Annotated in this window: 48 protein-coding genes and 1 tRNA gene (1 of these 49 only partly in view); 32 read left to right on the forward strand and 17 right to left on the reverse strand. The window is 59.2% G+C overall.

The annotated features are described in order from the left end of the window. From Q1A20_RS09685 to Q1A20_RS09705, 5 genes are all read left to right on the forward strand, one after another. Nucleotides 1-508 carry the end of a linear amide C-N hydrolase gene (locus Q1A20_RS09685; protein ID WP_299916838.1) on the forward strand. 587 nt of this gene lie to the left of the window's left edge, so only the last 508 of its 1,095 coding nucleotides appear in the window; the start codon falls outside the window, past its left edge; its stop codon occupies nucleotides 506-508. 196 nt (nucleotides 509-704) lie between these two features. Continuing rightward, complete coding sequence (locus tag Q1A20_RS09690) at nucleotides 705-995, forward strand: ribbon-helix-helix domain-containing protein (protein ID WP_299407701.1); 291 nt, start codon at nucleotides 705-707, stop codon at nucleotides 993-995. Between the two features lie 92 nt (nucleotides 996-1,087). Continuing rightward, entirely contained in the window at nucleotides 1,088-1,483 is a 396-nt protein-coding gene (locus tag Q1A20_RS09695) for a VOC family protein (RefSeq protein WP_299406953.1), read from the forward strand. Nucleotides 1,484-1,514: 31 nt separating this feature from the next. Next, nucleotides 1,515-2,033, forward strand: coding sequence for a twin-arginine translocation signal domain-containing protein (locus Q1A20_RS09700; protein ID WP_299406956.1), 519 nt, complete (start codon nucleotides 1,515-1,517; stop codon nucleotides 2,031-2,033). A gap of 15 nt (nucleotides 2,034-2,048) precedes the next feature. Beyond that, complete coding sequence (locus Q1A20_RS09705) at nucleotides 2,049-3,620, forward strand: GMC family oxidoreductase (RefSeq protein WP_299916839.1); 1,572 nt, start codon at nucleotides 2,049-2,051, stop codon at nucleotides 3,618-3,620. Between the two features lie 366 nt (nucleotides 3,621-3,986). Here the strand turns inward: Q1A20_RS09705 and Q1A20_RS09710 are convergent, their stop codons facing one another. The 4 genes from Q1A20_RS09710 to Q1A20_RS09725 all read right to left on the reverse strand — a co-directional run bounded on the left by Q1A20_RS09710 (nucleotide 3,987) and on the right by Q1A20_RS09725 (nucleotide 9,863). Beyond that, complete coding sequence (locus tag Q1A20_RS09710; RefSeq protein WP_299916840.1) at nucleotides 3,987-5,312, reverse strand: HlyD family type I secretion periplasmic adaptor subunit; 1,326 nt, start codon at nucleotides 5,310-5,312, stop codon at nucleotides 3,987-3,989. Between the two features lies 1 nt (nucleotide 5,313). After that, a complete protein-coding gene (locus Q1A20_RS09715; protein ID WP_299406963.1) occupies nucleotides 5,314-7,404 on the reverse strand; it encodes a peptidase domain-containing ABC transporter in 2,091 nt (696 codons plus the stop codon). After that, complete coding sequence (locus tag Q1A20_RS09720) at nucleotides 7,404-9,053, reverse strand: ABC transporter transmembrane domain-containing protein (RefSeq protein WP_299916841.1); 1,650 nt, start codon at nucleotides 9,051-9,053, stop codon at nucleotides 7,404-7,406. Before Q1A20_RS09720 ends, Q1A20_RS09715 begins: the two co-directional genes overlap by 1 nt. A 348-nt stretch (nucleotides 9,054-9,401) precedes the next feature. Further along, complete coding sequence (locus tag Q1A20_RS09725) at nucleotides 9,402-9,863, reverse strand: hypothetical protein (protein ID WP_299406968.1); 462 nt, start codon at nucleotides 9,861-9,863, stop codon at nucleotides 9,402-9,404. 23 nt (nucleotides 9,864-9,886) lie between these two features. On the opposite strand from Q1A20_RS09725, the gene Q1A20_RS09730 reads away from it, so the two are divergent. After that, nucleotides 9,887-12,187 carry a PA14 domain-containing protein gene (locus tag Q1A20_RS09730; protein ID WP_299916842.1) on the forward strand — a complete coding sequence of 767 codons (2,301 nt, stop codon included), beginning with the start codon at nucleotides 9,887-9,889 and terminating at the stop codon, nucleotides 12,185-12,187. A gap of 109 nt (nucleotides 12,188-12,296) precedes the next feature. On the opposite strand, the gene Q1A20_RS09735 is transcribed toward Q1A20_RS09730, so the two are convergent. Beyond that, the gene (locus Q1A20_RS09735) at nucleotides 12,297-14,714 is read right to left on the reverse strand and encodes a YbcC family protein (protein WP_299916843.1); all 2,418 of its coding nucleotides are present in this window, start codon (nucleotides 14,712-14,714) and stop codon (nucleotides 12,297-12,299) included. After that, nucleotides 14,711-16,300 carry a proton-conducting transporter membrane subunit gene (locus Q1A20_RS09740; protein WP_299406975.1) on the reverse strand — a complete coding sequence of 530 codons (1,590 nt, stop codon included), beginning with the start codon at nucleotides 16,298-16,300 and terminating at the stop codon, nucleotides 14,711-14,713. Before Q1A20_RS09740 ends, Q1A20_RS09735 begins: the two co-directional genes overlap by 4 nt. Nucleotides 16,301-16,398: 98 nt before the next feature. On the opposite strand from Q1A20_RS09740, the gene Q1A20_RS09745 reads away from it, so the two are divergent. The 4 genes from Q1A20_RS09745 (at nucleotide 16,399) to Q1A20_RS09760 (ending at nucleotide 23,325) form a co-directional block, all read left to right on the forward strand. Then, nucleotides 16,399-17,289 carry a LysR family transcriptional regulator gene (locus Q1A20_RS09745; RefSeq protein WP_299406978.1) on the forward strand — a complete coding sequence of 297 codons (891 nt, stop codon included), beginning with the start codon at nucleotides 16,399-16,401 and terminating at the stop codon, nucleotides 17,287-17,289. Between the two features lie 141 nt (nucleotides 17,290-17,430). After that, a complete protein-coding gene (locus tag Q1A20_RS09750; protein ID WP_298972873.1) occupies nucleotides 17,431-18,228 on the forward strand; it encodes a phytanoyl-CoA dioxygenase family protein in 798 nt (265 codons plus the stop codon). Nucleotides 18,229-18,716: 488 nt separating this feature from the next. Beyond that, nucleotides 18,717-19,916 carry a hypothetical protein gene (locus Q1A20_RS09755; protein WP_299406981.1) on the forward strand — a complete coding sequence of 400 codons (1,200 nt, stop codon included), beginning with the start codon at nucleotides 18,717-18,719 and terminating at the stop codon, nucleotides 19,914-19,916. A 187-nt stretch (nucleotides 19,917-20,103) separates the two neighbouring features. Then, nucleotides 20,104-23,325: a reductive dehalogenase gene (locus tag Q1A20_RS09760; RefSeq protein ID WP_299406984.1), complete on the forward strand. Its 3,222-nt coding sequence runs from the start codon at nucleotides 20,104-20,106 to the stop codon at nucleotides 23,323-23,325. A gap of 62 nt (nucleotides 23,326-23,387) precedes the next feature. Here Q1A20_RS09760 and Q1A20_RS09765 read toward each other — a convergent pair whose 3' ends face one another. Together Q1A20_RS09765 and Q1A20_RS09770 are read right to left on the reverse strand one after the other, a co-directional pair. Next, complete coding sequence (locus tag Q1A20_RS09765) at nucleotides 23,388-23,873, reverse strand: copper chaperone PCu(A)C (RefSeq protein WP_299406986.1); 486 nt, start codon at nucleotides 23,871-23,873, stop codon at nucleotides 23,388-23,390. A gap of 55 nt (nucleotides 23,874-23,928) precedes the next feature. Beyond that, nucleotides 23,929-24,300: a hypothetical protein gene (locus Q1A20_RS09770; protein WP_299916844.1), complete on the reverse strand. Its 372-nt coding sequence runs from the start codon at nucleotides 24,298-24,300 to the stop codon at nucleotides 23,929-23,931. A 153-nt stretch (nucleotides 24,301-24,453) separates the two neighbouring features. On the opposite strand from Q1A20_RS09770, the gene Q1A20_RS09775 reads away from it, so the two are divergent. Further along, nucleotides 24,454-25,908 (forward strand): aldehyde dehydrogenase family protein, encoded by a 1,455-nt coding sequence (locus tag Q1A20_RS09775; RefSeq protein ID WP_299406991.1) that lies wholly within the window; start codon nucleotides 24,454-24,456, stop codon nucleotides 25,906-25,908. On the opposite strand, the gene Q1A20_RS09780 is transcribed toward Q1A20_RS09775, so the two are convergent. The 7 genes from Q1A20_RS09780 to Q1A20_RS09810 all read right to left on the reverse strand — a co-directional run bounded on the left by Q1A20_RS09780 (nucleotide 25,909) and on the right by Q1A20_RS09810 (nucleotide 32,376). Further along, nucleotides 25,909-26,844 carry an AEC family transporter gene (locus tag Q1A20_RS09780; RefSeq protein ID WP_298972887.1) on the reverse strand — a complete coding sequence of 312 codons (936 nt, stop codon included), beginning with the start codon at nucleotides 26,842-26,844 and terminating at the stop codon, nucleotides 25,909-25,911. Between the two features lie 66 nt (nucleotides 26,845-26,910). Then, entirely contained in the window at nucleotides 26,911-27,711 is an 801-nt protein-coding gene (locus Q1A20_RS09785) for an MBL fold metallo-hydrolase (RefSeq protein ID WP_299916845.1), read from the reverse strand. Further along, a complete protein-coding gene (locus Q1A20_RS09790; protein WP_299916968.1) occupies nucleotides 27,711-28,517 on the reverse strand; it encodes a TatD family hydrolase in 807 nt (268 codons plus the stop codon). The genes Q1A20_RS09785 and Q1A20_RS09790 overlap by 1 nt, the downstream gene beginning before the upstream one ends. Before the next feature lie 33 nt (nucleotides 28,518-28,550). Then, nucleotides 28,551-29,657: a DNA polymerase III subunit delta' gene (locus Q1A20_RS09795; protein ID WP_299916846.1), complete on the reverse strand. Its 1,107-nt coding sequence runs from the start codon at nucleotides 29,655-29,657 to the stop codon at nucleotides 28,551-28,553. Then, nucleotides 29,654-30,292 carry a dTMP kinase gene (gene tmk / locus Q1A20_RS09800; RefSeq protein WP_299916847.1) on the reverse strand — a complete coding sequence of 213 codons (639 nt, stop codon included), beginning with the start codon at nucleotides 30,290-30,292 and terminating at the stop codon, nucleotides 29,654-29,656. The genes Q1A20_RS09795 and tmk overlap by 4 nt, the downstream gene beginning before the upstream one ends. Further along, nucleotides 30,289-31,458: a D-alanyl-D-alanine carboxypeptidase family protein gene (locus tag Q1A20_RS09805; RefSeq protein ID WP_299916848.1), complete on the reverse strand. Its 1,170-nt coding sequence runs from the start codon at nucleotides 31,456-31,458 to the stop codon at nucleotides 30,289-30,291. Before Q1A20_RS09805 ends, tmk begins: the two co-directional genes overlap by 4 nt. Nucleotides 31,459-31,479: 21 nt before the next feature. Continuing rightward, on the reverse strand, nucleotides 31,480-32,376 hold the full coding sequence (locus Q1A20_RS09810; protein ID WP_299407008.1) for an SPOR domain-containing protein: 897 nt from the start codon (nucleotides 32,374-32,376) through the stop codon (nucleotides 31,480-31,482). A 193-nt stretch (nucleotides 32,377-32,569) separates the two neighbouring features. On the opposite strand from Q1A20_RS09810, the gene Q1A20_RS09815 reads away from it, so the two are divergent. The 17 genes from Q1A20_RS09815 to Q1A20_RS09895 all read left to right on the forward strand — a co-directional run bounded on the left by Q1A20_RS09815 (nucleotide 32,570) and on the right by Q1A20_RS09895 (nucleotide 49,681). After that, nucleotides 32,570-32,659 (forward strand) — tRNA-Ser (locus tag Q1A20_RS09815). A 1,400-nt stretch (nucleotides 32,660-34,059) separates the two neighbouring features. Beyond that, entirely contained in the window at nucleotides 34,060-35,004 is a 945-nt protein-coding gene (locus Q1A20_RS09820) for a tripartite tricarboxylate transporter substrate binding protein (protein ID WP_299407013.1), read from the forward strand. A 78-nt stretch (nucleotides 35,005-35,082) separates the two neighbouring features. Continuing rightward, nucleotides 35,083-35,523: a tripartite tricarboxylate transporter TctB family protein gene (locus tag Q1A20_RS09825; RefSeq protein WP_299407016.1), complete on the forward strand. Its 441-nt coding sequence runs from the start codon at nucleotides 35,083-35,085 to the stop codon at nucleotides 35,521-35,523. 5 nt (nucleotides 35,524-35,528) lie between these two features. Then, the gene (locus Q1A20_RS09830; RefSeq protein ID WP_299407018.1) at nucleotides 35,529-37,028 is read left to right on the forward strand and encodes a tripartite tricarboxylate transporter permease; all 1,500 of its coding nucleotides are present in this window, start codon (nucleotides 35,529-35,531) and stop codon (nucleotides 37,026-37,028) included. 3 nt (nucleotides 37,029-37,031) lie between these two features. Continuing rightward, a complete protein-coding gene (locus tag Q1A20_RS09835) occupies nucleotides 37,032-38,207 on the forward strand; it encodes an L-rhamnonate dehydratase (protein ID WP_299407021.1) in 1,176 nt (391 codons plus the stop codon). Beyond that, nucleotides 38,204-39,115 carry a dihydrodipicolinate synthase family protein gene (locus tag Q1A20_RS09840; RefSeq protein WP_299916849.1) on the forward strand — a complete coding sequence of 304 codons (912 nt, stop codon included), beginning with the start codon at nucleotides 38,204-38,206 and terminating at the stop codon, nucleotides 39,113-39,115. Before Q1A20_RS09835 ends, Q1A20_RS09840 begins: the two co-directional genes overlap by 4 nt. A 1-nt stretch (nucleotide 39,116) precedes the next feature. After that, nucleotides 39,117-39,830: a GntR family transcriptional regulator gene (locus tag Q1A20_RS09845; RefSeq protein WP_299500384.1), complete on the forward strand. Its 714-nt coding sequence runs from the start codon at nucleotides 39,117-39,119 to the stop codon at nucleotides 39,828-39,830. Beyond that, nucleotides 39,830-40,831, forward strand: a complete 1,002-nt coding sequence (locus Q1A20_RS09850) for a 4-hydroxythreonine-4-phosphate dehydrogenase PdxA (RefSeq protein WP_299916850.1) — start codon at nucleotides 39,830-39,832, stop codon at nucleotides 40,829-40,831. The genes Q1A20_RS09845 and Q1A20_RS09850 overlap by 1 nt, the downstream gene beginning before the upstream one ends. Nucleotides 40,832-40,871: 40 nt before the next feature. Next, nucleotides 40,872-42,371, forward strand: coding sequence for an aldehyde dehydrogenase (NADP(+)) (locus Q1A20_RS09855; RefSeq protein ID WP_299916851.1), 1,500 nt, complete (start codon nucleotides 40,872-40,874; stop codon nucleotides 42,369-42,371). A gap of 68 nt (nucleotides 42,372-42,439) precedes the next feature. Further along, nucleotides 42,440-43,402 (forward strand): tripartite tricarboxylate transporter substrate binding protein, encoded by a 963-nt coding sequence (locus tag Q1A20_RS09860; RefSeq protein WP_299916852.1) that lies wholly within the window; start codon nucleotides 42,440-42,442, stop codon nucleotides 43,400-43,402. 49 nt (nucleotides 43,403-43,451) lie between these two features. Beyond that, nucleotides 43,452-43,910, forward strand: a complete 459-nt coding sequence (locus tag Q1A20_RS09865) for a tripartite tricarboxylate transporter TctB family protein (RefSeq protein ID WP_299407037.1) — start codon at nucleotides 43,452-43,454, stop codon at nucleotides 43,908-43,910. Next, a complete protein-coding gene (locus Q1A20_RS09870; protein WP_299407039.1) occupies nucleotides 43,907-45,382 on the forward strand; it encodes a tripartite tricarboxylate transporter permease in 1,476 nt (491 codons plus the stop codon). Before Q1A20_RS09865 ends, Q1A20_RS09870 begins: the two co-directional genes overlap by 4 nt. Next, a complete protein-coding gene (locus Q1A20_RS09875; RefSeq protein ID WP_299916853.1) occupies nucleotides 45,379-46,272 on the forward strand; it encodes an amidohydrolase in 894 nt (297 codons plus the stop codon). Before Q1A20_RS09870 ends, Q1A20_RS09875 begins: the two co-directional genes overlap by 4 nt. 18 nt (nucleotides 46,273-46,290) lie before the next feature. Next, nucleotides 46,291-47,280, forward strand: coding sequence for a DctP family TRAP transporter solute-binding subunit (locus Q1A20_RS09880; RefSeq protein WP_299407044.1), 990 nt, complete (start codon nucleotides 46,291-46,293; stop codon nucleotides 47,278-47,280). Continuing rightward, entirely contained in the window at nucleotides 47,281-47,733 is a 453-nt protein-coding gene (locus Q1A20_RS09885) for a TRAP transporter small permease (RefSeq protein ID WP_299407047.1), read from the forward strand. Next, a complete protein-coding gene (locus Q1A20_RS09890) occupies nucleotides 47,730-49,016 on the forward strand; it encodes a TRAP transporter large permease (protein WP_299407050.1) in 1,287 nt (428 codons plus the stop codon). The genes Q1A20_RS09885 and Q1A20_RS09890 overlap by 4 nt, the downstream gene beginning before the upstream one ends. 2 nt (nucleotides 49,017-49,018) lie before the next feature. Next, nucleotides 49,019-49,681, forward strand: coding sequence for a cyclase family protein (locus Q1A20_RS09895; protein ID WP_299739923.1), 663 nt, complete (start codon nucleotides 49,019-49,021; stop codon nucleotides 49,679-49,681). Nucleotides 49,682-49,804: 123 nt separating this feature from the next. On the opposite strand, the gene Q1A20_RS09900 is transcribed toward Q1A20_RS09895, so the two are convergent. Next, nucleotides 49,805-50,827 carry a LacI family DNA-binding transcriptional regulator gene (locus Q1A20_RS09900; RefSeq protein ID WP_299407055.1) on the reverse strand — a complete coding sequence of 341 codons (1,023 nt, stop codon included), beginning with the start codon at nucleotides 50,825-50,827 and terminating at the stop codon, nucleotides 49,805-49,807. Nucleotides 50,828-51,155: 328 nt separating this feature from the next. Here Q1A20_RS09900 and Q1A20_RS09905 point away from each other — a divergent pair, with 328 nt between their 5' ends. The 3 genes from Q1A20_RS09905 to Q1A20_RS09915 all read left to right on the forward strand — a co-directional run bounded on the left by Q1A20_RS09905 (nucleotide 51,156) and on the right by Q1A20_RS09915 (nucleotide 54,848). After that, nucleotides 51,156-52,760, forward strand: coding sequence for an ABC transporter substrate-binding protein (locus tag Q1A20_RS09905; protein ID WP_299407058.1), 1,605 nt, complete (start codon nucleotides 51,156-51,158; stop codon nucleotides 52,758-52,760). Nucleotides 52,761-52,900: 140 nt separating this feature from the next. Further along, complete coding sequence (locus tag Q1A20_RS09910; RefSeq protein WP_299407059.1) at nucleotides 52,901-53,953, forward strand: beta-propeller fold lactonase family protein; 1,053 nt, start codon at nucleotides 52,901-52,903, stop codon at nucleotides 53,951-53,953. A gap of 55 nt (nucleotides 53,954-54,008) precedes the next feature. Next, the gene (locus Q1A20_RS09915) at nucleotides 54,009-54,848 is read left to right on the forward strand and encodes an alpha/beta fold hydrolase (RefSeq protein WP_299407062.1); all 840 of its coding nucleotides are present in this window, start codon (nucleotides 54,009-54,011) and stop codon (nucleotides 54,846-54,848) included. Here Q1A20_RS09915 and Q1A20_RS09920 read toward each other — a convergent pair. After that, complete coding sequence (locus Q1A20_RS09920; protein WP_299407064.1) at nucleotides 54,845-55,840, reverse strand: ketopantoate reductase family protein; 996 nt, start codon at nucleotides 55,838-55,840, stop codon at nucleotides 54,845-54,847. The genes Q1A20_RS09915 and Q1A20_RS09920 overlap by 4 nt on opposite strands. Nucleotides 55,841-56,041: 201 nt before the next feature. Here Q1A20_RS09920 and Q1A20_RS09925 point away from each other — a divergent pair, with 201 nt between their 5' ends. After that, complete coding sequence (locus tag Q1A20_RS09925) at nucleotides 56,042-57,637, forward strand: ABC transporter substrate-binding protein (protein WP_299407067.1); 1,596 nt, start codon at nucleotides 56,042-56,044, stop codon at nucleotides 57,635-57,637. Nucleotides 57,638-57,671: the final 34 nt, after the last annotated feature.

The following is a 57,671-nucleotide window of genomic DNA, read 5'->3' on the forward strand; positions in this document are numbered from 1 at the left end:
TTCGAGCTATGACCACCTAGTTGAAGGTTTGGCGGGGTTCACGGGCTTTGGCGGACACACCCCGATACCCCCGGCCAGCAAAGCCGTCGATCCGGGTAGTCTGGCGCGCTTTGCGATCACGGCGGATGCAGCGCAATCCCGGGAGATGGTTTCAGTAGGGGAGGCCTTCGACGTTTTGACGTCTGTCGAAAACCCGCAGACACGTTGGCAGATCGTCTTTGCGCCAGGCGATCAGATGGTGCATTTCAGGTTGGCGGATCAGACGGCGCACCACGAGATTGACATGAGTGCAGTTGATTTTGCCTGCCATTCTGCGCCTTTGGCCGCGAACCTTACGGAGCTATCAGGGGATCGGGTGAACCTCACTTTCCAACCGATTGAGATCGGTCCGCTGACGGATGTGTTGGGTCAGGTGCTTGAGGGGTTTGTTGACGCCACCGGCCTCTCTCCGGAAATCGCCGTGCCGCTCGCAAGCGCGCAACTTGGTGCTGTTTCTTGTCGATTTTAAGCTCTCCGCGGGCTGCAGGCCGCGGTCGTATCGAAGCAACTTCACATATGAATTTGGTCCGCTTTGCACTCAAATCGACGAATGTTGGGCGGGCGAGACTCACCGGGTCAACTCCGTCGCATTCAGGCCGAACTTGCCAAAAATTCATTTGAGTTCAAGAATGGTAGCAAGCGACGCTGAGCGGGAGGTGCCAGATATGTGTCAGATTTTTGCGGGCCAGGACCCAGAAGACTATAGGCCGATCACCCGTCGATTGCGCTTGAACGGCCAAAGCACGAGCATCCGTCTTGAACGCAATTTCTGGACGATTGTGGACGGGATTGCGCAGCGCGAGGGCATGACAACGCCAGCATTCATATCGAAGCTCCACTCTGAAGTTCTTGAACTTAGAGGAGAAGCTGCCAACTTCACATCGCTGTTGCGGTGCGCCTGCCTGATCCGGCAGGAGCAGTTCAATGCGGCAGGTGATGGCATCGCCGCTGAATAATACGCCGATGTAGTAGCGCGCTACTACCAACGGCCTGAATTGGTTCGATATCCTGCTCAAACAAGCTGACTTCAGCGGTTTGGGAGGACCCGATGGCCAAGGCAATTCACACCATGATTCGCGTTCTGGAAGAGGAGCGCTCCGTCAAATTCTACGAGGATGCCTTTGGCCTGTCGTCGGCTGAACGGCTGGATTTCGAGAGTTTTACGCTGGTCTATCTCAGCAATGCCGAGAACAGCTTCGAGTTGGAGCTGACCATCAACAAGGGTCGAACAGAGGCCTACGATCTAGGCGATGGCTACGGCCATCTTGCCTTCTGCGTCGATGATCTGGCTGCCGAACACAAGCGATTTGAAGACGCCGGTTATGCGCCCCGCAAGATTGTCGATTTTGCACCGGGGGGGGAAACACTTGCGCGGTTCTTTTTCGTGCAAGACCCGGATGGCTACGAGATCGAGGTCATGCAGAAGGCGGGGCGCTACCACTGAATTTGTTAGATCACGGGAGGAGATCACACAGATGACCCATCAACATTCAAATTTGACAAGACGGCAATTGCTGTCGCGCAGTGCCGCGGCGGGCGCGGCCTTTGTCGTGGGCACGGGCTATGTTGCTTCGAGTTCGGCCGCATGGGCCATGGAAGTCGAGCATTTGCAGCCGACGACGATGGCCACTCTGATCCAAATGGCACGCGACATTTATCCGCACGACCACGTGGCCGACGCGTATTACGCCGCTGCAGTTAAGGGGTATGACAGCGCGGAGAATGCCGAGACGGTGGAGGCTGGTATCGCAGCTCTGGATGCGGCGGCCGCTGGCAAGGGCCACACCAGCTATATCGATATGGGGTGGGAACGCGATCGCGTCGATATCCTGCGCGGTATGGAAAGCAGCAGTTTCTTTCAGATGGTGCGCGGCGGTCTGGTGACCGGGCTCTATAACCAGAAAGCGGTCTGGCCGCTCTTTGGCTATGAGGGCGAGAGCTACTCCAAAGGTGGCTACATCGACCGCGGCTTTGACGACATTTCTTGGATTTAAGGGGAGGATGGCACCATGACGGCACCTTTTGACCTCACCGACGACAACGTGGTCGTCATCATCGGAACCGGCGCTGGCGGCGGGGTTCTGGCAAACGAATTGGCGCAAAAGGGCGTGAGCGTCGTCGCGCTGGAGGCGGGTGGGCGGTATCTGCCCGACGATTACATCAACGACGAATGGGAAAGTTTTGGCCAGTTGGCCTGGCTGGATGCGCGCAGCACTTCGGGGGATTGGCGCGTCGCCAATGACTTTTCCGGGTTGCCCGCCTGGATCGTGAAGGCCGTGGGCGGCACCACCACCCACTGGGCGGGCGCGTCCCTGCGGTTTCAGGATCACGAGTGGAAAGCCAAATCCACCTATGGCGATGTGCAGGGGGCGAACCTGCTCGACTGGCCCATCGATCCGCGCGAAATGGATGACTATTACACCAAGGCAGAAGACAAGCTGGGCGTGACCCGCACGGGTGATCGGGCAGGGCTGCCGGGGTGCAATAACTACAAGGTCTTTGAGGCTGGCGCGAAGAAGCTGGGCTACAAAGAGGTTCACACCGGGCGCATGGCGATCAATTCCGCCGAGAGCGACGACAGACCTGCCTGCCAGCAGACCGGTTTTTGTTTTCAGGGCTGCAAATGGGGCGCGAAATGGTCGGCGGCCTATACCGACATTCCGCGTGGCGAGGCCACGGGCAACCTGGAAGTGCGTGACCGAGCCCATGTGCTGAAGATTGAGCATGACGACGACGGCAAGGTCACCGGCGTGCTTTATGCAGATGCCGAGGGCAGCCAACATCTGCAAAAGGCGCGGATTGTCTGTGTGGCGGGCAATTCCATCGAAAGCCCGCGGTTGCTACTCAATTCCGCGTCACCAATGTTCCCCGATGGGCTGGCCAATAGCTCCGGTCAGGTTGGGCGCAATTATATGCGGCACATGACCGGATCGGTCTATGCAGTGTTCGACAAGCCGGTGAAGATGTGGCGCGGCACCACTATGGCGGGCATCATTCAAGACGAAGCGCGGCACGATCCGTCGCGCGGATTTGTCGGTGGATATGAGCTGGAGACGCTGGCCCTGGGCTTGCCGTTCATGGCGGCCTTCCTGGATCCCGGCGGCTGGGGGCGTGAGTTCACCACGGCGCTGGACAGCTATGAAAACATGGCCGGCATGTGGATTGTGGGCGAGGACATGCCGCAGGAGACCAACCGCATCACGCTGAACCATGATTTGAAGGATCAGTATGGGCTGCCCGCGCCGAACGTGCATTTTGATGATCATCCCAACGATATCGCGATGCGCAACCACGCGTACCAGCAGGGGATGGCGGTCTATGACGCGGTGGGGGCCACGCGGGTGTTCCCGACGCCGCCGTATCCCTCGACGCATAATCTCGGCACCAACCGGATGTCAGAAAATGCGCGGGACGGGGTGGTCAACAAGCATGGGCAGACCCATGACATAGCCAATCTGTTTATCTCGGACGGGTCGCAGTTCACGACGGGGGCCGCTGAGAACCCGACGCTGACCATCGTGGCGCTGGCCATCCGGCAAGCCGATCACATAGCAGTGGAGATCGGCAAAGGCGATTTGTGAACGCTCACTGATCAAGGCAACAGAAATCCGCTGGGGGAATGCCCTTCCTCCAGCGGAAATTCTGCTGAAAATCTGGCGGTTACCAATCGTCCTGGCTCGGGGGGGGCACTCCAAGTTTGTCTGGTCGATGGTGACGCCTGGGTTGTGAAGTTCATCGTGAATTGGGGGGCTTTCGCGAAGCCCTTTCATGGCGTTTTTTATGCCGCGACTTGGCGGCTTGGCACCGGTCGGGGGCTGCCGACAATGCGTCGCCAAATGCACAGATGCCAGTCGCCGGAACATGAGAGGCGCCAAGAATGCGCCATAAGAGGCTTCCAAATGCCATTCTTGTTGATTTGCGTCGTGCCGTTTGGAAGGTAAGCTCGTTTATCGTTCGCCAAATGCGCGCTCAAGGGAGCGATGAATTGGCTTGCCCAGATACGCCAGCATGCTGCGTTCATCTGTGACAATCTCGGCACTACCGGTCATCCCCACGCGCAGCGGTTTTTCAAATGCACCGGCTCCAATGGTCAAACTGTCCAGCTCCACCACACCTCTAAAATAGACCTGACCATCCTTGGGGTCCACGACTACGGTTGGTGACAGGCTCGCAATTGTGCCCATGACCTCGCCGTAGCGACGTGCGTCAAAAGTTGTCAGCTTCAAAGACACCGTATCCCCCCGCTGAATGTGCCCGATGTCTGCCTCCTCGATGCGGATCTCCGCGACCAACTGGTCGTTTGTATTGACCAATTCGAAAAGGGTCGCGCCAGCCTCGACAATTTCACCGATGCGGGGAAAATCCACTGACTGAATGAGGCCTGCACTTGGCGCCCGCACCAAGAGTTCCTGTTGTTGATCTTCAAGCGATGCAAGTTGGGTGGCCAATGCCTCTTTCTCTTGCAGCAATGCGAAGAGCTCCGTCAGGGTTTGTTCACGCAGCGCCAGATCGCTTTCGATCGGCTGGTCGCGCACTTCTGCGTAGTTTGCGCTTGTTGTGGCCAGTTCGATACTGGCGTCAATCAACCTGCCGCGCAATTCGTCCAGCGACTGTTGCTCGGCGTCAAGTCTGATGCGGGTAATGCTGCCGGACTCGAACAGTTTTGACAGACGGACAACCGCGGCCTCTTTTTCCATAACACGGCTTCTCATAAGTTCCTGCGCTGCTTTCAGGCCTTCGATGATCGTCTTCAGGCTCTTTGCCCGGTTGCGCGAAATCTCTTTTTGGAGCTCATGCAGGTAGAGCCGTGATCGTGCATAGTCTTCGCCATCTGTGAGCAGCACATCTAATTCTGCGGGGCTTGAGGTGGGTTTGTTGAGTTGATCCAGAATGAAGGACAAGGTTTCCGTTCTGGCACTGACGGCATCGTGCTGTTGTTGAACACTGCGAATGCTTCGCTCAAGGCTCGGTGATGTCAGAGTGGCCAGTACCTGACCTTCGCTGACCTGTTGCCCCTCTTTCACGAGGACTGAGTTTACGACACCGCTATTGATGCTTTCCACTTGGTACGCGCGCCCGAGCGTGGTGATTTCACCGGTCGCGCGCGCGAGTTCCGGGACTTTGGTTTGGGTGGCCAGCGTGACGGCCGAAGCAAGAAAAGCCGCAAGCGTGAATACGATAACGGCAGAGATATTTGGCTCACGGCGTTTCTCTCGCGCACTTTTTCTGTCAAAAATGCCAATCTGGTCCGTATGTGACTTACGAAATACCATGTCAGGATTCCTTGTTTGCGGCAATCAGTGCAGTGATTTTACGCTGACCGTCTTTTCCGACGTCATTGGCAACGATCCGGCCCTCTGCCATGAAAATGCAACGATCTGCCATCTGGATATATTCAGGATCATCTGAGACAACGATGATCGTTCGCTGGCTCTTCAACCCATCCAGAAAACGTATCAATGAGGCTCTGCGAAGGTAGTCGAGGCCGGCATTGGGTTCGTTCAGCAGGTAAACCGCTGCGGGTCGGATGAAACTGCGCGCGAGGGCAAGGCCGCGCGATGTCGCGGAAGAAAGCGTCTTGCGGTAGTTTTCGGTCAATCGGGTATTCAGACCTTCCGGGAAGCCCTGGACTTCCTGTTCAAGCCCAAAGGCGGCAACAATCGCTTCGATGTCTTCAAGGGGGGCGGTCGGTGCTGCCAGGCGAAAGTTCTGCAGCAACGTGCCGTGAAACACCTCTGGTTTCTTTTGGGCGTAGCTAAAAGATTGCCGCAGGTCGTCGACCGGGATCTGACGCACATCAATCCCATCAAGCTGCACCGAGCCGACGATCGGTTGATGCAGTCCCATCATCACTTCCAGCAATGTCGTTTTGCCACTGCCGTTGCTTCCTGCGATCACCACGAACTCGCCTGCTGCGATGTCCAGCGACACCTGCGACAGCGCGGGCACCGTGGTTTCAGCAAATCGATGTGTCACACCTGCAAGCGTGATGCGTCCGTCAAACTCCTTCTGATGCGAAGAGGCTGCGCCGCGCACCATTTCCTGCGGCATGGCAAGCACACGATCAACCTGCTGTCGACTTTTGAAGAAGCCCAGAATCTGAGGTGCATTTGAGTACAAAGATTGAAGCGGGGTGAGAACCTTCCAGACAAGAGCCATGACTGCGATAAGCGCACCAAAAGACATGGTGCCTGCCATGGCCGCAAGTGTGCCCAGCACAATCGCACCGACACCCGCGATCATCATCAGGCTTTGGCCGAAGGACTGACACACATGCTGAAAACGTCGCGCTTTGCGTGAGGCGCTCGCAGATTCCTGTGCGACGGCGGTATACCGTTTGCGCCAGAAATCCCCCAACCCTAACCGGTAGAGGTTGCGTTGTTGGCTGACTGTTTCGAATAGGTATTTTTGTTGCTTTGACTTGATCGTTGCCGCCTGCGTATTCAGGGATTGTTGCACAGGCAAGGTCACCCAGATTGCCAGCACGAAAACGGCAATCAGGCCCAGAACAAGAAATCCGACCTGAGGCGCTAGTGCGAAGATTATCCCCAGGAACACCAGGATAAAGGGAAGATCCAACAGGGTTGTCAGAACCTGCCCGGCAAAGATATCGCGCATACCCTCAAACTGCTTGAAACGGGCAATCTGCTGCTCGACATCTGATTTCTGAATTTGATCCGGCGGCAAACACAGCAGTTTTCTGAACAGCGCCAACCCCAGTCTGTGCTCGACGACGCGACCCATATAGGCCACTGCGGAGGATCGTGCGTGACGGAAGCCGGCATCTGCGGCCAGTACCAGGACAACGCCGAGTGCCAGAGAAATCACCAGACTGCTGGACCCGGAGGGAATGACGCGGTCATAGATCATCATGATGAGAAGCGGCGTCGCCAATCCCATCAGGTTTGTCATGAACGATGCTCCGACCAGCCAAGGGATAAGACCCCGAAAACCGGCGGTGATCATTCTGAAGTTTTCGAAAGTTTGGAGATTTTCAGATTGAGCGAAGCGCTCGATCTTTACGACAGTCCCGCGCATGTCAGACGGTGCACACCAGATTGGGTCATTTGCCTCAGTGCTGCTGAGCAGGAGCTTGCCGCCCTCTACGCCCAGAACTGCGGTGACCTTTCCAGATGCGTCTACGAACAGAGCAGGGCAGTCATTTGCACGAATGTCGCTTTGTTTGGCCAGGGCGACAGATGTCGGGATGTCGAGATTGTCCAGGGTGGCAATCAGATCGTTCGCCGACATGCTGTCTGCTAGATGTGGCGCGGCTTCGGTCAGGTTGCGGTGGCTGCTGTGCCACCCCGCCGCCATCATCAGTTTTTGCAGCAGGTTCAGACCGGGGTGAATAATGGTATCCATTAGGCGCTCCTTTGCGAGGCGAGTGCTTGCGAGGCCGCGTCATCATCCGCATCATCGTCCCAGAGCTGTAGGCTGTCCGTTGTGCTGTCCACCAACATGATTTTCTGATCTGCGAGCGCGAGAAGCTGTTGGCGCGGCGTCGCCATCACGAATGTTGTTTGACCCTTGATCGCTTCAAGGCACCGCGCGAGCCGTGTCACAGCGCGCTCATCCATCGCGGAGGTGGCGTCGTTGAGCAAAAGAATTCGAGGCTCTAGCGCCAGCGCCCGAACAAGCGCGATGGTTTGCAGGAGGGCGAGACTGGACGTAATTGCGCCAACTTGCCCCATTGGCGTGCTGTACCCCATTGGCATGTGGTGCACTTTCTTCTCGAGGCCCAACTCAGCGGAGTAAAAAAGGCTGCGTTCGATGGCCTCGCCTTCCCCAAAACAGGCAATGTTTTCGAGCAGCGTCCCTGAGAAGACCGTGGGGTTCGGATCTGCGTAGACGATACCACGACGTCCACGGGTTGCGGCAAAATGTGTGATCGGTTTGCCATCAATCAGAATCTGGCCGGAAGCCGGTGCCTGCTCGCCCAAGACCAGGCGCATGAAAGTTGCCTGTCCAGATCCCGCTTCGCCAACCACACTCAGGGCCTTGCCTGCGCTCAGATCAAAGGTGACATCAGAGAAGACAAGCCCATCCTGCGTACTCCGCTCAGCGGAGACGTTTTCGAATGCAATTTGTCCCTGTAGATCCTCTACAAACGCGGTTCCCGGATCGCGTTGCTGCAGCATCGATATTTCATCAACCTTGGATTTTGCAGCGTCGATGCTTTCGGTTTGCGCCCAATGGCTCAGCATCTTTAGAAGGGGCTGCACCGTGCGCCCGTTCAAAAGCATACAGGCTGCCAATTCGGCAATCCCGATCTTTTCAATGATGACCAGATACCCTCCCAGAAGCCCCATCGCGGCAACGGCAGCCTGCGAGAACAGCGCACCAAACGACTGGGACATGCCGGAGACCTGGATCAGATTCTGGCTGATATCGACCGATTGCTTTTGCAGCACCTCGTACCGGCGCAGCAACTGCGGTTCCATCGTGTCGGCTTTGACTGTCACAATCTGGGAGAGACATTCGATCAGGAAGGAATAACGCCTGCCATCCAGCAGTTTCCGCTTTTCAAAGATGGGACCCTGCGCCCGCTGCAAAACGGACTTGAAGGCGTAGAGCAAGACCAGACTGACCAGCGGTACAAGCACCAACCAGCCGCCAATCAACCCGATCATAATGATAAAGATCGCGGTAAACGGCACATCGACGGCAAACAGACGCCCCTGTCCGCTGTAGTAGTCCCGCAACTGCGCGAATGCGTTCAGGCGTTCCAAATGAACCCCTGTCGAAGAGGCATCATACGCGTTCGGATCGGCGTTCAACGATCGTTCCATGAAGTGATCGCTCAGCTTCAGTTCGAACCGCTCGCCCTGATGCCCCATCAGAATGACGCGTGTCCACTTCAGGAAGAAGTCGAGAACGGCCACCACACAAAGGCCGATGAAAAGCAGGGTGAGTGTCGCATATGATTCAAATGGGATGACCCGGTCAAAAACCTGCAAAACGACCAGCGGCAGCGCCAGCGCGAGCATATTGATGGCAAGGGAAGACACCACGACAGATGCGCCCATCCGTGGTGGTGCGATCTTGTTTTGTTGCGCTAACGTATCCGACCGCACAGTTGATTTCGCTCCCCAGATCACGTGGCCATTTTTAAGGCGTGAGTCGTTAGTAAAATGTGCATCCGGCTGACTATATGTAGAAAAATTTATAAAAATCAGATGTTTAAATTTCTGATTGTAAAGGTGCTCTTAACGGTATTCCCCACTGATGCGCGGCACGCACGCAGGAGATAAAGATGTCGGACAACGATCGCGTCGAGGAAGCCGAGGCGTTTCTTTCGCAAGCTGAAGAGACAAGCTCGGTTAAAGAAAAAGTGGCAGTGCAATCTTTGCGGGGCGACGTCACCCAAGAAGATGCATCGCGCAGCAATCTTCACTATGGTGAGCAGGAAGATGCGGGCGCAGATCGTACAAGAGACGATGCGACACCTTCTTCAAATGATGTTGATGCAGGGCTTTCGCAGGAGGCTCAAACCTCCGGCGAGCAACAATCATTGGATGCCGGCAAAAGCGGTGCAGCAAACGCTGGTGCGCCTCAGCAGTCAGCTTTTGATCAATCGACGCCGCGAGGCGATGATCAAAACGACGCAGTGCTGTCGCAAGGGTCTGCGCCAGAATCGCAGCCGTTTTCGACTCCGCGTAGTAACGCTGACCCCTTGTCGGTAGAAACGTTTTCCACAGAAAATGCCGCGCCTTCGGAGCGACCCCAGGAAGAGCAGTTATCGCAACCCTTGCAAACAGGGAAAGAAACACCATTCGATCAGGAGGATAATCCGCAAGAGGCAAAGGCTTCGCCGCCGCCAAATCAAGCCCCCACAGAGCTTTCGTTGGATCCGGTTGAGCTGGCTGAGAATGATGCGGGCGCAATCGTTGGTCAGCTTTCTGTCATCGATCCAAACGCCAGCGATGTACATGAGTTTTCAGTTTCTGATGATCGCTTTGAAGTCGTCGAGGGTCAGATAAAGCTGAAACCGGGTGTCTTTCTCGACCATGAACAGGAAGCATCGCTGCGCTTTGACGTGACGGCGACCGATGCAGATGGCGCCAGCTATACGGAATCTTTTGAGGTTTTTGTCGGTGATGTGAATGAAGCACCAACCAGCGTGTCGATCGATCAAAACCATGTGGCGGTGGATCAAGCGGGCGCGGTTGTCGGAAAGATCAACGTTGTCGATCCGGATCAGGAGGCGAACTACGAGTTCACGCTCTCTGACGACCGCTTTGAGGTGTCCGAAGGGCAATTGAAACTGCGCGATGGGATTTCTTTGACAGAGGAGGATGTTGGTGATCTTGCCATTGAGGTGACGGTCACTGATCAGGGCGGGGAAACGGTGAGCCAGGCGTTCGATCTGGGTGTTGTGGAAACGGCAAGCGTCAACGTGAGTTCCGGGTTTCATGCCAGCTATTTTGACGTGGATCACAAGCTGTCGAAGCTGGATCAGATCGACTGGTCCGGCGAGGCCACGCATGAAGAGGTTGTGGGGGAGATCAACTACACCAACAGCCGGGAGTCCTTCTGGGAAGGTGGCTCCAAGGACACGTTCGGCGCAAGAATTACCGGCAACATCGAAGTGGAAGAGGGCGGTACGTTTGACTTTTTCATTGGCGGCGATGACGGGGTGATCCTGCTGGTGAATGGTGAAGAGGTGATCGACAACGACGGCCTGCACGGGTTCCGCACACGCAGCGGCGAGATTGAGCTGGAGCCGGGCACCCATAGCATCGAAGTGCGCTATTTCGAAAACTACGGTCACGCGGGCCTGAAGCTCGAATGGGAAGGTCCCGGCACCGATGGGCGGGAATTGGTGACAGCCCCGGAAGTCGATGACTTGCAGACCATCAACGGGATGCCGATCGCGCTTGAGCTTGATGTTTCGGCGCCTGAAGCCACAGGTTCGGATCAAATCTCGCATCAGATAGAGGGGCTGCCGCCAGGCACCGTCGTTGAAGCGGGTGATATGAGTGTTGAAGCAGGCCCAGAGGGTTCAGCCGACATATCAGGAATGGACCTTTCCTTGCTCACGGTGACGACACCCATAGAGTTTACCGGCCAGGTTTCGGCACAGATCGTGACAACCACAGATATTGGTGATGGCAATCACGTATCCGTCACCGCGGATCTTGATTTCACGGTCAGCCAGGCGGATTTGACGCCCCCCAGTGCGCAGATGGAGACCGGTTTCCGGGCCAGCTATTTTGACGTGGATCACAAGCTGTCGAAGCTGGATCAGATCGACTGGTCCGGCGAGGCCACGCATGAAGAGGTTGTGGGGGAGATCAACTACACCAACAGTCGGGAGTCCTTCTGGGAAGGCGGATCCAAGGACACGTTCGGCGCAAGAATTACCGGCAACATCGAAGTGGAAGAAGGCGGTACGTTTGACTTTTTCATTGGCGGCGATGACGGGGTGATCCTGCTGGTGAATGGTGAAGAGGTGATCGACAACGACGGCCTGCACGGGTTCCGCACACGCAGCGGCGAGATTGAGCTGGAGCCGGGCACGCATAGCATCGAAGTGCGCTATTTCGAAAACTACGGTCACGCGGGCCTGAAGCTCGAATGGGAAGGTCCCGGCACCGATGGGCGGGAATTGGTGACGGCAGTCGACGACCTTGCGGTTCCGCAAAACGGCATGATTGCCGTCGGTATTGGCGACGATAGTCTGTCAGACGCGGCCACTGTGCAGATGTCCGGACTGCCTGCGGATACGATCTTGATGAGCGGCGATCAGGTTGCCGTGTCCGACGGGACTGAAATTGACCTGACAGGATGGGATTTATCCTTGCTGGAACTTGCACCACCGCCCGGATTTGAGGGGACGATTTCTGGGGAAATCACCACCACGGATACGGCCTTCAACGGCCAGATGGTTTCTGGAAGTGATGAGTTTTCCATCGATGTCGGCGATGTCGACAACGGGCAAAATCAATCTTCGGACGGAGAGACTTCTGATGCCTGGGCTTCTTATGAGAGTGCCGACGCTTCATCCTCGTGGGTGGATGCTGCCGACGATCAAGGGGCTGGCGATGAGCAAAATGAGGATGTGATGGCAGAAGAGGTCGAGGAAAATCATGGGTCAGAACAGAACCATGAGATGAACGAGACCTATGAACGTCAAGATTGGTGACTGCGCTTCTATGGGTTGATCGCGCCGCAGCGCGTGGAAGCTTGAGCGAAACGAAAGGCGCTGAGATGGATCATTCATCCCAGCGCCCTTGACCCGCAAACGCTTTTGCTCAAGCAGCCAGGTTTGCCTTGATACCGGTGTGATCAGTCTGGAAGTCCTCCCATTGAAGATCGCCAGAATACCGCCTCGCCAGTTGACCCGAGCCATCCATCAGAAAAAGATGCAGCCAACGATTGTCGAAAAGGGTGCGTACTTCCGGATGCCGGTCAAGAATGTCGGTCACGGCTTCCTGTGGCGCCTCGATGCAGACTGACAATCGCAGGGGATCATGTGCGAAGGTTTTCCCATCGTGAACAGATTGCCAGGGAAGACCTGCGCGTAGCACGCCGCCATTGCCCTCCACAACGCCGATGCCCCCGGTAACGTTGTGCAGGAGCTTGTTGCCCGCCCCAAAAAGACCCGGAGCGACAACGGACCCGTAATATTGCAGGCTGATCCAGCTGGCGACAACAACCGGAGCGGTCAAGATTAACTCCAGAACATTAAACCCTTCATCCTTGCGCCAATCGTAGTCGTGCAGGAAGGCTCGCCCGTCGAGCGCATTCCCGCGGGTTCTGCGGCGCGGGGCGGCGATGAAAGCGCTACATCCTGCGAGCGCCCATTCGGGACGGGTCTCAGACCAGTCCTGCGCGCGTGCTTTGACCGCGTCGCCGGTCGTGGATCTGGGCAACCGCAGCGCGCGCTCGGTCCGCGCGTGCTGGCCAGCGGACGCCAGCAGTTCCTTGGCTTTTGTAACAAGCATCCGATCTGCGTCCGAATCCAGATCTGCATCGTAAAGCGTCACGTCATCTGTGGTCGTATGATGCAAGGCACCGATGAAGCGCGTATCGCTGGGGATTTCAATGCCATTCCTGGTCAGGCCATCGCGCACATCCTGTGCGTTCAAGAGCCTAGGAAGCAATCTTGCATTGACCTCGCCAGAGTATCCACCGCAGGCGCCGCAATGCAGTGCGCTCGCATGCGGGTTGTTCACCACATGGGCGCCATGTCCAACGATCAAAACCAGCGGGGCAAAGCCCTCTGTCAAAGACATCGCGCGAAGGATGGTACCTGCGGCCGTGACTTTGTCTGCCAGAGTGAAGCTGTCCGCGAAGTGCGGAGCCTGCGTATCCGGCGCGGGAGCGCTATCCAGACCAAGCGCATCGCGCAGCAGTTTGCCGATGTAAATCGGGCCAGCCGCTTCCACAAATGCAAAGGAGGACACAGCCGCCAATTTGAAGCGGCCCCAGGCCCTGATGGCCCGCGCCGAAAGCCGTGTCGATTGCTCCTCCGAGATCTTGCCTGATGGGCTCGAAGAGGAAGAGATGCCGGGGGTGAGCAAAACCGGTAGACGTAACTCTTCTACATCCGACGCAAATCCGCGATGTGCAGCGGTCAAGCCGAAGAACCCTGCAAAGCCGAGCGTTTCTACGCCCGGATCGGTGGTTTCTAGCGCCCTGCGAAATACTTCGGAGCGGACGTCGATACAGAATGCGGCCTGAAGGGTCGGGCGGTTGTCCGTCTCTTTGGCGCTGGCCGAAGACAGGGTTCGTGCCAGAAGTCTTTGCGCAGCATGTTCTGCAGCCTCCTGTAATATCGCATTTGCGATGTGCGCAGAGGTCGGCTCGGGTATCGATGCATGAGCGGCCCGCGTGGCCTGCCACTCGGCATCGATTTGGGGTTTGTACCGCGCATATAGGGCCTGCTCCCAGACGAGCCGTATCGTGAGCATATCTGTGGTGATCGGGTCTGTTTTCTGTTCCAATTCGGCCTGCCACACTCTTTGCCGTGCGACCTGCGCCCAGCCCCCCAGGCTGGTCAGAAGCTGATGGAAATAGGTCGGTGCGCTTTGAGAGGACAGCCCAAGCGCGTCGCAGGCCTGCGACAGGGCGGTGCGCGCGCTGTCCGGTGTTGTGGCGACCAGGGCGGCAAAGCCCGACAGGCCGGTAATCTCGGGCGTCAGATCGCGACGTGCAAAAATCTGCCAGCTTTCGAATGCGCCGCGCCCTGCCGTCACCTGCCACAAAGCCTGACCCGCATCGAAATATCCTGCCGCCCACGCGCCGATCCGCGCATCAATCAGCGCAGGCCAATCAACGCCCGAAGCTCGAGCCGCCAAATCGGCAATCGTGGGCAGGGCGTCGATCTCTTCCTCCGCCTCCTGAGCCATCTCTTTGAGGACCTCAATCGAATTTGGTGCCCCCGAGGGTGCGTGCTGCAATGCCGCCGTTAAATCGCCGTCGGAAATTGTGCCATCCGCAATGCGGTCCGCATACCATGTTCGTGGCATGGTGAGGGAAGCCCCCGAGATTCGCGCAAGAAGGGCGGAGGTTTCGCTCAATGAAAGGTCGGTCTGGCCCAGAAACGGGTTGACTGCGACAGAGGAGGAGAGCGGCCAGAGCGGCGGGATGGCGCGGCTCGCGGTCTCGGAGGCTGCAATCAGTTCAAGATGTGCGCCGGAATAGCCGGTATAAGTGTCAGCCCTCATTGTGCGGCTCCTTTCTGGGATTTTGCGGGGATGGACCAGCCGCGTAGCAGACGATCTTCGAGTGCGTTGATATAGAACCCGTTGGTCAGATGAATGCGCAGTCCCTGTGCGGCCGGGTGGTGTGACCATAGCGGTAGTGTTGCCTGCGCCAGGGCAACCAGCCCGAAGCTCAAAAGCGCCAGTAGGATCAGCGCCCATTCCAGCGCGCTGGGCATCGGGGTTGGCGGCAGGCTGGATACTGTCAGCCAATAGGCACCTTTTTGCAGCACGACGTAGCTGATCGCCGCGCCCAGCGACATCAGCGCCGTGCGCCATGTCAGCGCACGGGGCGCTGCATCGGCCAACCCCTGCGCCAGCAAATAGGCCACACCGAAAATCAGAATAGCGCCAAGGGCGACACTTTGCGGTGAGCTTCCTGCAAACCCGAAGAGTATGCTGAAAGCGGTGTAAACCGCGCCATAGATGGCGATGGCCAGCACAAAAGCACGGCTCACGGCGGCAAGGTCGGGCACCGCTACCGGACCAGGCCGCGCGATGCTTGCAACGCGTTCCACCGCGCCCCCCGCCGCCAGAAACGCATGCGCCTTGTAGAGCGAGTGTGCAACGACGTGCAAAAGCGCCAACGGGAAAAGGGCAAGCCCGCATTGCAGGATCATGAAACCCATCTGGGCCACGGTGGACCACGCGAGGGAGACTTTGACGGTTGGTTGCGTCAACATGACCAGCCCGCCAAAGAGCGCTGTAAAGCCGCCAATCAATACCAGACCGGCGAGTACCAGAGGTGACAGCAACATAACGTCGGCGAAACGGATCAAGAGGAATCCGCCAGCGTTCACCACGCCAGCGTGCAGCAGCGCGGACACGGGTGTGGGTGTCTCCATGACTTCGGTGAGCCAGCCGTGGGTCGGGAACTGGGCGGATTTCAACAAGGCGGCGAGCGCGAGGAAGGCAGCAGCGGTCGCTGCCAAACCACCGCCCTGACCGAGTTGGGCCGCCGCTATGATCTGGGAGATCTGCAGCGTTTCATAACTTATCATCAGCAACACCGCCGCCGTGATCAGAGCAATATCGCCCGCCCGCGCGGTCAGAAATTTTTTGCGCGCAGCGCGCTGTGCCGCGATCCTCTCGGGGTAAAACAGAAGCAGTCTGTGCAAACACAGGCTGGTCACGATCCAGGCGCCGACGAATTGAACCAGATTGCCCGACTGCACCAAGAGCAGTACCGCGGCGAGCGTGCCCAGCAGCCAGATGGTAAACGGGGTTTGGCGTGCCTCACCTTCGAGGTAGACGCGCGCATACCGCACAACGATCCACCCGATGAAGGCGACCAGCAACAGCATGGTGCCACTGACCGCATCAAGCCGCGCGGAAATGCCGATGCCCGCGGCGCCGATCAAAAAGCTGTCACCTGAGCCCTGAGCGATCAGCAGTCCAAGTGCCAAGAAAGCGACGAGCAAAGCGACAAGCGACACACCTTCGCCAATCCTTGCTGCCCGATCGGGGGTGAGATCGCGTCTGAGGTGCAGCCCAATCGCGGCGGTGGTCAGAATGGCAGGCGCCAGCAATGGCAAGGCATAGGTCAACATGAGATCCCCCGTTTGCGTCGTTCAGGAGGAGATACACAGGGCATAGCTGATATAAAAATTCATTGATAACAACAAATCGTTCACTTAAAGCGAATGATATGCACAGTATGAATTACAATCACCTGCGCTATTTCTGGCATGTGGCGCATGATGGAAACCTGACCCGCACGGCGGCGCGTCTCAACCTGTCGCAATCGGCTTTGTCGGTGCAGATCCGTAAATTGGAGGATCGCCTTGGTCACTCCCTGTTTGAGCGGCGCGGTCGTCAATTGCGCCTGACCGAAGCGGGCCGGATTGCGCTGGATCATGCGGATACGATATTTGGGGCAGGGCAGGACCTGCTCGCCACGCTCAGCCGCACCGGCAGTCCGCGTAAAGTGCTGCGGGTTGGTGCGCTGGCCACCTTGTCTCGCAATTTTCAGATCGAATTCCTGCGCCCGTTGTTGGGCGCGCAAGATGTCGAACTGGTGCTGCGGTCAGGCACGTCCATGGAACTCATGCAGGGATTGGAAACGCTCAGTCTCGATGTTGTTTTGACCAACCGCGTGCCAACACCGGACGCGATGACCGATTTTATGGTCCATACGCTTTCGGAACAGAGCATCGGTGTGATTGGCACGCCCAAAAGGCTGGACAATACCCTGACGCTCTCAGAGCTTTTGAGCACCCACCCGGTCATCGTACCAACCAGTGAAAGCCCCGTGAGGATCGGGTTCGATACACTGTGCGCACGATTGGGTATCGACCCGGTTCTGGCCGCGGAAGTGGATGATATGGCGATGATGCGCCTGCTGGCGCGCGAGGATATCGGCCTGGCCATCCTCCCGCCGATTGTGGTCAAGAACGAATTAGTGACCGGGCTGCTGAAAGAGGCGCAACATCTCATTGGTCTTACTGAAATCTTTCACGCTGTCACGGTCAAACGGAAATTTCCAAACCCACTGCTCTCCTCTCTGCTGGAGCGACCGGTGGCGGCTCAGGGTGCGTGAGAACCAGCCCCACCCGATGCGCTTCTGATCGATAGAAAGGTCTTGGAAGCGTTTCGGTAGATACCTGACACGCCCCGCAAACGCCCTGATTGACAATGGACATCGGCTGCATTTCTTTGACGCCCAGAAAGAGGTTCCGACATGACGCATCCGCTGATCACGGCAGACGACATCCAAAGCTACCAGAATGAAGGTGTGGTGCTGATCAAAGGTCTGTTCAAGGATCATATTGAAACGATCCGGGCGGGCATCGAACGCAACATGGCCGAGCCAGGGCCCTATGCCGCGGAAAACCTGAATGAGGGGGAAAGCGGCCGGTTCTTCGATGATTACTGCAATTGGACCCGCATTGCCGAATTTGAAGAGGTGATCCGCACATCTCCTGCGGCAGAGGTCGCTGCCGATCTCATGGCATCCCAGCGGGTCCAGGTCTTTCACGATCACGTGCTGGTCAAGGAACCCGGAACCTCGAAGCCCACGCCCTGGCATCAGGATGGCCCCTATTATTTTGTCGATGGGAGGCAGAATGTCAGCTTCTGGTCACCGATGGATCCGGTGAAGGATGCCAGCCTGCGCTGCGTTGCGGGTAGTCATCTCTGGGAGAAACCGGTGCTGCCGACGCGCTGGCTGGCGCAGACCAGCTTCTTTCCCGACGAAGACGCCTATATGCCGGTGCCCGATCCCGATGCCGAAGGAATGGAAATCAGGGAATGGGAGATGGAACCGGGCGACGCGGTCGCTTTTAGCTTTGCGAGCTTGCATGGTGCGCGTGGCAATACAGCGCAGGCCCGCCGACGCGCCTTTTCCCTGCGGCTTGTGGGAGACGATGCGCGCTATGTGGCCCGGCCCGGACCGACATCTCCGCCGTTTCCCGGACATGGCATGCAGGCTGGGGACATCCTGCGCGAAGATTGGTTTCCCGTGATCTTCAACAGGTAGGGTGCGATCTGCCGCAATTGGGTTCTGGCGTCATGTATAAAGTCAGCGTGATATCTGGTTTTCAAAACTCAATTGGATCTCTCTGTGAGTAACTCGAACAGAACGGCAGATTTTGGCTATAGTTCACATTTGTGACCTGCGCGCAAAGGTGCTTTTCGGCCCGACTGGAGCCCGAGGCGCCACAACCTTCCGGGGAGCAAGCAAAAATATGCTGGGCATTAAAAACCACCCATTGTTGAGCGAATTCGCGCCTATCGCATGAGCTCATCCGTTCAACCGCTTGAAGTTGCTCGCTAATCGAGCCTTTAGTTGAGGTGCTACTTTGAAGTGAGGGTGTAGCAAATGCGCCACCAAATGGTTTTTGGCGCATGCTACATTGTCGTTTCAATTGTTCGACTTTCTTGGTTTCCGGTTTCCGTAAAACAGAATTATCAAAACCATACTCCTGACTAATTATCACTTGGAGGCCAGGCACTATGTCCGAAGGCATGAAGGATAACTTGGAATGCGCGCCCGGTACGACGGCGCAAAACGCTCTGTTCGAGCACCCGCTGAATACGTCAGATTGGGAAAAACGGCTGTCCGAAGCGCGGGCACAACGCGAAAAGGTGCTGTCCAAGCGCACAGAGCCACCCTCGAAACCTGGCTTCAACCCGACCGCTCTAACCGGCAAGGCAGCCAAATGCGATACCATTTCCGAGCCTGTGTTAAATGCTGTGGTCGAAACGCCCGAACAGAAACCAGAAACCACTTCTGAAGTGAACCGTGCCATTCTGGATGACGAAGAAAAGGCTGATGCGTCTGAGCTGGCTTTCGTTTCGCGGCGCAACGCAACGCCTGAGATGCCGCAAAAAAGCCAGGGTTTTCAAATTCCAGGCTGGCTGAAAGTCACCGGTGCGTCGAAGCCACTTTACCTCGTGATGTGCAGCGTCGGCCTCGGGTTTGGTCTTGCCTTGGGTTTCGGTTTCTTGCTGGGTCTGGGCTGGCCATTGCTGCCCAACGGCCAGCCCACTGCGGGTCAGTTACAGTCTGAAGCCGTTCTGGCAGATGGTGGCACGGTCGTCCAAAGCGTCCCGGTGATTGCCGTAGCACCCATCGCACAGAACACTTCCGACACCCAAGGCTTGACCATCGATCTGCCAGAGTTGCCAGTGCCGCAATGGACTGCTGAAGCCTCCTCTGACATCACGCTGCCGAACATCACGCCGATTGCCTATTTGTCCTCCAACAGTGAGGACGGCTTCGGCGCGATCAGCGCCCTGCCGGTCATTGAAGCTCCGCAACAGACCGCCTCAAAGGGCGGTGAAGAACCTGATGCTTCAGCAATGTATGCGCAGGCGTTGCAGTTTTTTGTACATGCCCCGGAGAGCGTCTCAGATAAATCGCTCGAAGGATACATAGCGCAACTTGAGGATACCGGCTTTCCCGTTGCCCGGATCGGTCGGGAAAGCGTGCGGGTCTCAGCAACACATTTGCGGTTCTACAGCCCTCAGAACGCGGATGTCGCGCGCGCAATTGCCGCGAACCTGGGTGTAGAAGCAAAAGATTTCTCGCAAGACGCGGGCAATTCGTCTCGTATCGAGGTTTGGTTGGCCGGGGCGTCGCTTGAGGCGATCGAGAACGAGAAGATTGCGCAGAGATCGAACTTCTTTTCAAGATGGCTTAAGAGCCGCCAGGAAGAACGTTAGAAGAGACCCTGACATCGCAAAATCGGACCGCGCTTAGCGCCAAGCGCGAAACGTCAGATCCGTGTATCGCCAACGGTTGTGATCCGAGGGATCAGCCGGGGTCGGGCGTGCATTGATTTTGACATTCCGCCGTTTGCGGGGCATTCCGGTGCTCAAAGAATGAGCGTTGTGTGCCAAAGGAAAAGAGTTGAACGCCCGGATTTTCTCTACACGAAAGCGGCCGTTTCACCTCGGCCCGTTCCCGCTGGAACGCTTGGCGCGGGTGTCGTCAGAACCTGATCTGTCCAACGTGCCTGCCATGCAGCCGGTGCATTTTGACAACGCGGCCGTTCCGCAGTCGCTTGTGAACGCAATGGGCGAGTATCAGGCGATGCTCGACGCGATCAGGGACGGCCTGATCAATAAGGAAATTGCGGGCTGTCCGGCGGACCCGGATGAGCGGGCGCGGCATATAAAATCCTTTGGCTATTTCCAGGATGCACCGATGGTCGGGGTCGGGCGGTTTGATGCCAGTCAGCTGCTGGCGACGCCGATCAGAAATCCGGAAATTGATCGCCTGGCCGAGGAGCTTAGAACCAAGCAGACCAAAACGCTTGCCGCCGGGATTGATACCATCATGGCGGATCTCAAGGACAGTATGACGGCGCCGCCACGCACTCTCGATGCTCACACGCACACGGTTGTCTTTTTGTACAATTACAACCGCGAGCCAACGCCGGATGAGCCCGGTTTCGACTGGATCGCCGAGGCACACCCGCAACGGGCGAGCCTGCTGGGGGCAGAAACGGCGATCATCATCGCGGGCTATTTGCGGGTCTTGGGATATGATGCCAAGGCGCATACGACGACCTCGTCCGAAGTGGATCTGAATAAGCTGGCGGTTGGTGCGGGACTGGCCACGGTGGAAGAGGGTCGCCTGGTAAACCCCTACATCGGCGACAGATTTCAGGTTGCGGCCCTCACAACGAATTTTGAAATGACACCGGATGCGCCGCTGGTGCCTTTGGCGAAACAATCAAAGTCCATCACAGGCAGCCTGGCATGGAAACTGGGTAAGGGGTCGCAGAAAAGCGCGCGTACGCTCGACCCTTATGCAACACGGCACTATGCCCAAGGGGCCTATCCGTTTGAAACGCTCAAGCGGGTTGAGAAGCCGACCACCTATATCGACGAGGCGCGGGTGGCACGTGTGCCCAAGCGCACCGATATGTTCGCGCGGGCGCAGTTCGGGGACCTGGGCAAAGCCAGTCAGGAAGCCGCCACCGGCGGGTATTTTGCGCAAAAGGCACCGATCAGCCGGGCGATCAGGCGTCCCTCCGGTGCGTTTCTGTTGCTGCAGAACGGCCCGGTTGCGCCAGAAATCTCGCCTGCAGCCAAAGACGCCGCCCGCAACGCCGAAGGGATCAAGGCGGCGAGCTATTTTCTGGGGGCGGATGCCGTGGGCATTTCGCGCTGTCCGGAATGGGTGTGGTACTCCCATGATGCAGTTGGCGAGCCGATTGTGCCCACACACACCAGCGCGATCAGCATGATCATCGACCAGGGGTTCGAGACCACCGAGGGTTCTTCCGGGGATGACTGGATTGCGGTCACGCAATCGATGCGCGCTTATCTGCGGTTCTCGCTGTTGGGCGGGGTCATCGGCAAACAAATCCGCAACCTTGGCTATGAAGCACGGGTGCATACCAACCTGGATGGTGAAGTGCTGCAACCGCCGCTGCTGTTGCTTGCCGGTCTGGGCGAGGTGAGCCGCATCGGCGAGGTGATCGTGAACCCGTTTCTGGGGCCGCGCCTGAAATCCGGATGTATCACCACGAACATGCCGCTCGCGCATGACAAGCCTATTGATTTTGGGATGCAGGCCTTTTGCGAGGCCTGCAACAAATGTGCCCGTGAATGTCCGTCGGGGGCGATTACCGCCGGTCCGAAGCTCATGTTCAATGGCTATGAAATCTGGAAATCCGACAGTCAGAAATGCACCACCTACAGGTTGACACAGCAGGGCGGTGCCATGTGTGGGCGTTGTATGAAAACCTGCCCTTGGAATGTCGAAGGCCTGCAGCACGAAAAACCCCTGCGCTGGATTGCGATGAACGTACCGGCGATGGCGGGGGTTCTGGCAAAGGCCGATGATCTGGTGGGAAACGGTCGCATCAATCCCCAAAAACGCTGGTGGTGGGATCTGAAGGTGAATGATCGCGGCGGCTTTGATGCAGTGTCCGAGCCGAAAAACTACCGCGAGTTGCAGACCGATCTGGAACTGACCTACGAAGATCAGACCCTGGCGGTCTACCCGGCAAACCTTGCGCCACCGCCCTGGCCGTTTCCGTTTCCGATGGATCGTGAGAAGGGGATCGAGGCCTATCAGGCGCTGATCACCGCGCAGGAATATCAGGCGCGGCTGGAACGCGGCGAAACCGAAGGCTTGGCGCATGCTTACCTGGGGGCCGGGGATGCACCGGTTACCCGTGTGGGCATCCGCGCGGTCGAGCACCTGTCAGAGACCGTTGTCAAATACGAGTTGGCGTCGCTGGACGGTACACCCTTGCCCGAATGGCGGGCGGGCGCGCATCTCGACATTGTCGTGGCTCCAGAATTCGTCCGGCAGTATTCGCTCTCTGGCAATCCCGCGGACCGGTCGACATACGAGATCGCCGTTCTGCGCGAAGAGGCCGGGCGCGGGGGATCGAAACTGCTGCAAAAGATCTTTTCGCAAGGGCGCAAGATCTTTGTCTCCAACCCCATCAACCATTTCCCACTGGCAGACGAGGGCACGAAGCACATGCTGATGGGGGGCGGCATCGGCATCACGCCGATGATCGCCTTCGCCCATGAATGCCATGCGAAAGCGGTGGATTTCGAGCTGCATTATTCGGCGCCATCCCGCAGCAGCGCGGCCTTTCTAACCCATCTGGCTGCACAGCCCTGGGCGGAAAAGGTACATCTGCATCTCTCGGATGAAGGTACCCGCGCCGATCTTGATCAGACGCTCTCCGGCTACCGCGACGGGTGGCACGTCTATACCTGTGGGCCGGACAGCTACATGGCTGCGGTCATGACGGCGGCCCAGAAACAGGGGTATCCCGAAGAGGCACGGCATCTTGAATATTTCTCTGTGCCGGAGCTGCCTGAATATGAAAATCACGCATTTACGCTGAAACTCGCGGGCTCGGGGCAGGAATTTGAGGTTCCCGCGGATAAATCCGTCACGGATGTTCTGGCCGAGAATGGGGTCAGCGTCGATGTGAAGTGTTCTGACGGGATTTGTGGCGTGTGCAAATGCGGCCTGGTTTCCGGTGAGGTCGAACACCGCGATTTCGTGTTGTCGAAGAAACAACGCGAAAAGGGGATCATTCTGTGTCAGAGCCGAGCCGCCAAGCCCGGCGGTGTGGTCGAGATCGATTTGTGACGCACCGCTGATCGCTGCTTTGTGACACGCGAAGGGGCCAGTTGCCCGACCCCTTCGGCATCTCAGTTTGACATCGTGTGGCCGGAATGGTCCGTCTTGTCCTCGTGAGTGCGTTCTTCGACGTTGAACATCACCTCGATTTCGCCTGCGTTCTCAAAGATCAATGTCGCCGGGATTTTTTCGCCCACTTCAAAGGGATCGCCGCCAAGGCCCATGAACATGACGTGAAATCCGCCGGGCTCAAGCGACACGGTTTCCCCGGCGGGGATCTCGATGGCATCCACATGCATCATGCGAGCGACGCCGTCTTTTTCTTCGGTGGTGTGCAATTCGACTTTTGGAAAGTCGGCCTTCACGCCGATGAGGCGATCTGCTGTGTCACCGGTGTTTGTAACCTCCAGATAGCCACCGCCTGTTTTTGCCGTGGCCGCTGTGTTGAAGGTCATCGGATGGTTGATCACAAGGTCGCCCAGCTTGAATTCATGCGCAAGCGCAGCGGTCGACATCGAGAGAAGGGCAGCCGTGGCTGCGATGATCAGGTTTTTCATGATTTTTTCCCGTAGAATGCGCAGATATGGGTGCGCGCCGTTGTGTGAATGAAGGTCAGATAATCACACGGGCTGGCGGTGCGCGGGACGGATGCGCGGTGTCGGGTCGCGCGGGGCGCAAGAGATCACGGGCGGAGGCGAACGGGGCCGAGCATTCTATCGCAGCCGGGATCGGCGCGGAGTTGACCACCTCCGGCAACAGCACATTTTGCGTGATCACGCAGGCGTCACAGGTCGTGCTGAGGTGATGTGCGGGGTCCGTTTCGCCGCAGATTTCCGCTAGCGTCCCGCCCATGCTGAGATAGGCCAGCAATTCGGGCGAGGATCTGTCGTTGGAAAAGCGATGTGCGAAGCTGGTTGCCGTCATTGCGAAAGTCGCAATGAGCATCATCAAACTTGCCAGAAGTGTGAATCGGGCCCGCATCATGAGCAAATCCTATGTGGTCCCACGGGGGTGGTCCAGATGAGAAGCGCGCCCGCGCAGCTTTGCCGCATGATGCCAGCAGCGTCAGACAACCGGCTTGACCTTTGTGGGTTCGGGTGACCTGATCCACGCGTGCCATCAAAAGGGGGCTTGAGGATGACAGTGCGACCGTTAGGGGTGGACCCGTCGGGATGTTTTATCGGTGGGCAGTGGCGGGCGAGCGCATCGGGTCAGACACTCGCGCTGGGCGATCCTTCAACCGGCGAGGTGCTATGCCAGATTGCGCGCGGGGGCGCAGAAGACATTGACCAGGCGGTTGAGGCTGCCACAGCGGCAATGGCGGGGGACTGGGGAACGACCACGGCGGTCGAGCGGGGCCGTGTTCTCTACCGGATCGGGCAATTGGTGCTGGAGCACATCGATGCGCTTGCTGAACTGGAAGCGCGCGATGTGGGCAAGCCGTTGAAACAGGCCCGCGCGGATGTCGTCGCACTGGCACGCTACATGGAGTTTTATGCCGGGGCCGCCGATAAAATCCACGGCAGCACAATTCCTTACCTGGACGGCTATACGGTTTACACGTTGCGGCAGCCCCATGGGGTCACCGGGCATATCGTGCCGTGGAATTACCCGATGCAGATCATTGGCCGCTCCGTTGGGGCAGCCCTTGCAATGGGCAATGCCGCGGTTTTGAAACCTGCGGAGGAGGCCTGCCTGACGGCGCTGGCTTTCGCGGAACTGGCCCACCGGGCGGGTCTGCCTGCGGGGGCCTTGAATGTCGTGCCGGGTCTGGGGGCCGAGGCCGGGGCCGCACTGACGTCACACCCCGGCGTGCATCACATCTCCTTCACCGGGTCGGTCGGCGTCGGCAAGCTGGTGCAGCAATCCGCCGCTCAGAACGTGGTGCCGGTGACGCTTGAGCTTGGGGGCAAATCCCCTCAACTGGTTTTTGAGGATGCCGATCTCGACGCGGCGCTGCCATTTCTGGTAGGAGCTGGTATCCAGAACGCTGGCCAGACCTGTTCGGCGTCTTCGCGCATATTGGCGCAGCGTGGCATCTACGAGCGGGTCGTGGCGGAAATGACGACCCGTTACCGCGCGCTGCGCGTCGCGCCTGCGATGGCGGATCTGGATGTCGGGCCGCTCATCTCCAACCGGCAAAAAGCGATTGTCGAAGGGTTTCTGAACGACGGGGATGACCTTGAGGTGGTGGCACAGGCGGCATTGCCTCCCGATCTTCCAGCAGGCGGCGCTTACGTGGCTCCGACGCTGTTTGCCAATGTACCCCGCGATCACAAGCTGGCGCAGGACGAGATTTTTGGCCCCGTGCAGGTGATCATTCCGTTTAAAGATGAGGCCGACGCGCTGGCGATCGCGAATGGCACGCCTTACGGGCTGGTGGCATCGGTCTGGACGTCGGACGGGGCGCGGCAAATGCGGTTGGCAAAAGCGCTCAAGGTCGGCCAGGTCTTCCTGAACAACTATGGGGCTGGCGGCGGTGTGGAGCTGCCTTTTGGCGGGACCGGCCTCTCGGGACATGGGCGCGAGAAGGGGTTTGAAGCGCTTTATGGGTTCTCGTCGCTGAAGACGGTGGCTGCCCTGCATGGGTGATCAGACGGTCTCCAGCAGGATGAGCCATACCCAGATCGTCAGGACAGAAATCCCCGTGGCCATCAGCACGGAAGAGGCAGCGACCCGTTTGGCGCGCCCATACATATTGGCGAAGATATAGGCATTGAACCCCGGTGCCATCGCAGCGGTCAGCACGCCGGAGCGGAACCCGTCGGTGGGTAGGTTTTGCACGGTGCCGAATAGCCAGACCAGCGCGGGGTGCAGCAGCAGCGCGATGCCGCAGATCATGACGACGACGCGGCTGTCGCCTTCGGGGCGGTATTGCACGAGAACCCCGCCGAGCGCAAAAAGGGCGGCGGGCAGGGCGGCGCGGGCAATCAGCGAGAGCGCGTCATCCACAACCGTTGGGATCCCCAGACCCGACAGGTTCACGATGAAGCCCAAGCCGATGGCGAGGACAAGTGCGTTGCGAAACATCGCGCGCACGACAGCGCGGGCCATCACGGTGGCGGATTGGCCGCGATTGCGGGTGACTTCCATGACGGTGATGCCCAACCCATAGCAGAAAGGCGAGTGCAGCGCGACGATGGCGAAATTGCCGGTCATCGCATCCGCGCCATAGGCCCGTTCGGTGATCGGCAGGCCTAGCAGCACGGAGTTGGAAAAGAGGCAGCAAAAGCCGATGGCGACGCAATCCTCCCAATCGCGCTTGAAGAGCGCGCGCGCCCCGAACATGCCGGTGAAAAAACAGATGCTGGCACCGGCGTAAAAGCTGCTGAGCAGGGCCGGATCGAAGGAGCTGTCGAGATCAAGCTTGGCGATGGCCTGAAACAGCAGGCACGGGATGGCGAAGTTCTGGGTGAAGCCCATGACGCCGTCGATGCCCGCAACCGGGAAGAGCTTGCGCCAGACGGAAACATAGCCGAAGCCGATGACAAGAAACACGGGAAGGATGACATCGAGCAGGGTTTGCATTGGGTGCCTTTGCGCCTGTGGCCCGGGCGGGAGCCTCCGGCGGGGATATTTTGTGCCAGAAGAAATTCAGGGAGCGGGAAACGTCAGGGTCAGCCCATCGTAGGCCGGTCGAATGTGGGGGGGTGTTTCGGCCTGCAAGGTGTCGTAGTCGAGGTCGATGTGCATGTTGGTCAGGACAGCGCTTTTTGGTTGAACGCGGTCAATCCATTCCAGCGTGCGGGCGAGATGCGCATGGGTTGGATGGGGATCGCGGCGCAGGGCGTCCACGATCCAGCAGTCCAGGTTTGCAAGAATCGGCCATACGTTTTCCGGGATCTGTGCGACGTCCGGCAGATAGGCCAGATCGCCGATCCGAAAGCCGAGGGCATTCATGCCCCCATGCGCGACCTCAAAGGGAGAGAAGCGGATCGTCCCGCCTGCGCCGTCAATGGTGACATCGCCCTCAATGAGGTTCATGTTGAGGATGGGGGGATAGGCAGACCCCTCGGCCTGCACGAAGGCGTAATCAAACCGTTGCATCAGCGCGTCGCGGGTGGGTGGATCGGCCCAGACTGGCAGGCGCGCGCGCATGTTGAAGACGATCATCCGCAGATCATCGATGCCGTGCACATGGTCGGCATGGCTGTGTGTGTAGATCACCGCGTCAAGCCGCCCCACATCGGCGGTGAGCAGCTGGTTGCGTACGTCTGGCGAGGTGTCAATCAGAACTGTTGTGGTGCCATTGTCGTCCTCGCGTTCAACCAGAAGCGAGCATCGCTGGCGTCTGTTCTTGGGATTGTCGGGGTCGCAGTCGCCCCAGTGTCCGCCCAAGCGCGGCACGCCGCCTGAGGATCCGCAGCCCAGAATGGTCGCGCGCAGCTCAGCCATCAAGCGGGGGCCTGGTAATTTGCTGCCTTGGAGAACAGGCGGTCAAAATTGGCCTGCGTGTGCGCCGCAAACGCACCATAGCTGATGCCCATGGTGTCAGCTCCGCGCTGCGCCGTGTGGGTTACATATGCGGGTTCATTGCGTTTGCCGCGATAGGGCGGCGGCGCAAGGTAGGGCGCGTCGGTCTCCACCAAAATACGGTCCAGAGGGGCCGCCGCGAAGATATCGCGCAGTTCGGACGATTTGGGGAAAGCTGTGATCCCCGACATCGACAGATAAAACCCCAGATCCAATGCCGTGCGCGCCAGATCGGCGGATGAGGAGAAACAGTGCATCACACATGTGAATGCGCCCTGGCGGTATTCTTCTGTCAGGATGCGTGCCATATCCGCATCGGCATCACGGGCGTGGATGATCAGTGGCAACCCTGTGGCTCGCGCGGCCTCGATGTGCACGCGCAGGGAGGTCTGTTGGATTTCTGCCGTGTCGGCCGTGTAATGGTAGTCGAGGCCGGTCTCCCCGATGCCCACCAGTTTGGGATGCTGTGCGATGGTAATGAGTTTGTCCACGCTTGCCTGGGGTTCGCTGGCGACGCTCATCGGGTGGGTCCCGGCGGCATAGAAAACCGGCGCGTGGGCTTCGGCGATTGCGCGCACGGCGGGTTCATTTTTCAGCTTTGTGCAGATCGTCACCATGCGGGACACGCCAGCATCCACAGCGCGGGCAACGATTTCCGCGTGCTGGCCATCGAAATCCGGAAAGTCGAGGTGACAATGGCTGTCTGTGATCTGAAGTTTGTCGGTCATGCCGGTCCGGTCGTGCTGGCACCAGATCGGCATCTACCCTCTGGCGGTTTGACTTATCTTGATCAGGGTATCTAGGACCAGAGCGGCAGGGTCAAGGTTCACCGCGCGGCCATGTCGCGCGCGTGCGCCGGTTTCCTGCGCGACCTGTGCCCAGGCACGGCCCGCGGTTTGATCAGGTGCCAGGCGCGCGAGAATTGCCGCCTCATTCGGGGCGGCTTCAATGGTTGATCCGGTGCCGGACGCGCCCCGGCGGGCAAGGCGCGACAACAGCAGGTCGATGAGTTCAAAAAGCAGGTCACGCTTGACCTCGGCACCGCGCGCGGCAGCCGCTTCTGCGAGTTTCAAGGCGGCAGCACGGTCAAACTGCGGCAGGGTCTGGATCAGCGCCACCAGCTCCGCATATGTCTTCAACCCATCCAGCAAGGACAGTCGCATGGCCGCCCCCACCGATCCGCCTGACAGTTCCGCCAAGGCATCCGTCCGCGCGCCCACATCGATGCCTGCCTGAGCAAAGGCGCGCGCCATATCGTCTGGCGGCAGCGTATTCAGGCGCAGCGTGCGGCACCGGGACCGGATGGTGGGCAGCAGTCCGGAGGGGTGATGGCTGATGAGCAGCAGCGTGGCGCGGTCCGGGGGCTCCTCCAACATTTTCAGCAGGGCGTTCGCCGCTGACGGGTTCATGTCGTCCGCTGCATCTACGATGACGACGCGACGCCCGCCATCGGCTGCCGATAGCTGAAAAAACCCTGCAAGGGACCGAATGTCATCGACGACAATCTGATCGCGCATCCTGTCGGTGGTGGGGTTCGGGGTGCGGGTGATGGATTTCAGGCCCGGTTCCGCCCCCGCCGCGATCCGCCGCGCGACCGGGTGTTCGAGATCAATGGCCAGTGTGGTGGGCGGCGGCGGCGCGCCAAACAGCCCATCGTCGTCAAGCGGCGGGGTGGCCAGCAGGAACCGCGCCATGGACCAGGCCAGTGTCGCCTTGCCAATGCCGCGCGGGCCGGTCAGCAGCCAGGCATGGTGCAAACGCCCGGTGCCAAAAGCATCCAGAAACGCTTGCTGTGCAGCGTCCTGACCAAAAAGCTGAGGGTTGTCGCGCGGATGCGGGGCGCCTTCGATCTGATCGGGCGTGCTCATGCCAGCTCTGCGCTTACAAGATCCGCAATGTCGCCCGCGACCGCGTCCATGTCTCGCGCGCCGTCGATGACCCGGAAACGGTCAGAGAATTCGCGGGCGAGATCCAGAAAACCTTGTCGCATCGCTTTTTGCAGGTCTTCACCAAAGGCTTCAAATCGCTCGTCCACGGTTTGTCGCGACAAGGCGCGCGAGAGGCCGACGCCTGGGTCCATATCGATCAGAACGGTTAAGTCGGGTTCATGGCCGATCATTAGTGTGTGCAATTGATCGACAACTCCCCGCAGATCGCCCCGTGACAGGCCCTGGTACATGCGCGTGCTGTCAGCAAAACGGTCGCAGATCACGATCTTTCCTGCAGCCAGCGAGGGCAGAATTGTCCGTTCAAGGTGATCGCGGCGCGCAGCGGTAAAGAGCAGGATTTCTGTTTCCGCCGACCACCTGTCAGGGTCCCCCTGCAGAACTAGGGCGCGAATTTCTTCGGCGCCAGGGGAGCCGCCGGGTTCGCGGGTCAGGACAACTTCGTGCCCGTTTGCACGCAGATGATCAGCCAGTCGCTTGACCTGAGTGGATTTGCCTGACCCGTCTATGCCTTCGAAGGTGATAAAGGTGCCGGTGCCGCGCGCGGCTGCGGTCACGTCGCCCCCTCGGGTACCTGAATGAACTTCGTGAACAGCACCAGCGCTGCGGTGCTGACGCGGCTGACAAAACCACCGCGTTCAATTGCACGATCCGCCACCAGCGGCAGGCGCGTTTCAGGCAGACCTTCCAAGGTAAATACAAACTCGGCCAGCTGATCACCCGCGGCGATGGGGGCGTTGATCGGGCCGGTGTAGATCACTTCGCCCTCGATCTCATTGCCTGCCAGCGCTGGCATCAGAATGCTGATGTCCTCTGCGGCCACCAGACCGACGGAGGCCTCGCTGCCCATCCACACATCCGCTTGCGCAAATTGCTGCCCTTCTTTCGCCAGAGGGCGCATGGCAAATTGACGGAAGGCCCAGTTCACGATGGCCTGGGATTCCTGAGCGCGTTCGGCCACGGTGTCCATTCCGGAAATCACAAAGATCACTCGCCGGTCGCCCTGTTTTGCCGACCCGGTCAGCCCATAACCCGCCTCCTGCGTGTGACCCGTCTTCAGGCCATCGGCCCCAATGCCCATGGTCAGCAGCGGGTTGCGGTTCAAACGGTTGCTGGGCACCCGGTTGTCGAATTCAAATTCGGTTTCTGCAAAGAGCGGGTAGAACTCCGGGAAATCCGTGATCAGGCGATCCGACAGGGTGGCCAGATCGCGCATCGACATCAGATGCCCGGGCTGCGGCCAGCCGTTCGAATTGGTGAAGGTCGAGTTGGTCATACCCAGTTGTTGTGCGCGCTGTGTCATCAGGCGTGCAAACCCGTATTCCGTGCCATCCGGCGACAGCGCCTCAGCGATGACCACGCAGGCATCGTTGCCCGAAAGCACGATGATGCCGCGGATGAGGTCCTCGACGGTGACGGTTTCACCCGACCTCAGGAACATGCTGGAGCCACCATAGGACTGCGCGTGTTCGGAGACCGGCAGTTCTTCATTCAGATCGAGCCCGCCGTCGGATTTGCCACGCCGAATGGCCTCAAACGCCATGTAGAGCGTCATCAGCTTGGACATCGACGCCGGCGGCATCGGTGTTTCGCCATCCTTGTTCAACAGGACGGTGCCGGTTGTCTGATCAAGGACAAAGGCGGTCTGCGCCTTGGTATCAAAGGCCAGGCTCATGGTGGTGGAGGCGATCAAAGCCAGAAGGGCTGCGGCAAGACGGATCATAGCGACACGCTCCTGAGTAGATTAATTGGTCACGGCGTAGGCGTCCGAGAAGCCCTCGCCCTTGATGGTGGCAAGCAGTGTTTTCTGCTCATCGGACGTGGTGGCTGGGCCAACGATCACACGCCAGAAGGGTTTACCGCCCGCCTCTTGCTCCTTGACGGTCGGAATCAATCCCGCGCCACGCATTTGTTTCGCCGCGCGCTCGGCATTTGCCTCCTGGCTGAATATACCGATTTGAACGAAAGGCTTCTTCAAGGTGGATTTCGGCAAGCTGGACTGGATCACCGGTGTGGCCGCCGCCGGGGCAGGGGCCGCCGCGGTTTCAGCAGCGGTTGGCTCTGCGGCGTCAATCGCGGCGCCTGCGGCTGCAATCGGGTCAAGCACGGTTTCGGTGATGTCGTCCGTGGCTGCGACAGTTTCCTCAGCGGGTGCTGTGGGCTCCGGCGTCACCACCTCTTTGCGCAAGGCTGTCACGTCGAGCTCCACCGGTGCCCCGGCAAGCACGCCTAGGGCTTCCGCCGCGTCAGAGGACATCTGCAGTCTCGGCCCGGGAATATCGCGTTCGCGTCGGAAGAGCGCGCCAACGACGAACTGCCCATTGGTCTGGTTGCGGATGATCACCCGCTCCGGTTCGGTCACGTCCGGATGCGCCACCCAAACACCGCCCAGCGAAGGCCGCCCGTCCCAGAGGCCAGGTTCCTTTGCGGAAAACACTTCCGGCGCTTCGACGTCGCGCTCGGTCACGGTGCCGCTCTGGGCGGCAACGGGAGCTTCGGCTTCATCCGTGGGCTTTGGCTTGAACACCTCGCCGAGATTGAAAGAGCCCGCGTCGTCGCAAGCGGCCAGAACGCTCAAGGCGAACAGCCCCGCAAAAAGTCGAAAAGCTGGAGAACGATGGTGGATGATGTCGCCGCTCATGTATCTGTCCTTGCCTGTTATCCGGTTGTCCGGCGTCTTTTTCGCCCGCATGCAGCGGGTCTTTGCCGATACTCTACCCCGGCTGACGCGGCCTGGGAAGATCTTCCGGATCAAATCGGCGACATTCCCCAGAGGTATTGTGGCGTTTTTTGTGGTTTCAGAATCATTTGCGGGCAACTAGGACGGTCAGACCGGAGGAGTGGCAGAGTGGTCGAATGCACCGGTCTTGAAAACCGGCGTGCGTGAAAGCGTACCGTGGGTTCGAATCCCACCTCCTCCGCCATCATTAAATTATTGAATTATTTCAATACTTTATATCAAGTCATTGACCGCAATTGACCGGCGCTATTGACCAATGGAAAGCTCGTTAGGATTAGTCCACAGTAGCGATGGAAGAACGAATACCAAGAACAATACGCTTTCAAAGGCTCGGGATTGTGAAAAGTGACCACCGCTGATTGGGCAATTACTATCTCCTTGGCATCGCTAGCTCTTTCCATTGCTGGTTTTATTTGGAATGTTTGGTCCAAGTTTATCTATCCGAAAGCCCGGCTAAGGGTTGGCATCTCAAACAGAATTGCTTTTGGCGAAGGATGGGACCACAACCCGGAAAGCATTTGCTTGAGCGTGATAGACCATGGTCCCGGTGAAGTAACCTTGGACAACACTGTTGCACGTCCTCGGCGGCGCTGGCTGGGACTTAGAAAGCCCCGCACCTATGCAATGCTGAACCCATCTAGCAACTGGCCATATAGTGGGACCTCAGAAGGGCCATTTAGCGGTGGGCTTCCTAAGACCATCAAGTTGGATGAGACTTTCTACGCCCACTTCCCTCGCTCTCGGCGATGGTTTGATGAAGCAAGACTGGTTCGATTTGGCTTTACGGACAACTTCGGGCGCATTCACTGGGCACCTCGAAAGCAATGCAAAAAGATAAGAGAACAACTATTGTGTGATGCTTCCCTTGAGAGGTTTAACAAAAGCAGAGAGTAGCACCTCTTGGGCGCTCTGCTAAGGAATTCGCTGCGGTAATTGGTGAAGAACTGATCGAAGTGAAAAAGAAGTTGGCCACGGCTGCATCGAACTTATCCAACAAACTTATGAAACACGTCAAAGCCGAAAATGAGGGAAGCAGAAAGATTACAGTCGACTGCCTGTGCCATAAGCTACTGGATAAGTTACCTGACGTAGGTGCCTAAGAACGGTGTGTGTCGGCCTGATCATCAGCGACGCCTAGCGCTTCCCCCCACCGTTTGAAACGCTTTCCATATGTGTCAGAAGCATTTCCCATGCTCGCTAGTTTGTGGAATAGGAGGTTTTGACCTGTCTTACCTTTCACTCTCTCTCTCGGACCATCGACACAGGGGAACTATGAACGGGCACTCTACGGGCCGCTGAGGTGTTCTTACCTTGCTGTAAATTGAAGCTGAGTTGATAACCATTCTCCTCAATCTCTTCGACCCACAATGTCACGATTTCTGCCTGTCTCATCCCAGACAACAAGGCCACCTTGAACACGTCCTTCATGACGCTTTGCGGTCTCCCACATATAGCTTCCATTTCGATTACACATACCCACATCAGGCTTCGCATTAATTTTAGTATTTGGTATTCCAAAATATCAAATACTGGTTTACAAGAATCGGGGTGCGGTAACTGCGCACCGTCAAGGGAGGAAAACCAATGAAGATAATGTTCGCCATTGCTGCGGTGGCTGCCACAGTTGGCGGTGACCTTGTTGCTGAAGACTACCCATCCAAAACCATCGAGGTCATCACCCATGCCGGTAACGGCGGCGGCACCGATGTGACCACGCGCATGATGATGATCCGTGCGCGGCGCGAGTTGGGAACCGACATGGTTGTGGTCAACAAGCGCGGTGGCGGCGGGGCCTCTGCGATGGATTATTACCTGACCCAAGAGGCTGACGGGCACAGCATTTTAACCTTCACCATCGGTCACTCGGCCACAGTTGCCTTGGGCAAGACCGATATGACGCTGGAAGATGTGCGGCCCATTGCGCGCGGCACCGATGATCCGCAGATCCTGATGACCCGTTGTGGTGTCTATGAGAACGCCGAGGCCTTCGTTGCGGCGCAGAAAGACGCGCCGCTGACCTATGGCACCACGCATCTGGGCGGTATCGATGATGTATCGGCCTTTATGTTTGCGCGCCGTGGCGAGCTGGCGACGCCCAAGATCGTGCCCTTTGAGGGCGGCGGCGAACTGGCCACGCAATTGGTGGCGGGCGCGGTTGATGTGGCGGTTCTGAACCTGGCCGAAGCCGGATCGCAGATCGACGCGGGCGATATCTGTCCGATCGTAGTGCTTGCTCCGGAGCGGATGAGCGGGTTGCCGGATGTGTCCACTGCGCAGGAGCTGGGCATTGATGCCAATTTCTCCACCGTGCGCGGCTTTGTTGTGCATAAAGACACGCCCGATGATGTGGCCGCCAAGATCGAAGAGGCGCTGCTGAACGCCATGGGACACACCGTCTACCAGGGCTTCCTGACCTCGGTGGGGCTGGATGCAAGTTCGGTGGCAGGTGCTGACGTCTGGGGCAATCAGCTGACCTCAATGCAGTCGGACATGGATGCCGCACTGCGTGAATTGGGCTTTATCGAATAAAGCCCATCTCCCCGGGGTCGGCCCCTTCGAGAGGGCTGACCCCACCTATGCTTCTTTAACCTGTTTGGGGACGACAAGATGACGCGTTACGCGGTTCCGTGCGGCATAATCGTCTTTTGCCTGCTGGCCTATTGGCTCAGCACGCAATTCGACCGGGTGCCCCCCATCCTGTTGCGCGGCATGCAGCCTGCGGACTTCCCGCAGATGGTGATGCTGCTGATCATGGCCTTGGCTGTGATGGTTGTGATCTTTGACAAGCCCATCGTGCATGATCCGATCCCGCCGACTGTGTGGATCAGCCTGGGGCTGTTTGTCGTCTTCGTTCTGGCGGCGCAGGTCGATCTTTTTCTCGGCCTCGGCGTCTTTGCGGGCGCGCTGGCCTGGGTCTGGGGCGAACGGCGGGCTTGGGGCCTTGCACTGGTGGCTGTCCTCAGCCCGGCTTTGATCTTTTTGCTCTTTGATCAGGTGTTCAGCATCCGCTTTCCGCGCGGTCTGCTCACCAGTCTTTGGTACGGGTGACACTAATGGAACCGTTGATTGCTGGCCTTGTTGCGCTGATGGATCCGAACCTGCTGGTGCTGCTGTTCGCAGCAACCTTGGGCGGGGTGATCATCGGTGCGCTGCCGGGGCTGAATGCCACCACGGGCGCGGCGCTGCTACTGCCCTTTACCATCACAATGGACCCGATCCCGGCGATTGCGATCCTGACGACGATATACTGTGCGGCCACCTTTGCGGGCGCGATTACGGCGATCCTGATCAACACGCCCGGAACCTCGGCCAGCGCCACGACCTGTCTGGATGGGTATCCACTGGCACAGCGGGGCGAGGCTGGGCGCGCCCTGGGCATGGCCACGATTTCCTCCACGATTGGGGGGATCATTTCGGTCATCTGCCTGATGCTGGCAGCACCCTTGATGGCTCGTATGGCCTATAATTTCGCGCCACCGGAATACTTCGCACTCACGGTCTTTGGCATTTCGATGTTGGCCACCATCGGGGACGGTACGCCCTTGAAAAACATCATCGCGGGTGCCTTCGGTATACTGCTCGCAACCGTTGGCAAGGACCTTCTGACCACGGTCGAACGCTTCACCTTCGGGTTCAATGAACTCTCGGAGGGGATTGGGTTTGTGCCGGTGATGATCGGCATCTTTGGCATCTCCGAGCTTCTGGTCCAGGCTGAACGCTTGAGCGTTGAGCGGCGGCAGGTGTTTATGAAAACCATCAAACTGCCATCGCGCGCGGACTATGCGCGGGTGTGGAAGACCATCCTGCGCAGCTCCGGCATTGGCACCTTTATCGGCATCCTGCCTGCGGAAGGGGCCACGGTCGCCTCAATGATCGGCTACAACGAGGCACGCCGCTGGTCCAAAACGCCGGAAGAGTTCGGCAAGGGGTCTGTCGAAGGCATCGCCGGGTCCGAGGCTGCGAACAACTCCGCTACGGGCGGGGCCATGGTCCCGACGCTGGCGCTTGGCATCCCCGGCAGCCCGACAGCGGCGGTTATTCTGGCGGGGCTGATGGTGCATGGGTTGCAACCGGGGCCCACCATGTTCACTGAACAGGCCGAATTCGCCTATGCGATCTTCTGGTCGATGCTCTTGGTCAATGTCATGTTCATTTTCGTGGGACTGTTCGGGGCCAAGATTTTTGCCCGCGTCACCTTTGTACCGGTGCAAATCCTCTGGCCCATCGTGTTCACCTTTTCGATTGTGGGGGCCTATGCGCTGGATCAGTCGATGCTGGACGTCTACATCGCCATCGGCGCTGGCGTGATCGGCTACTTCATGCGCCGTTTCGGCTATTCGGTGGTGCCACTGGCCATCGGGCTGATACTGGGCGGCATGCTCGAAAAACGCCTGGGTCAATCGCAGATCATGCTCGACGATCAGTGGTGGCTCATGTTCACCCGCCCCCTTACGCTTCTGTTTTTTGTGCTCACCATTCTCGCGCTGTTCGGGCCGCTGTTCTGGCGCCGGCTGTTCAACCAGCGTGACCCCATGGTTTCCACCGGAGAGTAACTCATGACCAAGATCAAATCTATCCGCACCCGCGTCTGGAACTGGACCGGCCCGACCGTTCCGCCCCAGGGGAACTTCTGCACCAATGCCTCCGATGCGCTGTGGATGAAGGGCGATGCGATGGCGTCCTTCCGGTTTCACCAATGGCTGACCTGCGAGGTGGAGGCTGAGGATGGCACCATCGGCATCGGCAACGCCGCCCTTGCCCCCACGGTGGTCAAACAGGCGATTGATGACTGGTACGCGCCGCTGGTGATCGGTGAAGACCCGTTCGATTATGCCTACATCTGGGAAAAGATGTACCGCCGCACCCATGCCTGGGGCCGCAAGGGCATCGGCATGACGGCGATCTCGGCCATCGACATTGCGATCTGGGATCTGATGGGCAAGCTGGTGGGCAAGCCGGTGTTCAAGCTGCTGGGCGGGCGCACCAAAGAGAAAATCCCGGTCTACTACTCCAAACTTTATGCGGCAGATATTCCGACGATGCAGGCCGAGGCGGCAGAAGCGCAAAAGCATGGCTATCAGGCCTATAAATCGCGTTTTGGCTTTGGCCCCAAGGACGGCATGCAGGGGATGCGTGAGAATCTCAAGCGTGTCGAAGCGCTGCGCGAGGTGCTGGGCTATGACGTCGATCTGATGCTCGAATGCTACATGGGCTGGAACCTTGATTACACCAAGCGGATGCTGCCCAAGCTGGCCAAGTTTGAACCCCGCTGGTTGGAGGAACCGGTGATCGCGGATGATGTAGCGGGCTATGCCGAGCTGAACGCTATGGGCATCGTGCCAATTTCGGGCGGCGAGCATGAGTTCAGCGTGATGGGGTGCAATGACCTGATCCAGAAAAAGGCCGTCAGCATTCTGCAATACGACACCAACCGCGTCGGCGGCATTACGGCTGCACAAAAGATCAACGCCATTGCCGAGGCCGCGCAGATCCCGGTGATCCCGCATGCGGGGCAGATGCACAACTATCACCTGACCATGGCCAATACCAACTGCCCGATCAGCGAATATTTCCCGGTCTTCGACGTCGAGGTGGGCAATGAGCTGTTCTACTACATCTTCGACGGCGACGCAGAGGCGGTGGATGGCTATCTGCAGCTCGATGATGAGACGCCGGGCCTGGGTATCTCTATCACCGACAAACACCTCAAGCATTTCGAGATCACAGAATGAGCAAATACACCGGCATATGGCCCGTCGCCCCCACGCCTTTCAACGACGATGGCACGCTTGACCTTGAGGGCATGAAACGGGTGCTCGATTGCCTGGTTGATCAGGGGGCCGATGGCATCTGCGTGCTGGCCAATTTTTCCGAGCAATTCCTGATCTCGGACGCTGAGCGCGAGACCCTCGCGCGGTTGAGTGTCGAACATATCGCAGGTCGGGTGCCGGTGATTGTCACGATCAGCCACTACGCGACTCAGATTGCCGTGGAGCGCGCGCAGTTCGCCAAGGACCTTGGCGCCGACATCGTGATGATGATGCCGCCCTATCACGGCGCGCTGCTGAAAGGTACACCTGAGCAGAGCTTCGAGCAGTTCGCCGCCGTGGGCGAGGTGGGCATCCCGATCATGGTACAGGATGCGCCGCTGTCGGGTGTTGATCTGCCGGTGCCGCTGCTGGTGCGGATGGCGCGTGAGATTGAGGCGGTGAAGCTCTTCAAGATCGAATGCCCCCGCGCCGCCAACAAGATACGCGCGCTGATCGAGCAGGGTGGGGAGGCCATCGAAGCGCCGTTTGACGGCGAGGAAGCGATCACGTTGCTGGCCGATCTCGATGCGGGGGCCACCGGCTCCATGACCAGCGGCATGATCGTTGACCAGATCAAGCCGGTGATCACCAGACACCATGCGGGCGATGTGGCGGGTGCGACCGAGGCTTACGGCCGGGTCGCCATGGCCATCAACCATGAAAACCGGCAATGTGGCTGGCAATCCTGCAAGGCCGCGATGGTCGAGGGTGGGGTGATCAAGTCCGAGTTCTGCCGTCACCCGATCCCGCCCCTTCACCCGGCGATCCGCTCCCGGTTGATTGAACTTCTGCGGCCTCTGGAGCCACTGGTCCTAAGATGGGGAAGATAAGATGAGTGAGAGCGCCTGGACAAACGAACTGCGCGAATTTGTTGAGCTGAAACCACGGCAGTCTCTGGCGATGGAGGCCGCAGACAACCTGCGCGAATTCATCATGCTGGGCAGGCTGGCGCCGGGAATGCCGGTGCGGGAACGGGACCTGGCCGAGGCCTTTGGCATCAGTCGCACACCCTTGAAAGAGGCCCTGCGCATTCTCGAAGCCGAAGGGCTGATCGTTTACGGCCCCACCCGTCGCCCCCGCGTGGCCGACCCGTCGCTGGATGAAATTAACGACTGGCTGCGAGTGCAGGGGGCGCTGGAGGCGCTGGCGGGTGAACTGGCCTGCGTAGAGGCGACCGACGCGCAGCTGGCCAGGATCGCGGAGATCAACACCTCGATCAAAGAGGCGCGGGACACGGACGGGCAATTGGAGGCGTTCCGCATGGATATGCGGTTCCACGAGGCCATTGTCGCCGCCTCCGGTAATGAGGCTCTGGCCGAAACCCATGCGACCTACAATGCACGTCTGTGGCGGGTGCGGTTTTTGTCCTCGCAACGGGTGGCCAGCCGCGATGCGACCCGGAACGAACACCTCGAGATTGTCGAAGCGCTAACCGCCCGCGACGCCACTGCTGCGCGCAAGGCGCTGAAGAACCACCTGCGCACGGCGGAGACCAACATCGCCGCCGCAATTGCCGAGATTGAAACCGCCAAGGAGACCGATTGATGCGTCCCAGACTTGCCATTGTCCCCGGTGATCCCTCCGGCATCGGGCCAGAACTGATCGCGAAGCTCTTGCAGGAAAACGGCGTGCGCGCCGCTGCCGATATCCTGCTGGTTGGTGACGCGCATCTGTGGCAGCGCGGCGCCGAGCAGGCCGGGGTCGAGGTGCCGCTGAACACGGTTGAAGAAGCAGACGTTGCCGCATTCAAAGGTCTGGCGCACCTGGACCTTGCGACCATCGCGTCCGGTGACGTGAAAGTCGCTGAGGTAACTGTCGCTGGCGGCACCACGTCGCTGCGCTGTCTGGACAAGGCGCTTGACCTGGCGCAGGCGGGCCGTGTGGATGGCGTGCTCTTTGCGCCCTTCAACAAGGCCGCAATGACCTCCGCCGGGCTGAATGCCGAGGATGAGCATCGTTATATGGCGCGTTATCTGGGCTTCGACGGGTATCATTCGGAAATTAACGTGCTTGATGAGCTGATGACCACCCGCGTCACCAGTCACATCGGGCTGAAAGACGTGGCTGCGAACATCGACGGCCCGGGCATTATGCGTGCGGTCGCGTTGGCTCATGACACGCTGGCCCGCTCCGGCAAGACACGGCCCCATGTGGCGGTCGCGGCGCTGAACCCGCATGCGGGTGACAACGGCAAGTTCGGGCGCGAGGAGATCGACGTGATCGAACCCGCCGTCAAGGCCTGCCAGGACAAGCAGATGAATGTGACGGGTCCCTGGCCGTCGGACACTGTTTTCCTCAAGGCCAAGCGGGGCGAGGTAGACGCGGTTGTCACCATGTATCACGACCAGGGGCAGATCGCGATCAAGCTGATGGGGTTCGACCGGGGCGTGACCGTGGCGGGTGGCCTGCCGATCCTGGTAGCAACCCCCGCCCATGGCACGGCCTTCGACATTGCGGGCAAGGGCATCGCCAATGCGAGCGCGACCCGACAGGCTTTTGAATTGCTTTTGCGCATGGCTGAAAGCGCAAGGAACGCGGCGGTATGACGCCGCCGGAGATACATATTGGACAACGGGATACCCCAAGATGAGCTATGAACCGCACGGAAAACATCTGATTGGCGGAGAGTGGGTCACAACCGACCAGACCTTCCCTTCTGATCCGGCCCATGGTGCCGCCCATACCTTTTGCATCGGCACGACCGAAATGGTAGAGCGCGCCTGCGCAGCAGCAGAAACTGCCTTTGAGACATTTGGCACCACCGCCCGCGCAACCCGCGCGGCCTTTCTGAACGCGATTGCCGACGAGATCGACGCGCGCGGCGATGCCATCACCGAGATTGGCGCGCAGGAAACCGGCCTGCCTGAGGCGCGGCTTCAGGGGGAGCGCGGGCGCACCACCGGGCAGCTGCGCCTGTTTGCGGATCATATCCTGCAGGGGGATTATCTGGACCGTCGCCACGATGCCGCTTTGCCTGACCGCGCGCCGCTGCCGCGCCCGGATCTGAAGATGGTGCAGCGCCCCATCGGGCCGGTCGCCGTATTTGGGGCATCCAACTTCCCGCTGGCCTTTTCGACGGCGGGCGGGGATACGGCGGCGGCCCTCGCGGCGGGATGCCCGGTTGTCGTTAAGGGGCATTCGGCCCATCCCGGTACGGGCGAGATCGTGGCCGAGGCCATTCACGCGGCAATCCAGAAAACCGGCATGCCCGCGGGCACTTTCAGCCTGATCCAAGGGGGCAAACGCGACGTGGGCACCGCGCTGGTGCAGCATCCGTTGATCCGTGCCGTGGGCTTCACAGGCTCGCTGGCGGGGGGGCGTGCGCTGTTTGATCTCTGCGCTGCGCGACCGGAACCGATCCCGTTCTTTGGCGAGCTTGGGTCCGTTAACCCGATGTTTCTGTTGCCCGAGGCCACCAAGGTGCGGGGCGATGAGATCGGTACCGGCTGGGCGGGTTCTCTGACCATGGGGGCAGGGCAGTTCTGTACCAACCCAGGCATTGCCGTCGTGCTGCCGGGGGCTGAGGCCTTTGTCGCTGCAGCGGAAACCGCATTGAAAGAGGCGGGGGCCCAGACGATGCTGACCGATGGGATCGCCGATGCGTACCGGCAGGGCGTGGCGCGGGTTGCAGACGGCGCGACGGAGCTGCTGGGCACCGCCTCTGACGGGCGCGAGGCGAAACCGTACCTCTTTAAAATCTCAGCCCAAGATTGGCTGGCCAATCACGATCTGCAGGAAGAGGTCTTTGGTCCCCTGGGCATCATTGTCGAGGCGGAAAGCCTGGATCAAATGGCCGATATCGCCCGTGCGATCCAGGGCCAGTTGACCTGCACGCTGCATATGGACGAGGGCGACACTGGTGCGGCGCAGACCCTGATGCCGCTGATCGAGCGCAAGGCGGGTCGCATCCTGGTCAACGGCTTTCCGACGGGTGTCGAGGTCTCCGACACGATGGTCCATGGCGGGCCATACCCGGCCTCTACCAACTTCGGGGCCACATCGGTGGGCACCCTGTCCATCCGGCGGTTCCTGCGTCCGGTTTGCTACCAGAACCTGCCCGATGCGCTTTTGCCGGAGGCGTTCTGACACAAGCGGCTCCCCCGGTCGCCACGCCGGGTGCGCTTGCTCCACGAACCGTGGCATGGGAGGATAAAATGACATCATTCAAGTTCACTTTCGCCGTCGGGCTGTCGGCGCTCGCAAGCCTTGTTGCCGCACCGGTGCTGGCTGACTACCCTGAACGCCCGGTGACCATCATCGTGCCCTGGGGGGCAGGCGGTGGCACCGATACCATCATCCGCATATTTGCGGTCGGCTTTGAGAAGGAAATGGGCCAGCCCATCAATGTCATCAACCGCACCGGCGGCTCTGGTGTGGTGGGGCATTCGGCCATCGCCAACGGCAAGGCTGACGGCTATACGCTTGGGGCCTGTACCTCCGAAATCACCTATTTCGAGACGGTTGGATTGGCGGACATCACGCCCGCCAGCTACGATTTGATTTCACGGCTTGCAACGATCCCGGCGGGGGTCACCGTTGCGGCCGATAGCCCCTATGGCTCGGTGAAAGAGGTGATCGACGCGGCCCAAACGGGCACGTTGACCTCCTCCGGTTCAGGGCTTGGTGGGCCGTGGCACATGGCCGTTGCGGGCATGATGAAATCTGCTGGCGGAGCGGCTGACACGGTCAAGTTCATCCCGTCAAAAGGGGGCGCACCGGCACTGCAGGATCTGGTCTCCGGCGGCATCAGCATGTTCACCGGCTCCCCCATCGAGGCCCGCGCGCTGGCCGATGCAGGCGAGGTGAAAATCCTTGGTGTCATGGCCGATGAACGATCCCCCGCCTTTCCGGACGTGCCGACCTTGAAAGAAAGCGGGGTGGACTGGTCGCTGACCAACTGGTTCTCGCTCTGTGCCCCCAGTGGATTGCCGGAGGAGGTTAAAACCAAGGTCGAGGCTGCCGCCAAAGCCGCCCATGGCTCGGACGCCGTGCAGGATGCTTTGGCGCAGCGCGGCATCACACCACTCTTTGATGGCTCCGAGGCCTTTTCGGTCTTTGCGACCGAGTTCTCCGGTGCGGCCAAAGAATTGCTGACCGATCTCGGCATCGCTAAGTAAGCGAGTGCTTTCGGGCAGGGCGCACCCCTGTCCGGAGGTATGTCACACCATGCAGTTTTCAAACCGCTTCATTGGCATCGTCGCCCTGATTGGCGCAGCCGCCATCGTCTACGGCACCTTCGGGTTTCGCGCGGTGCCGGGCCAGCAGTTCGGCGCGGGCTTTTTCCCGCGCATCACGGCGGGCTGCCTTGCGCTGACGGGCTGTGCGATGATCCTGTCCTCCGGGCCGAGGCCCTGGATGACGGTGCCGGAGTGGATGCGAACAGCGCAGGCTTTCAAGGTGGCGGCGCTGCCTCTGGGCGGCATCGCATGGGTTCTTATCGCGCCGTTCCTGGGGTTCATACTGACCACGGCCCTGCTGATCCTGACGTTGGTCATCCTCATGCGGGGTCACCTTCTTATCGGGCTTGGCGTGGCCGTCGGGCTCAGCCTTTTGCTACATGTTGTTTTCAGCGTACTTCTGCGTATCCCGCTGCCCTTCGGTGTTGTTGAAGGCTGGCTGGTGTGAGTGTCCTGACCGACGCCCTGACGCTGGTGTTTCAACCGGACGTCCTGATCACCGTGATCCTTGCCAGCCTTTTGGGGCTGACCATCGGGGCCATTCCGGGGCTGACGGCGGTGATGGGGGTGGCATTGCTGATCCCGATCACCTTCTTCATGGATCCCGTACCGGCGATTTCCGCCATTGCGGCGCTGGCAGCCATGGCGATCTTTGCAGGCGACATTCCTGGCGCGTTGCTGCGGATTCCCGGAACACCCGCCTCGGCGGCCTATGTGCAGGACGCCCACGTCATGGCAAAGGAGGGCCGCCCGGAACGTGCTTTGGGATTGTCCATGGGCGCGGCTTGTTTCGGTGGCGTGGTCGGGGTGATCCTGTTGATGGTTGCTGCGCCGTTGTTGGCGAGATTTGCGACCAACTTCTCATCCGTGGAGTATTTCTGGCTGGCTCTTCTGGGTCTGAGCTGCGCCGCCATTATCTCGACCGGCGCGCCGCTGAAGGGCATCTTGTCGCTTTTATTCGGTCTCTGGGTCGCCTCCATCGGCATTGATGAGGTGGCGGGTCAGCCACGCTTCACCTTCAGCTCGACTGAATTGATGGGCGGGGTCAGCTTTATCCCGGCGATGATCGGCATGTTTGCGATCCCCGAGATTCTGCGCAACGTGGCGCTTCCCCAAGGCAAGATCAGCCCGCCCCGCATGGGGTCGGTGTTTCAGGGGCTTGGTGCAAATCTGAGGCGACGCAGAACCAATCTGCTGCGGGGTAGCCTTGCGGGCTCCATGATCGGCGCCCTGCCGGGGGCCGGGGCCGATATTGCCGCCTGGGTCGCTTACGCGGTGGCCAAGCGCCGTTCGAAAACGCCGGAAAAATTCGGCCAGGGCCATGACGAGGGCATTGTGGAGGCGGGTGCCGCCAACAATGGCGCGCTCTCAAGTGCCTGGGTGCCGACGCTGGTCTTTGGCATCCCGGGCGACAGCATCACGGCCATCGTGATCGGTGTGCTCTACCTCAAGGGGCTCGAACCCGGGCCGATCATTTTCACCAAAACGCCCGAACTGGTGTATGCGATCTTCATCGCCTTCTTTCTGGCCAACCTGCTGCTCATTCCCTTTGGCTGGCTGATCATCCGCGCCGCGCGTCACTTGCTGACGATCAAGCCGGCCTACTACCTGCCGGTTGTCTTTGCCTGCTGCATCGTCGGCAGCTTTGCCATCAACAACACAGCCTTCGGCGTGGTGGTGATGCTGGTCTTTGGGTTGATCGGCTGGCTGTTTGAGGAAAACGGTATCCCGGTCGCCCCCGCCATCCTTGGCATCGTCTTGGGGGGCATGCTGGAGTTCAACTTTGTCACCTCCATGCTGAAATCCGACGGCAACCTGATGATCTTTGTGTCACGACCGGTTGCTGTGGCCTTGGCGCTGACGGTGCTGGTCATTTGGGCCTGGCCCATTGTGAAACACATCCGCAGGAGCTTCACATGAGAGTGATCGACGCGCATCATCACTTTTGGGACCCGGAGCGGAATTATCATCCATGGTTGCGGGACAAGCCGATGATCCCCTTCCGCTATGGCGACTATTCAAGCATCCAAGGGCGGTTCATGTCTGAGGAATATGATCAGGCGTCCCGGGGCTGGGATATTGTCGCCAGTGTTACGATGGAGGGGGAGTGGGACCCGTCCGACCCCACCGGGGAAGCCATCTGGATGCAAGGGATCGCCGATGCAACCGGGCGTCCGGCTGCCCATGCGGCGCAGGCCTGGCTCGACCGTGATGATCTCAGCGCCGTGCTGGACGTGATCGGCCCGTTGCCCATTGTCAAATCGGTTCGCCACAAGCCGCGCGCCAACGCGGCCCCAGGTCAGGCGCCCGGCGGTATGAGTGATCCGGCCTACCGCCGTGGCTTCAGAAAGCTAGCCGAGGCGGGGCTGATGTTCGATCTGCAAACCCCTTGGTGGCACCTGCATGAGGTTCCTGCGATGGCCGATCTGGCGCCAGAAGTGCCGATCATTCTTAACCACACCGGCTTGCCCTCCGACCGCTCTCCCGAAGGGCTGGCAGGCTGGCGCGCGGCGATGGAGACCTTTGCTTGGTTGCCGCAGGCGGTTGTGAAAATCTCAGGCCTCGGCCTGCCGGGGCGTCCCTGGCGCCTTGAGGACAACCGCGACATCATCCGGCAGACCATCGACATCTTCTCGCCGGACCGCGCCATGTTCGCCTCGAATTTCCCGGTCGACGGGCTCTGCGGCTCCTTCGACACAATCTTTTCCGGCTTCGACCTCGCCACCCGTGATCTGAGCGAGACCGAGCGGGGCGCGCTGTTTTCTGGCACCGCAGCCCGCATCTACGGCATCGAGGAGGTGCCGACCTAACCATCAGTGGAGGACGACATGAAACGACGTACACTTTTGAACACCATCGGGCTGGCCATGACCGGTGCCATCATGGCAGGCGCGTCTTTTGCGCAGGAGGTCACCTTGCGTTTTGGCCACTACGCCAAACCCGATGACACCGCCTATCTGGCCGCAGAACACTTCAAGTTCACGGTCGAGAACATGACCGGCAGGGAGGTCGAGATTTCGCTGCACCCTGCGGGCGAGTTGGGCAATTCCCCAACCATGCTGGAAGGGGCTCGCCTTGGCTCTATCGACCTTGTGCTGGTCGGCAACCCCTATTTCACGGCCTTTGCACCGCAGGTGAACCTGCTTGATCTGCCGTTCCTGTTCCAATCGGCGGAACACGCCTATGCGGTGATGGACGGAGAGGTGGGTGAGGAGTTAATGGCCTCGATCAACCAATCGAACCTGCAAGGGCTGGCGTTTTGGGAGATCGGGTTCCGCAACCTGACAAACAACACCCGTGCGGTGGAAACGCCCGCCGATCTGGCCGGCCTGAAACTGCGCACCACACCTAACCCCGCACATCTTGAAGCCTTCAAGATCCTCGGCGCCAACCCGGCCCCGATGCCCTTCTCGGAAGTCTATTCGGCCTTGCAAACCGGCACAATCGACGGACAGGAAAACCCGGTCAACCACATCTACGCGTCGAAACTGCACGAGGTGCAAAAGCACCTGTCGCTGACTGCCCATGCCTATACGGCGGCCCCTTTGGTGGCAAACTATGGCAAATTTGCGCGGCTGAAGCCTGAATATCAGGAGGCCTTGCGGATCGCGGCCAAACTTTCGGCGTCTTACGAGCGTGCGCTGAATGCGGCCAAAGAGGCCGGCAGTCTGCAAGCGATGATCGACGCCGGTGTCGAGGTTGTAAAAGAACCTGACGTCTCCGCCTTCCGGGCAGCTGTCGCAGAGCAGACGCGCGTAGCCTATGTCGACCAGTTCGGCGATGACCTGCTGAAAAAAGTCGACGCGTTGGCCGAATAAATGGCAGGCCTTGTAAATCTGGTGGTGCGCCTGTGGCGCATCACCGTGGGCGGGCTGATGCTGGCGGTCGTGGTTCTGACCGTCAGCCAGGTCTTTGCCCGCTATGTGCTGAACAGTTCGATCATCTGGGCGGAGGAGGCCAACCGCCTGCTCTACGTCTGGGTGATCCTTCTGGCGGCCATTGGGGCCGATCACATGCGCATTGGGCTGGTGGCGGACAAACCGCGCTTGCGCCCGGTCTTGGCACGGGTCGGCGTGATCGCGGGCGTCGCGGCACTGGGGCTGGTCGTCTGGGGCGGCTGGACCATGAACGCGGTCTTTGGGTCTGACCGCTATGTCACACTGGGCCTCTCCAAGGCCTGGTATTTCTGGGCAGCCATCGCGGGCGGAGCCGCCTGGGCCGTCGTGCTGCTCTGGCGCAGCTTTCTGCCTGAAAAAGAGCCCAAGACATGACGCTTCTGGTTCTGCTTGGCACGATGATCGGGCTGTCCCTTCTGGGCGTGCATCTGGTCTTTGCCATCTTGTTGTCCTCGACCCTGGCGTTGCTGATCTATCGCGACTATGTGCCGCTGGAGATCATCGCACAGCTGTTCCTGTCGGGGATCGACAATTTCCTGCTGCTTGCCGTTGGTTTCTTCTTTCTGGCCGGGGAACTGATGAACCGGGGCGGCGTGACGCGCCGTATCGTCGACTTTGCCGAGGCCTGTGTCGGCCATATCCGCGGGGGGCTGGGTCATGTGAACGTGGCCTCATCTGTGTTTTTCTCAGGCATTTCCGGCTCTGCCGTGGCTGATACAGCCGCCATTGGGTCGGTGATGGTCCCGGCGATGGAAAAGGCGGGGTTCTCACGCGGCTTTGCGGCGGCGGTGACGCAGTGTTCCAGCGTCATTGGCCCAATCATCCCGCCGTCGATTCCGATGATTGTTTACGCGGTTTTGGCGCAGCAATCGGTGGGCAAGATGTTTCTGGCAGGCATCCTGCCCGGGTTGCTGGTGGCGATCTGCCTGATGGTGATGGTCTACGTGGTTGCCATGCGACGCGGCTACCCGGCGGGCCGGTGGCAGGGTTTCAGCGCGATCCTGCGGGCAGGCGCATCGGCGCTTGTGGCACTGGCAACGCCAGTGATCATCGTCGGCGGTATTCTGGGCGGGGTCATGACGGCCACAGAAGCGGGTGCCGTCGCTGTGACCTACGCCTTTGTCATCGGCAAGTTCTGGTTTCGCGAACTGACCTGGACGGCATGCGGCGAGGCTCTGGTCGCCGCCGCCAAGGGCAGCGCAACCGTCTTGGTTATCGTCGGTGCCTCATCGGTCTTTGCCTGGATCGTGGCAGATCTGAAAGTCTCCACCACCGCGGCAGAGTTTATTTTTTCCATCAGTGATGATCCGTTCTGGGTTTTGGTGATGGCCATGATCTTCGTGCTGTTGATTGGCCTCTTTATGGATCCGCTTGCAGGCTTGGTGGTGACCGTGCCTGTTTTGCTGCCCATTATGCAGGACATCGGCGTTGACCCTATCCATTTTGGGGTCCTGATCGTGCTGAACCTGATGATCGGGCTGACCACGCCTCCGGTGGGATATCTAATCTACCTGTCAGCTTACATTGCCAGAGAAAAGCCGGAAGTGGTCATCCGGGAAAGCCTGCCGTTTCTCGCCGCGCTTTTTGCAGCCCTGATCCTGTGCCTATGCTTTCCGGCTCTGGTTCTGACCTTGCCACAGCTCTATTCCGGAGGATGACCGTGATTTATGATCTCACCATGCCCATGGAAAGCGGCCATTTCCGCTGGCCGCTTGAGCGAGACAAAAAGGGTGATTTCAAGGCGGGCGACATCTTCGAAGTCACCTCTTTAGGTGTCTCCTGTCACGGGTTCACGCATCTCGACGCGCCATGCCATATGGTACCGGGCGGGCCAACAACAGACGATCTGGAGCTGTCGCGCGTGATGGGAACAGCGGCGGTGATTGACCTGTCGGATATTGCGCCAAACGAGGAAATCACCGCCCGCCATCTGGATCGGGCCGCGCAACACTTGGTGCCGGGCCAGATCGCGCTGTTTCGCACTTGTTGGGACAAGCAACGGGACTGGCGTACGCCAGCGTACTGGCACGACGCGCCGTATCTTTCTGCCGAAGCTTGCCGTTGGTTGCGGGAACGGAGCCCAACCTCGGTTGCCTTTGACTTCCCGCAGGATCACACGATCCGCCGGGTGCTGGATGGCGAGATGCCTCCCATCGAAGAGCATGTCTCTCACGATATTCTGCTGCGCGACGGGATCACGTTGATCGAATACCTGATTGATACGGCACAGATCACGGAACAGACCGTTCAATTCGCTGCACTGCCGCTGAAGCTGCCTGCCAGTGACGGTGCCCCGGCGCGTGTGATTGCCTGGACTGGTTGAAGGTGTGCGAACTTTTATCACGATATTGCTTGCGCGCGCCAAAAGGTGAGATGCGAGAAGCGCTATGCTATAGATCGGTACCAGGGGCCTGGTAATAAAACGCCCCTCCCACAAGATCGGCGGCTAAGACGTGTTGCCTCTGGACAGTTCCACATGGAAAACCTCACGCTTTTTGTCCGTCGATCTGGTGTCGATGGCCTCGAGCAATGTTTTTGCTGCGACCTGGCCCAGTTTCAGGCGTTCAATGGGTACGGTTGTCAGGCGCGTTCGTATGGCATGTGCCAAAGACGTTCCGTTAAACGCGGCAACAGCCACCTGTTCGGGTACCGAAAATGAGGCTTCGTGCAGCCAGGATAGGCCACCGGTCGCCATGGCGTCGTTCAGGAAATAAATCGCATCTGTGTCCGCTTGTCTCCGCATCAAGTCGGCAACAAGTGTGCGGCCCGCCTCCGGCTGCCGGGGGAGCTCCTGATCAATCACTTCGGTGAGCTCTAACCCGGCCTCACAGATTGTCCGTTTGAAGGTCTCGAACCGGCGGGCTGCACAGATGTCTTTTCTCAACTCGGCACCAATATACGCCGGGCGTCTGACGCCCCGGTCGATGAAGTGCTGCGCTGTCAGGCGTCCGGCCTTGGCGTGATCGGGCGCAATGCAGCCGTCATAGTGTTGGTCTTCCTCGTCCCAGATTTGAATGATCGGACACGCCCAGCTCTTCAGTAACTGATCGGCTTTCGCGGTTCGGTGAATCCCACCGGTGAGGATAATTCCCGCGGGCTGCATCGACAGAACCGTTTGAATAATCTTCTCTTCGCTTTCTGGGTTCAAATGCGACTCGCCGATGAAGGTCACATATCCCTCAGGTCGAAGCACATCGTTGATACCTGCCACGACCTCGCCAAAAACGGCGTCGTTGATCGAGGGGAGAACCACGGCGACGATGTTACTGGACCTTGAACTCAACGATCCCGCAAAGAGGTTGGGCACATATCCCAGATCGCTTGCCGCCTGTTTGACGCGCTTTCGTGTCTCTTCGGAAATGCTGCCGGTGCCGCGCAATACCTTCGACGCGGTCATCTGACTGACACCTGCACGTACCGCGACATCGGCCAATGTTGTTCGCTTTTTGGGACCTGCAGTTTCATTCATGGGCGCACCGTAGTCTCAATTCCGGTGCCCGACAACATATCGCGTAATCGCCTTGCCGTGCCGTTGACTTTGCGTAAGGTTATCGATAATCCTATTCCTTGGGAGGACGTAGATCGCATCGGAACTAAACCGTGCAATCAGGCGAAATATTGGTTCTGAGTATCGCACTGCTCCTGATCGACGGAACCGAGATCGCGACACTAGTTTTAGTGACGCCGGTGTCCGCAAACGCGCATGAACCGCGTTACGATTTTGTCAGTAAAAGAACCGACCTGAGCGATCCCGACCGAAAGACGTAGCCAAGGAAATGCACTGGGAGGAAAGATAAATGAGACTTCTTGAAAGCGCGGGAGTGCCGATAAAATCGGCGTTAGCGGGCGCGATTGTGGCGTTGTGCATGTCAACGTTTGCCTTTGCCGGGGAGCGCGTAATTTTCGCGACGACCGTACCGCAGAACGAATCCAACCTGTTCTGGGGCGGCACCGGGGAGAGATTGCCCTCGTTTCAGGCGCTCGTCGGGCATGATCCGATCACCGGCAAGTATGACAATTCCGAACTCGCAGAAGAATGGTCCGCCGATGAGACATTTACCGAATGGACCTTCAAGCTGAAGAAAGATGCCGAGTTTCACTATGGCTGGGGCCCTGTCACGGCGGCGGATGTGCTGCACAGCTATGAGCTGACAACAGGGCCCGACAGCACCATCAACTCGCTGGAGTTGCTGCGCGCGCAATCGGCTGAGGTGATCGACGATCATACGATCGTTTTCAAGTTCGACACACCCCGGACGGATTATGCGTTTCAACACGCGGGTCGTGGGTCCTTGGTGATCTACAGCAAGGCGCAATATGAAGCTGAAGGACTTGAGGGGTACAACACGCGTCCGGCAGGTACCGCGGCCTATCAATACGTCGAGCGTAAGCCTGGTGTCGGGGTAACATTCGAGCGTGTTCCGGACCACTGGCAAGGCGAGCAGCCGGACTTTGAGGTGCTGGAAATACGCTATGTTCAGGAGCAGGCGACGATTCTGGCGCTCCTGTTGTCGGGTGAGGCCAGCATCGCCAGCATTCCGCGCGAGTTGCAGGGGCAGGCGCTGGACGCGGGCAAGAAAGTGATTTCCTCGAAAAACCCGGCCATGGCGACGGGGGCGATTTTCAACGGCATGTACGGCAAATCGGGGGACCCTGCGTTCAACCCCGATCTGCCCTGGTCCAATGTGTTGGTACGTGAGGCGATGAACCGGGCGCTCAACCGTCAGGAAATGATCGATGTGCTCTATGATGGCCGCGCGGAACCAGCTGTCAGTTGGTTGATGGACTCCCGGAACGAAGGTTTCGTGCCCGAGCTTTTTGACCGGTTCGAAGAGATGTATGGCTATGACCCCGAGAAAGCCAAGGCGCTGTTGGAAGAAGCGGGCTACCCGGATGCTTTTGCAGACCCGGTCATTCCAATCGTCTCTTCCACATTGAACGGCAACCCGGAATTCCCGGTCATGTCGGAGCTGCTGCAGGTCTATTTTGATGCGGTTGGTTTGCAAACCAAGATCGTGGAAATGGACTGGCCAACGCTGGGTTCCATGGGCCGCGCGCGGGAAAGCTATATGATCAGCCCCGTGCGCAACGCGCCTTTGCGTCCGACCGAAGCGGCTCTGGTCAATTTTCATACCGAGCGCGGCACGCCCTATGGTGGCTTTGAGGATGACAAGATCGAAGGTCTTGCCAACACGCTGGAGGCGACGATTGATCCGGACAAACGTCATGCCATAGCGGCCGAAGGCTTCACCTACCTGTTCGAGCAATATGCCGATATGCCGCTTGCGACGGTGCATGCGGAGGTTGCGGTCGATCCGACGGTTGTCGCCGATTGGACCTTCCCCGGTGTGACGACCAATAGTGTCAGCCATTGGCACCTGATCAAAAGCGCCCAGAAGTAACGCGCTTTGATTTAGTGGTCCCGGGCGTGGCAGATAACCCGCCATGCCCGGTGCCGCATCTTTTTTCCCAATTGCGCAGAAGCAAGGACAGCTATGATGTGGCGTGCTCACCTTTGGCGTGACCCAGGACAGGACTGCAGGTGACAGACGGGTACCGCTACACCGCCTATGTCTCCTGCCTGTCGGGCAATGAGATCAACGTGTTTTCGGGCGATGAGGTGACCGGCGCTTTGGAGCATGTCCAGACGATCACGCTCCCCGGGCGGGGAAAAGGTCTGGTCGGGCGAGGCCTGCCCCTTGCACATGCGCCGAACCGACGACGGCTTTACGCAGCGGTCTATGGCGATCAGACCACGTCTGAAAAAGACCTTGTGGACACCTATGCCATCGACCCGATCACAGGTCTTTTGACCCATATGTCCAGCACGCCCGTGATGGCGCAACTGTCGCATATCTCGGTGGATCGGACCGGTGGGTTCCTGCTGGGGGCTTCTGAACCCTCAGGGTTGGTGGTCGCCTATCCGATCGGAGACCATGGTCACGTACAGGCCCGCGCAAGCGGGACAGTGGTGCCGCTGCCCGGCGCGCATCAGATACTGACCGACTACACGAACCGCTATACCTTTATCCCCAGCCTGAGCGACGATGTTCTTGTCAGTCTGCTGTTTGACGAACGGACCGGCAGTTTCACAGCGAATTCACCGCCCGAAATCGCGTTGCAGACGGGGGCAGGGTGCCGTCATCTCGCCTTTCACTCGAACCGCCGGTACATGTATCTGCTCAACCAGCGAGACGGCAGTCTGGTGTGTTACCGGCTGGACCCGGCAGGCGGTGGCCTGTGCGCGCTGATGCATGCGTCCATTCTGCCGGAGGATTTTGAGGGCGCCCCCTGGGGCGCGCAGATCAAGGTGTCTCCCAAAGGGGACCGTCTCTTTGCCTCCGAACGCCGCAGCGACACGCTGGCCGTCTGGGATATCGACCCGAACAATGGGCGCCTGTCCAGCCGCCACGTCGTTTCGACCCCCAGGAACCCGCGCTGTTTTGATGTGACCCCGAACGGGCGCTTTGTTGTTTTGAGCGCGCTCAAGGGCGATTGCATCGCGCTCTATGATGTGTCGGAAAGGTCTGCATCGCCGCGACATGTGATGGAACTGCCCACAGGTGGAGAGCCGGGATGGGTGGAAATCCTGTAACTGCTGACGCGGCGCACCCGGCGTCTCGCACTCAAAACACATAGAGAGGCCCAAGATGAAAAACGGCGACCCGCGCTTTATCAAGATCGATGGTGATAACGCCATTCATGCAATCCACAGCTCTCCAAAAAAGGGCAAGGCGACCTTTGCCTTTTTGAATTCCATGGGCGCCTCTACGGTCGTTTGGGAGGATGAGATTGCCCCGCTTTTGCGGTCCGGTGGGTTTGGCACGCTGTCGTTTGACTATCGCGGTCAGGGCCAGTCAACATACGGGGCCACTGCCACGCTGGAACCTGCCGAAATCATCTCCGACATTGGGTTCACGCTGGCGCAGGAGCGCCCCGAACATCCGATCTTTGTGGGCCTGTCCATCGGCGGTCTTTTTGCGGCGCGGGCCTGGCTGGAGGGCGCCGCGGCAGATGCCATGGTGCTGGTGAACACGCTGCGCAAACCCAGCGCGCAGGTCGATTGGATCAACGAGCTAGAGGCGCGGCTGATTGCCATGGGAGGCATGCCGCTGGTGCTCGATGTGCTGCGCCCGGTTCTGTCGGGCTGCGATCAACTGGAGACGTTACGCCCGTCACATTTGCCCAAGGAGGGCTATACCCCATGGCCCCCCGAACATCCGCGCCGCCGACTGGCGGAAGGGGTCCACAAGGCCGATTGGGGGTTTCCCTGGCCGGACCTGCGTATCCCGACGCTGGTGTTCACGGGCCTGCATGATCGGTTGTTCCGCATCCAGAGCGATGTGGATGACATTCTGGCGCAGATCCCTGATGTGCAAACCATCATCTATCCTGATGGGGGGCATTCGCTGCATGCGGAGTATCCCCAACGGTTTGTCGATGATCTTGTGCGTTTTGCAGATGACCTTGCCACCAAAAGGACTGGTTAGGGACTTGCCGGGGGGTAGCCTCCGGCGAGGCGGGCGCGCAGAATTACAAGGCCGATCACAACATCAAGGGTTGGCGTCGGCACGCCTGCCTGTCGGCCAAAATCCTGCACGATCCGAAGCATGGTATCGATCTCCATGGGACGCCCAAGGTCGACATCCTGGCGCATCGAGGGTTTTTGGTGTGCACCCGCGCCGGGTGCAAAGACTTTGTCGACATCATCGCCGAGGCCATAAAACCCATGTGCCTGGGCCACCGCTGCCCCCTCCAGAAACAATGCCCGCGCGACGGGTTTTGCGTCAGGATCGTTCAGCACCTCATAAGCCATGCCCCCGGTCAAGACGGATGCAGGTGCGGTTGAGAGATTGCGCAACAGTTTGTGCCACATGGGGCGTCGCAGGTCGTCTTCAAGTTCGAACCGGGCGCTTGGGGTTTGCAGGGACGGCAGCATCGCCCTGATCTGATCGGCGCCTGCCGGGGTGGCTGCCCCGATCACAAAGCGATTGCGCGCAGAACGGTTTTGGATCAGCCCGGGTTCCAAAACCTGATTGGTCGAGTGAATCACCATGCCCACCGCCTGATCTGCCGGTACAAGGTTTGCCAACGTCCCATCGGGATCGAGCCTTGTGCAGTTGGGCGTCTGGCCACCGGCACTGAACCCTGTGCCGTACCACCAGAACACGCCGTTCATGGCCGTGATGACAGGCGTGCCCCGTCGCAGCAGATGGGCGCAGGAGGTGAGTACACCTGCGAGCGCCGGGGCTTTGAGTGTGGTGACGATCAGGTCCTGGGGGCCCAGATCACCGGGAGTATCCGTTGCGGTGACGGCACAGGTGATCACATGGCCGTCCGGGTTCCGTACCCGCAGGCCACCGGACTTGATCGCGGCAAGATGCGGTCCCCGTGCCAGCACGCTGACGTCGTGGCCTTTTTCATGAAAGAGCCCGGCCAGGAAACCTCCGACCGCGCCGGCCCCGAGAACTAGAATGCGCATGATTGCTCCGGTTTGAACGGCAATAAGGTCGTTTCTGACAAGTGTGTTGACATAAGCCGCATGTCTCCTAAAGTTAACAGAGTTATCGATAACCTAATCGCGCAGCAAAGAAACTGCAAATCTTGACACTGAGCCCCTGGGAGGCGGGTTCGGTCAACTTGCGGCACCTGAGGACATAAACAAGCGATCTGGGAGGATACTATGTTTGCATCAAAACTCGTGCGTTTGGCCGCGATCAGCTCTTTGCTGGTGTCGGCGGCGGCAATCATGCCGGCGCAGGCACAGACCATCGAGATGGTCATGAGCCCGCCAGCCGTTGAAACCAACCGTTACTGGAACACGCCGGGGGACTTTGCCCTTGGCCCGTCCATGCAGGGGCTCGTCGGTCATGACCCGGTCAGCGGCGCCTATGACAACAGTGGCCTGGCCGAAAGCTGGAGCCATAACGATGATTTCACCGAATGGACCTTCAAGCTGAAACCCGAGGCTGAGTTCCACTTTGGCTGGGGGGCTGTGACGGCGGCCGATGTGGTGCATAGTCTTGCGTTGCACACCGGTCCGGATACGACATTGAACGGCATCAGCCAGTTGGAAGGGGCAGTGGCCGAGGCGATTGACGAGCATACCGTGAAATTCAAGCTGCCAGCGCCGCAGGTTGACTTTCTGTTCGTGCATGGCGGGCGCGGATCGCTGGTGATCTACTCCAAAGCGCAGTTCGACAAGGAAGGTCTTGAGGGCTATGACGCGAAACCTGCGGGTACGGCCAATCTGCAATATGCAGAGCGTAACATCGGGCAGGGTCTGACCTTTGAGAAGGTTGAAGGTCACTGGTCGGGGCAGGACGCGCAGTTCGACCGGCTAGAGCTGAAGTTTGTGGCGGAGCCCGCAACGACCCTCGCGCAGCTTCTCTCCAAGGAAGCGGATATCGTCATATTGCCGCGCGAGCTTCAGGGCGACGCGCTTGGGGCGGGGTTCGAGGCGATCCCCTCGACCAATGCCTCGAACCAGACGACGATGCTCTTTAACGGCACTTTCCTTCTGCCCGGATACGACGGTCTTGATGAAACGCTGCCCTGGCTCGACATTCGTATCCGCGAAGCCATCAACCGCTCCATCGACCGTCAGGCCGTGATCGACGTGCTCTATGACGGGCGCGCCGAAATCCTGCCCGTCTTTGGGATGGACCCCCGCCACGAAGGTTATGTACCCGAGTTGGCCGAGCGCTTTGAAGCGGCATACGGCTATGATCTGGAAAAAGCACAGGCGCTGATGGCTGAGGCCGGGTATCCGGAGAGTTTCTCGAACCCGGTGATCCCGATCCTGTCGTCCACGCTGGCGGGCAACCCGGAATTCCCGGCGATGGCGGAACTGATGCAGGTGTTCCTTGATGAGGCGGGCTTTCAGACCGAGATCGTTGAGATGGATTGGGCCAGCCTGGGCGGCCTGCGCAGCGCCCGTGAGGCCAAGATGTTCCACCCGATGCGCAACCTGCCGGTGAAACCCAGCGCTGTGGGCATCCGCAATTACTACTCGGCGACGGGCGGGCCTCGGAACAATTATGAGGACGAGGTCATCGAAGGACTGATGGAGAAATACATGGTCTCCATCGATGTGGATGAACGCAATGAACTGGCCGGTGCAATCTTCACCCGGGTGTTCGAGCAATACGCAGTGGCGCCCTTGGCAAGCATCTCGGCGGAGGTCATTGTGAACCCCGAAACGGTCAGCGCATGGACCTTCCCAGGCACGACATCCGTGGGGGTCAGCCATTTCGGATCCATCGTTCCGGCGAATTGATCCGCTCACATGCCACTGTCCGGGCCCGCCTATC

It is taken from the genome of uncultured Roseobacter sp., from assembly GCF_947501835.1.
Classification (GTDB): domain Bacteria; phylum Pseudomonadota; class Alphaproteobacteria; order Rhodobacterales; family Rhodobacteraceae; genus Roseobacter.

Excerpts from the sequence above, each read along its gene's own strand:
- Q1A20_RS09690 (WP_299407701.1), top strand. The coding sequence starts at position 705 with ATGTGTCAGATTTTTGCGGGCCAGGACCCAGAAGACTATAGGCCGATC.
- Q1A20_RS09695 (WP_299406953.1), top strand. The coding sequence starts at position 1,088 with ATGGCCAAGGCAATTCACACCATGATTCGCGTTCTGGAAGAGGAGCGC.
- Q1A20_RS09700 (WP_299406956.1), top strand. The coding sequence starts at position 1,515 with ATGACCCATCAACATTCAAATTTGACAAGACGGCAATTGCTGTCGCGC.
- Q1A20_RS09705 (WP_299916839.1), top strand. The coding sequence starts at position 2,049 with ATGACGGCACCTTTTGACCTCACCGACGACAACGTGGTCGTCATCATC.
- Q1A20_RS09710 (WP_299916840.1), bottom strand. The coding sequence starts at position 5,312 with ATGGTATTTCGTAAGTCACATACGGACCAGATTGGCATTTTTGACAGA.
- Q1A20_RS09715 (WP_299406963.1), bottom strand. The coding sequence starts at position 7,404 with ATGGATACCATTATTCACCCCGGTCTGAACCTGCTGCAAAAACTGATG.
- Q1A20_RS09735 (WP_299916843.1), bottom strand. The coding sequence starts at position 14,714 with ATGAGGGCTGACACTTATACCGGCTATTCCGGCGCACATCTTGAACTG.
- Q1A20_RS09740 (WP_299406975.1), bottom strand. The coding sequence starts at position 16,300 with ATGTTGACCTATGCCTTGCCATTGCTGGCGCCTGCCATTCTGACCACC.
- Q1A20_RS09745 (WP_299406978.1), top strand. The coding sequence starts at position 16,399 with ATGCACAGTATGAATTACAATCACCTGCGCTATTTCTGGCATGTGGCG.
- Q1A20_RS09750 (WP_298972873.1), top strand. The coding sequence starts at position 17,431 with ATGACGCATCCGCTGATCACGGCAGACGACATCCAAAGCTACCAGAAT.
- Q1A20_RS09755 (WP_299406981.1), top strand. The coding sequence starts at position 18,717 with ATGAAGGATAACTTGGAATGCGCGCCCGGTACGACGGCGCAAAACGCT.
- Q1A20_RS09765 (WP_299406986.1), bottom strand. The coding sequence starts at position 23,873 with ATGAAAAACCTGATCATCGCAGCCACGGCTGCCCTTCTCTCGATGTCG.
- Q1A20_RS09770 (WP_299916844.1), bottom strand. The coding sequence starts at position 24,300 with ATGATGCGGGCCCGATTCACACTTCTGGCAAGTTTGATGATGCTCATT.
- Q1A20_RS09775 (WP_299406991.1), top strand. The coding sequence starts at position 24,454 with ATGACAGTGCGACCGTTAGGGGTGGACCCGTCGGGATGTTTTATCGGT.
- Q1A20_RS09780 (WP_298972887.1), bottom strand. The coding sequence starts at position 26,844 with ATGCAAACCCTGCTCGATGTCATCCTTCCCGTGTTTCTTGTCATCGGC.
- Q1A20_RS09785 (WP_299916845.1), bottom strand. The coding sequence starts at position 27,711 with ATGGCTGAGCTGCGCGCGACCATTCTGGGCTGCGGATCCTCAGGCGGC.
- Q1A20_RS09790 (WP_299916968.1), bottom strand. The coding sequence starts at position 28,517 with ATGACCGACAAACTTCAGATCACAGACAGCCATTGTCACCTCGACTTT.
- Q1A20_RS09795 (WP_299916846.1), bottom strand. The coding sequence starts at position 29,657 with ATGAGCACGCCCGATCAGATCGAAGGCGCCCCGCATCCGCGCGACAAC.
- Q1A20_RS09805 (WP_299916848.1), bottom strand. The coding sequence starts at position 31,458 with ATGATCCGTCTTGCCGCAGCCCTTCTGGCTTTGATCGCCTCCACCACC.
- Q1A20_RS09810 (WP_299407008.1), bottom strand. The coding sequence starts at position 32,376 with ATGAGCGGCGACATCATCCACCATCGTTCTCCAGCTTTTCGACTTTTT.
- Q1A20_RS09820 (WP_299407013.1), top strand. The coding sequence starts at position 34,060 with ATGAAGATAATGTTCGCCATTGCTGCGGTGGCTGCCACAGTTGGCGGT.
- Q1A20_RS09825 (WP_299407016.1), top strand. The coding sequence starts at position 35,083 with ATGACGCGTTACGCGGTTCCGTGCGGCATAATCGTCTTTTGCCTGCTG.
- Q1A20_RS09830 (WP_299407018.1), top strand. The coding sequence starts at position 35,529 with ATGGAACCGTTGATTGCTGGCCTTGTTGCGCTGATGGATCCGAACCTG.
- Q1A20_RS09835 (WP_299407021.1), top strand. The coding sequence starts at position 37,032 with ATGACCAAGATCAAATCTATCCGCACCCGCGTCTGGAACTGGACCGGC.
- Q1A20_RS09840 (WP_299916849.1), top strand. The coding sequence starts at position 38,204 with ATGAGCAAATACACCGGCATATGGCCCGTCGCCCCCACGCCTTTCAAC.
- Q1A20_RS09845 (WP_299500384.1), top strand. The coding sequence starts at position 39,117 with ATGAGTGAGAGCGCCTGGACAAACGAACTGCGCGAATTTGTTGAGCTG.
- Q1A20_RS09850 (WP_299916850.1), top strand. The coding sequence starts at position 39,830 with ATGCGTCCCAGACTTGCCATTGTCCCCGGTGATCCCTCCGGCATCGGG.
- Q1A20_RS09855 (WP_299916851.1), top strand. The coding sequence starts at position 40,872 with ATGAGCTATGAACCGCACGGAAAACATCTGATTGGCGGAGAGTGGGTC.
- Q1A20_RS09860 (WP_299916852.1), top strand. The coding sequence starts at position 42,440 with ATGACATCATTCAAGTTCACTTTCGCCGTCGGGCTGTCGGCGCTCGCA.
- Q1A20_RS09865 (WP_299407037.1), top strand. The coding sequence starts at position 43,452 with ATGCAGTTTTCAAACCGCTTCATTGGCATCGTCGCCCTGATTGGCGCA.
- Q1A20_RS09875 (WP_299916853.1), top strand. The coding sequence starts at position 45,379 with ATGAGAGTGATCGACGCGCATCATCACTTTTGGGACCCGGAGCGGAAT.
- Q1A20_RS09880 (WP_299407044.1), top strand. The coding sequence starts at position 46,291 with ATGAAACGACGTACACTTTTGAACACCATCGGGCTGGCCATGACCGGT.
- Q1A20_RS09885 (WP_299407047.1), top strand. The coding sequence starts at position 47,281 with ATGGCAGGCCTTGTAAATCTGGTGGTGCGCCTGTGGCGCATCACCGTG.
- Q1A20_RS09890 (WP_299407050.1), top strand. The coding sequence starts at position 47,730 with ATGACGCTTCTGGTTCTGCTTGGCACGATGATCGGGCTGTCCCTTCTG.
- Q1A20_RS09900 (WP_299407055.1), bottom strand. The coding sequence starts at position 50,827 with ATGAATGAAACTGCAGGTCCCAAAAAGCGAACAACATTGGCCGATGTC.
- Q1A20_RS09905 (WP_299407058.1), top strand. The coding sequence starts at position 51,156 with ATGAGACTTCTTGAAAGCGCGGGAGTGCCGATAAAATCGGCGTTAGCG.
- Q1A20_RS09915 (WP_299407062.1), top strand. The coding sequence starts at position 54,009 with ATGAAAAACGGCGACCCGCGCTTTATCAAGATCGATGGTGATAACGCC.
- Q1A20_RS09920 (WP_299407064.1), bottom strand. The coding sequence starts at position 55,840 with ATGCGCATTCTAGTTCTCGGGGCCGGCGCGGTCGGAGGTTTCCTGGCC.
- Q1A20_RS09925 (WP_299407067.1), top strand. The coding sequence starts at position 56,042 with ATGTTTGCATCAAAACTCGTGCGTTTGGCCGCGATCAGCTCTTTGCTG.